The 57671-nt window shown below is 71.9% G+C and carries 45 protein-coding genes (2 of these 45 running past the window's edge); 18 read left to right on the forward strand and 27 right to left on the reverse strand.

Translation table 11 applies throughout. The features are described from left to right. Positions 1–355, forward strand: partial view of an N-acetylglucosamine kinase gene (locus tag ACN28C_RS27315; protein WP_422770378.1) — the 3' portion only. It extends 656 nt beyond the left edge of the window; the window shows 355 of its 1011 coding nt (coding positions 657–1011); its start codon lies off the left edge, out of view; it ends in the stop codon at positions 353–355. 95 nt (positions 356–450) lie between these two features. On the opposite strand, the gene ACN28C_RS27320 is transcribed toward ACN28C_RS27315, so the two are convergent. The 3 genes from ACN28C_RS27320 to ACN28C_RS27330 all read right to left on the reverse strand — a co-directional run bounded on the left by ACN28C_RS27320 (position 451) and on the right by ACN28C_RS27330 (position 6663). Then, on the reverse strand, positions 451–3780 hold the full coding sequence (locus ACN28C_RS27320) for a ThuA domain-containing protein (RefSeq protein WP_422770379.1): 3330 nt from the start codon (positions 3778–3780) through the stop codon (positions 451–453). 75 nt (positions 3781–3855) lie between these two features. Then, positions 3856–4965 (reverse strand): sugar phosphate isomerase/epimerase family protein, encoded by a 1110-nt coding sequence (locus ACN28C_RS27325; protein WP_422770380.1) that lies wholly within the window; start codon positions 4963–4965, stop codon positions 3856–3858. Positions 4966–5418: 453 nt separating this feature from the next. Beyond that, the gene (locus ACN28C_RS27330) at positions 5419–6663 is read right to left on the reverse strand and encodes an alanine racemase (RefSeq protein ID WP_422770381.1); all 1245 of its coding nucleotides are present in this window, start codon (positions 6661–6663) and stop codon (positions 5419–5421) included. 161 nt (positions 6664–6824) lie between these two features. On the opposite strand from ACN28C_RS27330, the gene ACN28C_RS27335 reads away from it, so the two are divergent. The 9 genes from ACN28C_RS27335 (at position 6825) to ACN28C_RS27375 (ending at position 16076) form a co-directional block, all read left to right on the forward strand. After that, positions 6825–8153, forward strand: a complete 1329-nt coding sequence (locus ACN28C_RS27335; RefSeq protein ID WP_422770382.1) for a MarR family transcriptional regulator — start codon at positions 6825–6827, stop codon at positions 8151–8153. Beyond that, entirely contained in the window at positions 8150–9466 is a 1317-nt protein-coding gene (locus ACN28C_RS27340) for an amidohydrolase/deacetylase family metallohydrolase (RefSeq protein ID WP_422770383.1), read from the forward strand. Before ACN28C_RS27335 ends, ACN28C_RS27340 begins: the two co-directional genes overlap by 4 nt. 3 nt (positions 9467–9469) lie before the next feature. Further along, on the forward strand, positions 9470–9850 hold the full coding sequence (locus ACN28C_RS27345; protein ID WP_422770384.1) for a RidA family protein: 381 nt from the start codon (positions 9470–9472) through the stop codon (positions 9848–9850). A gap of 181 nt (positions 9851–10031) precedes the next feature. Next, the gene (locus ACN28C_RS27350; protein WP_422770385.1) at positions 10032–11318 is read left to right on the forward strand and encodes an extracellular solute-binding protein; all 1287 of its coding nucleotides are present in this window, start codon (positions 10032–10034) and stop codon (positions 11316–11318) included. 5 nt (positions 11319–11323) lie between these two features. Beyond that, on the forward strand, positions 11324–12223 hold the full coding sequence (locus ACN28C_RS27355; RefSeq protein ID WP_422770386.1) for a carbohydrate ABC transporter permease: 900 nt from the start codon (positions 11324–11326) through the stop codon (positions 12221–12223). Positions 12224–12282: 59 nt separating this feature from the next. Further along, on the forward strand, positions 12283–13116 hold the full coding sequence (locus ACN28C_RS27360) for a carbohydrate ABC transporter permease (protein WP_422770387.1): 834 nt from the start codon (positions 12283–12285) through the stop codon (positions 13114–13116). Then, the gene (locus ACN28C_RS27365) at positions 13116–14858 is read left to right on the forward strand and encodes a beta-N-acetylhexosaminidase (RefSeq protein WP_422770388.1); all 1743 of its coding nucleotides are present in this window, start codon (positions 13116–13118) and stop codon (positions 14856–14858) included. The genes ACN28C_RS27360 and ACN28C_RS27365 overlap by 1 nt, the downstream gene beginning before the upstream one ends. A gap of 86 nt (positions 14859–14944) precedes the next feature. Further along, positions 14945–15166 (forward strand): hypothetical protein, encoded by a 222-nt coding sequence (locus ACN28C_RS27370; RefSeq protein ID WP_421492021.1) that lies wholly within the window; start codon positions 14945–14947, stop codon positions 15164–15166. Between the two features lie 262 nt (positions 15167–15428). Continuing rightward, entirely contained in the window at positions 15429–16076 is a 648-nt protein-coding gene (locus ACN28C_RS27375) for a hypothetical protein (RefSeq protein WP_422770389.1), read from the forward strand. A gap of 38 nt (positions 16077–16114) precedes the next feature. Here the strand turns inward: ACN28C_RS27375 and ACN28C_RS27380 are convergent, their stop codons facing one another. The 4 genes from ACN28C_RS27380 to aceA form a co-directional block, all read right to left on the reverse strand. Then, positions 16115–18298: a KGGVGR-motif variant AAA ATPase gene (locus ACN28C_RS27380; RefSeq protein ID WP_422770390.1), complete on the reverse strand. Its 2184-nt coding sequence runs from the start codon at positions 18296–18298 to the stop codon at positions 16115–16117. A gap of 32 nt (positions 18299–18330) precedes the next feature. Beyond that, positions 18331–19587, reverse strand: a complete 1257-nt coding sequence (locus tag ACN28C_RS27385) for a TIR-like protein FxsC (protein WP_422770391.1) — start codon at positions 19585–19587, stop codon at positions 18331–18333. Between the two features lie 98 nt (positions 19588–19685). Then, positions 19686–21344, reverse strand: coding sequence for a malate synthase A (gene aceB / locus ACN28C_RS27390; protein ID WP_422770392.1), 1659 nt, complete (start codon positions 21342–21344; stop codon positions 19686–19688). Beyond that, positions 21344–22660 (reverse strand): isocitrate lyase, encoded by a 1317-nt coding sequence (gene aceA, locus ACN28C_RS27395; RefSeq protein ID WP_422770393.1) that lies wholly within the window; start codon positions 22658–22660, stop codon positions 21344–21346. The genes aceB and aceA overlap by 1 nt, the downstream gene beginning before the upstream one ends. A 206-nt stretch (positions 22661–22866) precedes the next feature. Between aceA and ACN28C_RS27400 the strand changes: the two genes are divergently transcribed. Together ACN28C_RS27400 and ACN28C_RS27405 are read left to right on the forward strand one after the other, a co-directional pair. After that, entirely contained in the window at positions 22867–24267 is a 1401-nt protein-coding gene (locus ACN28C_RS27400) for a short-chain fatty acyl-CoA regulator family protein (RefSeq protein ID WP_422770394.1), read from the forward strand. A gap of 335 nt (positions 24268–24602) precedes the next feature. Beyond that, complete coding sequence (locus tag ACN28C_RS27405) at positions 24603–26357, forward strand: peroxidase family protein (RefSeq protein WP_422770395.1); 1755 nt, start codon at positions 24603–24605, stop codon at positions 26355–26357. A gap of 55 nt (positions 26358–26412) precedes the next feature. Here ACN28C_RS27405 and ACN28C_RS27410 read toward each other — a convergent pair whose 3' ends face one another. After that, positions 26413–27996: a phospholipase D family protein gene (locus ACN28C_RS27410; RefSeq protein WP_422770396.1), complete on the reverse strand. Its 1584-nt coding sequence runs from the start codon at positions 27994–27996 to the stop codon at positions 26413–26415. 97 nt (positions 27997–28093) lie between these two features. Next, entirely contained in the window at positions 28094–28726 is a 633-nt protein-coding gene (locus ACN28C_RS27415) for a TetR/AcrR family transcriptional regulator (protein WP_422770397.1), read from the reverse strand. 70 nt (positions 28727–28796) lie between these two features. Here ACN28C_RS27415 and ACN28C_RS27420 point away from each other — a divergent pair, with 70 nt between their 5' ends. Beyond that, the gene (locus tag ACN28C_RS27420) at positions 28797–29996 is read left to right on the forward strand and encodes an FAD-dependent monooxygenase (protein WP_422770398.1); all 1200 of its coding nucleotides are present in this window, start codon (positions 28797–28799) and stop codon (positions 29994–29996) included. 41 nt (positions 29997–30037) lie between these two features. Here the strand turns inward: ACN28C_RS27420 and ACN28C_RS27425 are convergent, their stop codons facing one another. From ACN28C_RS27425 to ACN28C_RS27450, 6 genes are all read right to left on the reverse strand, one after another. Beyond that, a complete protein-coding gene (locus ACN28C_RS27425; RefSeq protein ID WP_422770399.1) occupies positions 30038–30778 on the reverse strand; it encodes an anti-sigma factor in 741 nt (246 codons plus the stop codon). Continuing rightward, positions 30775–31452, reverse strand: a complete 678-nt coding sequence (sigK, locus tag ACN28C_RS27430) for an ECF RNA polymerase sigma factor SigK (protein ID WP_422770400.1) — start codon at positions 31450–31452, stop codon at positions 30775–30777. Before sigK ends, ACN28C_RS27425 begins: the two co-directional genes overlap by 4 nt. A gap of 73 nt (positions 31453–31525) precedes the next feature. Then, entirely contained in the window at positions 31526–33109 is a 1584-nt protein-coding gene (locus ACN28C_RS27435; RefSeq protein WP_422770401.1) for a hypothetical protein, read from the reverse strand. Continuing rightward, positions 33106–34422: a tetratricopeptide repeat protein gene (locus tag ACN28C_RS27440; RefSeq protein WP_422770402.1), complete on the reverse strand. Its 1317-nt coding sequence runs from the start codon at positions 34420–34422 to the stop codon at positions 33106–33108. Before ACN28C_RS27440 ends, ACN28C_RS27435 begins: the two co-directional genes overlap by 4 nt. A gap of 37 nt (positions 34423–34459) precedes the next feature. Then, the gene (locus ACN28C_RS27445) at positions 34460–36184 is read right to left on the reverse strand and encodes a DUF4331 domain-containing protein (protein ID WP_422770403.1); all 1725 of its coding nucleotides are present in this window, start codon (positions 36182–36184) and stop codon (positions 34460–34462) included. A gap of 127 nt (positions 36185–36311) precedes the next feature. After that, positions 36312–36884, reverse strand: coding sequence for a MarR family winged helix-turn-helix transcriptional regulator (locus ACN28C_RS27450; protein WP_422770404.1), 573 nt, complete (start codon positions 36882–36884; stop codon positions 36312–36314). A 156-nt stretch (positions 36885–37040) separates the two neighbouring features. Between ACN28C_RS27450 and ACN28C_RS27455 the strand changes: the two genes are divergently transcribed. The 3 genes from ACN28C_RS27455 (at position 37041) to ACN28C_RS27465 (ending at position 39492) form a co-directional block, all read left to right on the forward strand. Then, the gene (locus ACN28C_RS27455) at positions 37041–37700 is read left to right on the forward strand and encodes an FMN-dependent NADH-azoreductase (RefSeq protein WP_422770405.1); all 660 of its coding nucleotides are present in this window, start codon (positions 37041–37043) and stop codon (positions 37698–37700) included. Between the two features lie 122 nt (positions 37701–37822). Continuing rightward, positions 37823–38620, forward strand: a complete 798-nt coding sequence (gene yaaA / locus ACN28C_RS27460) for a peroxide stress protein YaaA (RefSeq protein WP_422770406.1) — start codon at positions 37823–37825, stop codon at positions 38618–38620. Between the two features lie 74 nt (positions 38621–38694). Continuing rightward, positions 38695–39492, forward strand: a complete 798-nt coding sequence (locus ACN28C_RS27465; protein WP_422774829.1) for an SAM-dependent methyltransferase — start codon at positions 38695–38697, stop codon at positions 39490–39492. An 18-nt stretch (positions 39493–39510) separates the two neighbouring features. Here the strand turns inward: ACN28C_RS27465 and ACN28C_RS27470 are convergent, their stop codons facing one another. Continuing rightward, positions 39511–40458 carry a LysR family transcriptional regulator gene (locus tag ACN28C_RS27470; RefSeq protein WP_422770407.1) on the reverse strand — a complete coding sequence of 316 codons (948 nt, stop codon included), beginning with the start codon at positions 40456–40458 and terminating at the stop codon, positions 39511–39513. 157 nt (positions 40459–40615) lie between these two features. Here ACN28C_RS27470 and ACN28C_RS27475 point away from each other — a divergent pair, with 157 nt between their 5' ends. Further along, on the forward strand, positions 40616–41449 hold the full coding sequence (locus ACN28C_RS27475) for a class I SAM-dependent methyltransferase (RefSeq protein WP_422770408.1): 834 nt from the start codon (positions 40616–40618) through the stop codon (positions 41447–41449). A gap of 43 nt (positions 41450–41492) precedes the next feature. On the opposite strand, the gene ACN28C_RS27480 is transcribed toward ACN28C_RS27475, so the two are convergent. The 11 genes from ACN28C_RS27480 to ACN28C_RS27530 form a co-directional block, all read right to left on the reverse strand. Then, positions 41493–45791, reverse strand: a complete 4299-nt coding sequence (locus ACN28C_RS27480; protein ID WP_422770409.1) for a GH92 family glycosyl hydrolase — start codon at positions 45789–45791, stop codon at positions 41493–41495. Positions 45792–46026: 235 nt separating this feature from the next. Beyond that, complete coding sequence (locus ACN28C_RS27485) at positions 46027–46221, reverse strand: DUF397 domain-containing protein (protein WP_422770410.1); 195 nt, start codon at positions 46219–46221, stop codon at positions 46027–46029. Further along, positions 46212–46985 (reverse strand): helix-turn-helix domain-containing protein, encoded by a 774-nt coding sequence (locus ACN28C_RS27490; protein WP_422770411.1) that lies wholly within the window; start codon positions 46983–46985, stop codon positions 46212–46214. The genes ACN28C_RS27485 and ACN28C_RS27490 overlap by 10 nt, the downstream gene beginning before the upstream one ends. Before the next feature lie 306 nt (positions 46986–47291). Further along, complete coding sequence (locus ACN28C_RS27495) at positions 47292–47468, reverse strand: hypothetical protein (RefSeq protein WP_422770412.1); 177 nt, start codon at positions 47466–47468, stop codon at positions 47292–47294. A 265-nt stretch (positions 47469–47733) separates the two neighbouring features. Further along, positions 47734–49014, reverse strand: a complete 1281-nt coding sequence (locus ACN28C_RS27500) for an amphi-Trp domain-containing protein (protein ID WP_422770413.1) — start codon at positions 49012–49014, stop codon at positions 47734–47736. Continuing rightward, the gene (locus tag ACN28C_RS27505) at positions 49011–50954 is read right to left on the reverse strand and encodes a GH39 family glycosyl hydrolase (RefSeq protein ID WP_422770414.1); all 1944 of its coding nucleotides are present in this window, start codon (positions 50952–50954) and stop codon (positions 49011–49013) included. The genes ACN28C_RS27500 and ACN28C_RS27505 overlap by 4 nt, the downstream gene beginning before the upstream one ends. Positions 50955–51026: 72 nt before the next feature. After that, positions 51027–52601 (reverse strand): glucoamylase family protein, encoded by a 1575-nt coding sequence (locus tag ACN28C_RS27510; protein WP_422770415.1) that lies wholly within the window; start codon positions 52599–52601, stop codon positions 51027–51029. 90 nt (positions 52602–52691) lie between these two features. Further along, the gene (locus tag ACN28C_RS27515) at positions 52692–53597 is read right to left on the reverse strand and encodes a carbohydrate ABC transporter permease (protein ID WP_422770416.1); all 906 of its coding nucleotides are present in this window, start codon (positions 53595–53597) and stop codon (positions 52692–52694) included. Continuing rightward, on the reverse strand, positions 53594–54532 hold the full coding sequence (locus tag ACN28C_RS27520; RefSeq protein ID WP_422770417.1) for a carbohydrate ABC transporter permease: 939 nt from the start codon (positions 54530–54532) through the stop codon (positions 53594–53596). Before ACN28C_RS27520 ends, ACN28C_RS27515 begins: the two co-directional genes overlap by 4 nt. Position 54533: 1 nt before the next feature. Then, positions 54534–55799: a sugar ABC transporter substrate-binding protein gene (locus ACN28C_RS27525; RefSeq protein WP_422770418.1), complete on the reverse strand. Its 1266-nt coding sequence runs from the start codon at positions 55797–55799 to the stop codon at positions 54534–54536. A 23-nt stretch (positions 55800–55822) separates the two neighbouring features. Beyond that, entirely contained in the window at positions 55823–56848 is a 1026-nt protein-coding gene (locus ACN28C_RS27530; protein ID WP_422770419.1) for a LacI family DNA-binding transcriptional regulator, read from the reverse strand. A 351-nt stretch (positions 56849–57199) separates the two neighbouring features. Here ACN28C_RS27530 and ACN28C_RS27535 point away from each other — a divergent pair, with 351 nt between their 5' ends. Further along, positions 57200–57671 carry the start of an NAD(+)/NADH kinase gene (locus tag ACN28C_RS27535; RefSeq protein ID WP_422770420.1) on the forward strand. It continues 545 nt past the right edge of the window, so 472 of the gene's 1017 nt are visible here — the first part of the coding sequence; it begins with the start codon at positions 57200–57202; the stop codon falls past the right edge of the window.

Below are 57671 nucleotides of genomic sequence, written 5' to 3' on the forward strand. Positions count from 1 at the left end.
GGCGGGACTGGCGCCGGTGGTCGGCGCGGCCGCGCGGGGCGGGGATCCGGCGGCGGTCGCCATCCTGGACACCGCGGCCGAGCGGCTGGCCGGCACGCTGCTCTCCCTGCATCCGGTGCCGGGCCCGGTGGTGCTGGCCGGCGGGGTCCTCGCCGGGATACCGGAGATCCGCGACGCCGTGCGGGCACGGCTCACCGCTCGGCTGGGCCGGCCCGGCGCGCCGGCCGGTGACGCCGCCGCCGGCGCCGCCTGGGTCGCCGCCCGCCGCCTCGGGTACGCCGACCCGGCGCTGCACGCCCGGCTGCTGGCCGGCGTGCCCGGCGCCGCAGGTGCGGACCGGGCCGTCGACGACTGAGCCACCCGGACGAGCGGGTCCACGGACGAGTGTGCCGGAGAGTCAGGATCGTGACTCTCCGGCACACTCCGCAATCGAGACGTCCCGCCCGGGGGTTACCTCGGGGTGAACTCCACCCAGTTCAGGTTGACCAGACCGGTGGTCGGGCCACCGGTGACCGGCTGGAAGACCAGGTGGAGCCGGTGCCCGCCGGCCGGCTGGTCGACCGCCAGGGTCTGGCTGGACCAGTCGTTGTTGCCGGTCGTGGCGTTCAGCGTGGCGGTGCCGACCAGCGGACCGGTCGGCGAGTCGAGCCGCAGCTCGACGGTGGCCCGGGGCGTACCGGCGGTGGCCGCCGAGCCGCCGGAGACCCGGAAGGTCACCGCGCTGGCGTCACCCAGGTTGATCGGGTCGAACGCGATCGAGTCGCCCGCGTCGATTCCGTTGACGTGCTGGCCGCCGCCGACGTCACTGGTGTTGGCGATCGTCACGTCCTGCCGGACCTGGGCGAACTCGGCCTGCTGCCGGGGCGTCTGTATCACGACCTGGTCGACCGTGGTCAGCGCCGGCTGGCCGCCACCGCCGAGGTCGGTGTACATGGCGCTGATCCCGCCGTAGAGGTAGCCGCCGGCGTGGTCGGCGCCGTCGGCCGGGGACTGGAGGACGCCGGTGCAGCCGGTGGTCGAACCGTGCTCGTGGCCGTGGGTGTCGTGACCGAGCACGAACGACACGGTGACCCGGGAGCAGTCGATGGTGCCGTCCTCCGGGTCGGTGACCGTCACCGTGTACGGGATCTGGTCACCCCAGTCGAAGAAGGAACCCGGGATCGGGCCGGTCACCGTCACCGTCGGGGCGGTGTTGCCGACCGTGATGGTCCGGGTCAGCACCCCGGTCCGGCCGCCGGAGTCGGTCACCGTCAACCGTGCCGTGTACGTCCCGTTCGCGGTGTAGGTGTGCGACGTACTCGGGTCGGCCGAGTCGACAGTACCGTCGCTGGTGAAGTCCCAGGCGTAGGAGATCGATTCGCCCGGGTCGGGGTCGTACGAGCCGACGGCCGAGAAGTTCACCGTCAGCGGAGCCTGCCCGGAGGTGGGGCTGGCGTTCAGCACCGCGACCGGCGACCGCTTGCCCTTGACATACCGGATCACCGAGAGCTGGGCGTCCGGGTTGGCGGTGAAGAAACCGTCGCCGTACTCCAGCAGGTAGAGGCTGCCGTCCGGGCCGAACTCCATCTCCATCGGGTTGTCGAAGACGAAGCCGGGCAGCAGTTGCTCGACGCCGACCAGGTTGCCCCTGCCGTCGGTCCGCATCATGAAGATCTTGTCCCGGGTGAACTCGCCGAACGCCACGGCGTGGTGGTAGTACTCCGGGAACTTCGTCTCCGAGGTCGACTCCGGGTCGTAGGAGTAGATCGGCCCGCCGTGCGGGCCGACCCCACCGGTCCCGATCACCGGCCACCTGAAGTCGCAGCTCAACGGCGGCGTCTCCAGGTACGCCCCCGGGCACGGGGTACGCGCCTGGTAGGTGTACCAGAACTGCGGGTCCTGCACCGGCGGCAACACCGTCCGGCCGGTGTTCCGGGGCGAGTCGTTCACCGGGGCACCGCAGTTGAACGGCTCCCCGGAGGTCCGGGTGGCGAAGTCGTAGTCGACGTACGGCAGCCCCGGCGAGTAGCAGTACGGCCAGCCGTAGTTGCCGGCCCTGTTGGTGGCGAACCACCGGCCGGTCCCCTCCGGTCCCCGGGCCGGGTTCGAGGTGCGGCTGTCCGGCGAGTAGTCGCCGACGTAGACCCGGCCGGAGGCGTCCACGTCGAACCGGAACGGGTTGCGCAGCCCCATCAGGAAGATCTCCGGACGGGTTGTGTCGTCGTGGTCCTGGGCCTCCGGGAAGAGGTTGCCGGCCGGGATCGTGTACGTCCCGTTCGCCCGTACCCTGATCCGGAGCAGCTTTCCGCGCAGGTCGTTGGTGTTGCCGGCGGAGCGCTGGGCGTCGTAGCCCGGCCCCTGGGTCGGTGATTCGTTGATCGGGGTGAAGCCGTCCGAACCACCGGCGTTGGTGTCGTCACCGGTGATCAGATACAGGTTGCCCCGGCCGTCGAACTTCACCTTGCCGGCGACGTGGCAGCAGATGCCCCGGTCCACGTCCACCCGCAGGATCTGCTGCTCGGTGCTCATGTCCAGGTGCGGGTTCTCGCCGTCGACGAACTTGACCCGGGAGAGCTGGTTGTAGCCCTTGAACCTGTCCCAGACCGTCGGATCGGTGCTGGTGGCCGGCGCGTCACCCTCGTTGACGCCCGGGGTGGCCGGGTCGTCGACCGGGGTGGAGAGCGGCGGCGAGTAGTAGAGGTAGACCCACTTGTTCGTGGCGAAGTCGGGGTCGATCGAGACGGTCTGCAACCCGTCCTCGTCGTGGCTGTAGACCGGGATCGTGTTGATCACCGGGCTGGCGCCGCTGGTCGGGTCGTAGAGCCGCACCTGGCCGCCCCGGGTGTTGTGCAGCACCCGGCCGTCCGGCAGGACGGCGAGCGACATCGGCTCGCCCGGCTCGTCGTTGAGGGTGACCTTCTCGTAGTTGCCGGTCACGGTCGCGCCGCAGTCGCCCTCGACCACGCCGGCCGCCCACTGGATGCCGCCGAGCAGGTGCCGGGTGAACGGCTTCGACCGGTAGGTCTCGATCGAGTGGCCGAGCCCGGTGTACCAGGAACGACCGCCCTGGTAGTCCTTGCACCAGGCGATCGGGTGGTCGTAGCCCATGCTGCCGCCCGCGAAACTCCGCTCGTCGGCGGTGGCCAGCACGTGCGAGACGCCCCGGACGTTGGCGGAGAAGTTGTACCACTCCTCGGTCAGGGTCAGGGTGCGCGCCACGGTCTCGGTGGACGGGTGCGCCCGGTCGGCGACGTCGATGTTGCCGGACTCGACCGGGGCGGCGCCGGTCGCCCTCGCGCCGAGCAGACTCTGGTAGAACGCCCAGTCCGGCTCGGTCTCGGCCGCCGCGTGCACCCCGGCGAATCCGCCGCCGGTTCTGACGTACTCTTCGAACGCCGCCTCCTGGCTGGCGTTCAGGATGTCGCCGGTGGTGTTGAGGAAGACCACCGCGCGGTACTTCCCGAGGTTCTGCTCGGTGAAGGCCGCCGCGTCCCGGGTGACGGTGACCCGGAACCCGTGTTCCCGGCCCAGCTCGCGGATGGCTTTGACGCCGTCCGGAATGGACGCCCGCCGCGTGCCCGCCGTCTTGGTGAAGACCAGTACGCCGTAGTCGCGCGGCGCGCGGGCGGCCGAGCGGAGCGCGGCGGGGCCGTTCTCCTCGGCCACCAGCCGCTCGGCGGGTACGGCACCGGAACCCGCTCCCGGGTCCGGTACGGCCGCCGCCGGGGTCTGGACCGTCAGCGGGACGATCGTCGCGGTCGCCGCCAGCACGGTCAGCCAGCGGCGCATGATTGTCCTCATCTCTCCTCCGTCTGCACGCCGTAGGGGGTCACGGGAAGTGGGCGGGACACGGCGCTCCGCGCCCCGCCCGGAGGGCTACCGGCGATAGATGGTCAGCTCCGACATGTTGGTGTAGCTGAGCGCGGCGAAGTCGAGCGACTGGCCGGGGTTGGCCGCGCCGCCGGGGGCGGTGTCCTGCTCCCAGTTCGCGTGCCGGAAGTCGGCGTCGCCGATGGTTTGGAAGAACTGCTGGAAGTTGATGTCGCCCTCGCCGAGCGGCGTCATCTCGTAGCCGTTGGCGAGCGCGCTGTTCCGGTTGCCGTCCTTGGCGTGGAACAGCGGGAACCGCCTGCTCTGCGAGACCACGTTGAGGATCGGGTCGAAGAGGTCGGTCTTCTCCCTGCCCCACCGGTCGACGTACTTCTGGTGCTTGAACCGGGCCACGTAGGCCCAGTAGATGTCCAGCTCGAAGAAGACGTAGCGGGGGTCGGTCTTCCGGAAGAAGTACTCCAGTCGGCGGGTGCCGGAGGAGCGGGTCGGCCGGCCGTTGGCGTCCAGCGGCCCCTTGTCGAGCAGGAACGAGTACGCGGCGTCGTGGTTGTGCGTGTAGAGCCGCAGTCCCCGCCTGCGGGCCTGCCGGCCCAGTTCGTTCCAGACGTCCGCCGCCGCGTCCCAGTCCGAGGGGTACGACGAGTTCGTCGGATCGCTGCCGGTGCCGATGTTCTTCATGCCGAGCGTCTCGGCGATATCCATCTGCTGCTCGAAGGTGGCCGGGTTGATCGAGGCGTGGGTGCCGTTGGCGGTCAGCCCGTTGTCGTCGAGGATCTTGCGGATCTCCGCCGGGGTGATCTGCCGACCCAGGATCTGGGTGTTCTGGGTGTAGCCGGCGAACTCCACCTCTTTGTAGCCGAGTTCGGCGATCCGGGCGAGCACCCGCTCGAAGCCGTACGGGACACCGCTGTCGTCGGGTGCGGCGGAGATTCGGTCGCGGACGCTGTAGAGGATGATGCCCCGGTTGCGGCCCGGGATCAGCGGCTCGGCCCGCAGTTGCCCGTGCGCGACCGCGGGTGTCTCGGTCCGGACCACGTTGGCGCCGACCGCGCTGAGCGCGGCCGCAGCGCCCGCCGAGGCGGCGAGGATGCTCCGCCGGGTGAGCCGGCGACGTGCCGCCGGGTCCATCGGTGATCCGCTCTGCGTCTTGCCCATGTCCTGCACCTTTCCGGGCGGTGACGCCTCCACCGCCCATGCTTGGATCGATTCAAGAGGTCTCCGGCGGACAGTCCGTGACGCACCGGAGCGCGTTTACGCCGGGGAAGTCGGGGTGAGGGGCGCGCTCACGTGCCACTCGCGGCGCGCGGGGAGGTGCGTCGCGGCCGTGGCCGGGCCGGACGCTTTCGAGGGCTTCCCGCTCCGGGCGGCCACCCGGGCGGGCCAGATATGACGATCAGCGGTCGTCGCTGTTACGAATAGACACACGCTAGAGGCTGCGCCACGAGAAGAAAAGGGGACGACGCGGTAACTTTGGTTCTGGAATACAAAAGTTCGTCGGACTCTGCGGAAAGTTTCGGGTCGATTGTGGTCGAACAGGACCGCCCCCGGGGCCACAGAGCCGGCCCCGCAGAAGGCAGAGCCGACCCCTCAGAAGGCAGAGCCGGCCGCTCAGAAGTAGGTCCGCAGTATGTCCACGATGGTGTGGTCGTCGTCGACCACCGGCATCGCCCGCCACTTGTCGAAGGCGGTGCACGGGTGCGAGATGCCGAAGCAGACCAGATCACCCACGCGGATGTCGGTGCCCGGCGGGACCACGAGATATCCGTGATGGTCGTTGAGCCGGCTGACCGTCATGCCGGCGGCGGGGTGCAGCTCGCCGGAGCGGCGCCGGATCAGCAACGGTACCGGCAGGCCCTCGTCGTACGGCGCGTCCCGCTTGCCCATGCCGACGATCGCCAGCCCCGCCTCAGGGGTGGAGGTGACCTGCGCCCAGAGTTCGAGTGCCGCCGCCAGCCGGCCCTCGGCCGGGATCCGCCGGAACGGCGTGTGCTCGGCGTAGAAGCCGTGGTCGTGGGTGACGTAGGCGCCGCTGCGCAATACCACCCGCAGCTCGTGACCGGTGAGCCAGGCGCCGCCGAGTTCCTCGGTCACCAGGTCGAACCAGGCGCTGCCACCGGCACTGACCAGCACCTCCGGCCCGACCAGCCCTCGGCGGGCCAGCTCGGTCGCGGCCGACCGGAGCCGCCGCAGGTACGCCGAGACGGCCGCCGCGTCCGGCAGGCCGCCCTCGTAGCCGGCGACGCCGTCGAGGCGTACGCCGGGGGTGGCGGCGACCGCCTCGGCGACCTCGACCACCTGCTCGACGCCGCGACAGCCGGCCCGTCCACCGGGGAAGCCGAGCTCGACCAGGACCCGCAGCGGCGGGCCGGCGGGCTGGCCGGCGAGGGCGGTGCCGATCGCCTCGACCCCGGCGACCGAGTCCACGAAGAAGTGCGCCTCGAAGCCCCGGCCGAGTTCCCGGGCCAGCCAGCGCAGCGGCCCGGGGTCGAGGAGCTGGTTGGCCAGCAGCACCCGGGGCACGCCAAGGGCCCGACAGGCGAGCATCTGGTTGGCGGTGGCCACGGTGATCGCCCAGGCGCCGGCGGCCAACTGTGCGGTGAGCAGTGCCGGCGCCATGGTGGTCTTGCCGTGCGGGGCGAACCCGAAGCCGTGCCTGGCGCAGAATCCGGCCATCGTGGCGACGTTGTGCGCGACGGCGGAGCGCCGGACGGCGAGGGTGGGCCAGGTGACGGCACCGTCGAAGAGGGAGTGCCCGGCGGCGGCGTACGTGGCGTCCGGCACCGGCCCGTCGGGCTGCCAGAAGCCCCTGGCCCGCCAGTCGAGGGCGGTCTCGGCGGATCGGTGGTCGCGCACCGGCTCTCCCCCGTCGCAGGCTCAGGTTCGGATGTGGCTCGCTGGTGGTTGCCCAGCCTGCCCGACGAAACCGGCCCGGTCAACGTCTTGACGGAGGAGCGCCAGGACGTCCAGGCTATGCGCAGCCCGGTTAACGGACCATTTTCGAACCTGGAGATCCGATGGTGATCGGTCTCGTCATCCATGCCAGCCACCGCGGCGTCTTCGAGGACGCGGCGCGCACCCTGGCCGGGGTGGCGCTGGAGTGGATCGTCTACGAGCACGAGGACGCGGTCCGTGATCTCGTCGACCGCGTACTCGCCCGGCAGCGCGTCGACGGTCTGCTGCTCGGCCCGGTCCCGTACGCGAAGTGCCGCGACCTGCTGCCGGCGAACCTGCCGGTGGCGATCCTCCGCTCGGCCGGGCTGGACCTGTCGCTGGCGCTGTTCCGGGCGCAGGCCCGGGGCTGGCGGCCCACCCCGGTCAGCATCGACACCTACGACGCGCAGACCGTGGACGAGGTGGCCCGCGCGCTGGAGCTGGACCCGGCGCAGATCGGCTGCCTGCCCTACGACCCGGAGCAGAGCGTTGCCGAGATCGTGGCGTTCCACCGCTCGGCGCTGACCCGGACCGGCGCCGACTACGTGATCAGCCTGCGTACGGCGGTGGCGGCCCAGCTGGCGGGCAGCAGTCCGGTCCTCGGCGGCCTGCCGGGGCCGGCGACCCTGCGGGCGCAACTGCACGAGCTGGCCCTCCAGGTGCAGTCCAGGCAGGCCAGCGCACTGCGCTTCGCCGCCGGCATCTTCCTGGTCGGCCGGGCCGGCCCGCAGCTCGACCTTGACCGTGCCCGGGTCGGTCTGATGAACCTGCTGCTGAACACGCCCGAGTTCGGCGACGCCTGGATCGAGGACCGGGGCCGGCGCGGCGTGGTGGTCTTCGCCCACCAGGCGCTCTTCGAGCAGGCGACCAACAGCTGGGTCTCGCTGCCCGCCCTCGGCCAGGCGCAGGAGACCCTCGGGATCCGGGTCGCCGCCGGGTTCGGGGTCGGCGCCTCGGCCCGGAGCTGCCTGCATCTGGCCGAGCGCGCCGTGGCCCGGGCCGAGCAGGAGGAATCGCCGAGCGCGTACCTCGTGGAGGACGGCGGCGTCATCATCGGCCCGATGAGCCCGACCGGGGCGGCGCTCGCCTTCACCTATCGAGAGCACGGTGCCGAGCTGGAGCGGCTGGCCGGCGAGGTGGGGCTGAGCGCCGCCACGCTCTCCCGGCTCGCCGCCATCGAGCGTGCCCTGGAGGGGCGGGCGATCTCCCCCAGTGACCTGGCGCAGCAGCTCGGGATCACCGATCCCAGCGGCCGCCGCCTGATCCGCAGGTTGAGCGACTCGGGCCTGGTCGAGGTGGAGGGGAGCACGCAGATGCACCGCCGGGGCCGGCCGGCCCGCCTCTACCGGCTGCGGATCGGCGTCGCGGCCGGCGACCGCGCGTCGCGGGTACCCGCCAGGGCGGACCGGTGAGCGACCACACCCACCCGACCGGACCGCCGAGTGACGAGGACGCCGATGCCGGCGGGGCGTGGGATCTGCTGCTCGCCGGAGGTGACCTGCTCGATCCGGGCGGTGGTCGGAGCGGGGCGTACGACGTCGCCGTCCGGCACGGCCGGATCGCGGCGGTCGCGCCCCGGCTGCCCCGGCGGCGGGCCGCCGAGGTGATCGAGTTGGCCGGCCGGCTGGTCACGCCCGGACTGGTCGACCTGCACACCCACGTGCACCCCGGCGCGACGTACTGGGGGATCCACCCCGACCCGGTGGCCTGGCGCTCGGGCGTGACCACCTGGGTGGATGCCGGCTCGGCCGGGGCGTACGGCTTTCCGGCCTTCGCCGCCAGCTCCGCCGGGTACGCCGTCCGGGTGCCGGCGCTGCTGAACATCTCGGCGGTGGGGCTGGTCGCCCGGGTCGGCGAAGCCCGCGAGCTGGCCAACTGCGACGTCGACCTGGCGGTGGCGACCGTCCGGGCCCATCCGGGCCGGATCGTCGGCTTCAAGGTCCGGATGGACCGGCACAACGTCGGCGCCAACGGGCTCGACCCGCTGCGCCGGGCGGTCGAGGCGGCCGACGCCTGCGGGTTGCCGGTGATGGTGCACATCGGTGCGGCACCGCCCTCGGTGGCGCAACTCCTGCCGCTGCTGCGACCGGGTGACATCATCACGCACTGCGCCAGCGGTATCGCGGCCGGTGTGGACGGGTTCCATCCGGCGGCGAAGGAGGCGTACCAGGCAGGGGTGCGCTTCGACCTGGGGCACGGCTCCGGCGGCTTCGCCTTCGACGTGCTGGAGGCGCAGTTGGCCGCGGGGATGCCGCCGCACGCGGTCTCCACCGACCTGCACGCCCGGTCGCTGCACGGCCCGGTCTTCGACCTGCCGACCACGATGGCCAAGCTGCTGGCGGTCGGGATGAGCCTGCCACAGGTGGTGGCGGCGGCGAGCGCCGGGCCGGCCCGGCTGCTCGGCCTGCCGGACGGGACCGGCACCCTCGCGGTCGGCGCGCCGGCCGACCTGGCGGTCTTCACCGTGGAGCCGGTCCGGCACGAGGTGGTCGACGTGCATGGGCAGCGCCGGCACGCGCCGCTGCGGCTGGTCAACGAGCTGACCTACCGGGCGGGGCGGCCGCTGCCGCCCCGGCTGCCCGAGCCGGTGCCGCCGTGGATCCCGCTCACCGACACCCAGCGCGCCGCGCTGGCCCGGCGGGCCCGGGCGGTGCGCCAACTCCTCGTCCCACCCCTGGTGGGCCCGGACGGGCTCGCCGAACAGTTTCCCCGACACGGAGGTTGACCCATGCCCAAGCAGATCGTGCAGGCCGACCGGGCGGCGCCGCCCGGCGGGCCGTACTCGCACGCCGTGGTCGCCGGGGGTTTCGCGTACCTCTCCGGGGCCTGCCCGGTGCTGCCGGACGGGACCTGGGTGCGGGGCGACTTCGCGGCGCAGGCCCGGGCGGCGTTCACCAACCTGGCCGAGGTGGCCAGGGCGGCCGGTGGCGGCCTGGGCCGGGCGGTACGCGTCGGCGTCTACCTTCGCGACTTCGCCGACTTCCCGGCGATGAACGAGATCTACCGGGAGTTCTTCGGCACCGAGAACCTGCCGGCCCGGACCACCCTGCCGGTCGCGCTGGAGGACTTCGACATCGAGATCGACGCGGTGCTCTACCTGGGCGTCTGAGCCGCCCGGGAGGCGCCGTCCGGCACCGGCCGGACGGCCGTTCCCGCGCGCCCTACACGGTCCACACCGGGACGCTGAGCAGGGAAATTGTTACTTGACGGGCGACCTGTGGACACCCAGCCTGGATGACATCCATATCGACCTAATTACGAACCAAGCTCGTTATTGAAGGAGGAAGCCCGTGCGGAAACTCCTGGCACTTCCCGCGCTGCTCGCGCTGGCCCTCGGCGCCGGCGCCTGCGCGCCCTCCAGCGACGCGCCCGCCGAGAGCACCGACGACCGGACCGGCACTCTGCGGGTCTGGCTCTTCGACGAGGCCAACCGGGCCGCCAAGGAGGCGGTGGTCGACGAGGCGGTCGCCGAGTTCACCGCGAAGAACCCCGACGTGCAGGTCGACGTCAGCTACCTGGCCACCGACACCCGGGCGGAGAAGTACAGGGGCGCGCTGAACGACCCGGCGAGCGCGCCGGACGTCACCGAGGTCGGCAACACCGACCTGGCCAGCTTCGTCGCCTCGAACGGGATGGCCGACGTGACGGCGGAGAACGGGGCGTGGGCCGAGGCCGGGGACCTGCCGGCCGACCTGGTCCAGACGGTCACCGTCGGCGACAAGGCGTACGGGGTGCCGTGGTGGATCGGCGTCCGGGCGCTCTACTACCGCACCGACGTCTTCACCGACCTCGGGCTCACCCCACCGACCTCCTACGCCGAACTCGTCACCGCGGCCAAGAAGATCCGGGCCGAACGACCGCAGATGCTCGGCATCGCGGTCGGCGGGCTCTACACCTTCGGCGCGCTGCCCTTCGTCTGGGACGCCGGTGGCGACATCGCTACCAACTCCGGCGGGACCTACACCGCCGCGATCGACTCGCCCGCCGCCAAGGCCGGGATCAAGGCGTACACCGACCTGTTCAGCCCCCAGATCTGCCCGCCACAGCAGTGCGTCGACCTGACCGGCGGCGGCACCGTGGAGGCGTTCGCGGCCGGCCGGGCCGGGATGGGAATTCTCGGCAACTTCAACCGCTCGGCCGTGGAGGCCGGCGCGGTGAAGGGCACATACGGCGTCGTGCCGCTCCCCGGCGCCAGGCCCGGCTCCATTGCCCCCGCCTTCGCCGGCGGCAGCAGCCTGGGCGTCTTCCGCTCCACCACGCACCGCAGCCTGGCGGTCGAGTTCATGCACCTGCTGGCGAGCAAGAAATACACCCTGAAGCTCTACGACGCGATGGGCTTCGTGCCGGCGATGAAGTCGGCCCGCGCCGAGGTGATCGCCAAGGAGCCGTTCCTCAAGCCGTTCATCGAGACGATGGAGGCCGGGACGAGGTTCGTGCCGGTCGACAGGGCCTGGACCACCATCGACGCCGAGAAGATCCTGCCGAACATGCTCCAGAGGGTCATCACCGGCAGGGCGACCGTCGACACCGCGGCCGCCGAGGCGAACACCCAGATCGCCGCGGCCTTCGGGAAGTAGCCGGCGTGCCGTCTCCCGCAACGATCCGCCGGCAGCAGCGGCTGGTGCCGCTCTGGCTGCTGCTGCCGGCGCTCGCCGTGCTGGTGCCGATGTTCGCGTACCCGCTCTACCAGCTCGGCCTGCTCTCCCTCTTCGAGTACGGGCAGCCGCAGGTCTCCGGTGGCGAGCCGGCCCGGTTCGTGGGCGCGGGCAACTTCCAGAGCCTCTTCGCCGACCGGACGTTCTGGACGGTGCTCGGCCAGACGGTCGTCTTCGCCGCCGGCTGCGTGCTGGCGACCCTCGCGATCGGCGCCGCGCTGGCGGTGCTGATGACCCGCATCGGCAGGCTGGCCCGGACCCTGCTCTCCTACGCCGCCCTGACCGCCTGGGCGGCACCGGCGATGACCGGTTCGGTGGTCTGGGCGTTCCTCTTCGACAGCAACCTCGGGCTCGTCAACGAGGTGCTGGGGCTGGCGGGATACAACTGGCTCTACGACCGGACCGTGGCCTTCGCCCTGGTCGGCGCGGTGGTGGTCTGGCACTCCTTCCCGTTCGTGATGATCACCCTCTACGCCGGCATCCAGGCGGTCCCGCCGTCGGTGCTGGAGGCGGCGGCGCTGGACGGCGCGGGGGCGGCCACCGCGTTCCGTCGGATCACCGTACCGATGCTCCGGCCGCTGATCGCGATCGTGGTGATTCAGTCGATCATCTGGGACTTCAAGGTCTTCACCCAGATCTACGTGATGACCCGGGGCGGCGGCATCGCCGGGCAGAACATGGTGCTCAACGTGTACGCGTACCAGAAGGCTTTCGCCTCCGCCCAGTTCGGCCTCGGCTCGGCGATCGGGATCGTGATGACGGTGATCCTGCTGGTCGTCACGCTCTTCTACCTGCGCGCGCTACGCCGCACCGGGGAGGTGCTGTGAGTGCGAGGAGTGAGCCGGGTTTGCGAGCCCCGCAGTCACGAACGAAAGGTGACACCGTGATGCGCCGCCGCGCCGCGGACGCCGTGGCGATCCTGGTCGCCGTGGTCACGGTCTTCCCGATCTACTGGATGCTGCTCTCGGCGCTGAAGCCGACCGGCGAGATCGTCTCGGCCGACCCGCGCCCGTGGACGCTGCACCCGACGCTGGAGCACTTCCGCTCGGCGCTCGGGGTGAGCGGCTTCGGCCGCTACTTCCTGAACAGCCTGGTGGTGGCGCTCGCCGTGGTGGCGCTGAGCGCGCTTGTCGCCTTCCTGGCGGCGGTGGCGCTGACCCGCTACCGGTTCCGCACCCGCAGCACCATCCTGGTGCTCTTCCTGATCGCGCAGATGGTGCCGGTCGAGGCGCTGACCATCCCGCTCTTCTTCCAGATCCGCGACCTGGGGCGTACGGTGCCGGGCGTCGGGCTGAACACCCTCGGCTCGCTGGTGCTGGTGCACCTCGCCTTCAGCCTGCCGTTCGCGATCTGGATGCTACGTGGCTTCGTGGCGGCGGTGCCGCCGGAGGTGGAGGAGGCCGCCACAGTGGACGGTGCCTCCCGGTTCACCATCCTGTGGCGGATCCTCTTCCCGCTGATCGCGCCCGGCCTCGCCGCGACCAGCATCTTTTCCTTCATCACCGCCTGGAACGACTTTCTCTTCGCCAAGACCTTCATCATCAGCGCCACCGAAAACCAGACCCTCCCCGCCGCGCTGCTGGTCTTCTTCAAGCCGGACGAGAACGACTGGGGCGGCATCATGGCCGCCTCCACCCTGATGACCGTCCCGGTGCTGGTCTTCTTCGTCTTCGTCCGGCGCCGGCTCGTCGCCGGGCTCGGCGGGGCGGTGAAGGACTGATGCTTTCCCGCCTGCTCCCCCGGCCGGTCACCACCGAGGAACGACCCGGGGTGTTCGTCCTCGGCCCGGCGACCACGCTCGGCTCGGATCCCGCCAGCGCAGGGGTGGCCCGGCTGCTCCGGGAAACCCTCACCCGCTCGACCGGGCTGGCCCTGCCGGACCCCTGCCCCGGCGGCGGCGCCCACAACGGGGGTGGTGCCGCCGCCGGGGCAGGCAGCATCGCGCTCGCCGCCGACCCGGCACTGCCCGCCGGGGGCTACCACCTCCGGGTGCACCCCGACGGCGTCACCGTCACCGGCGGCGACCCGGCCGGGGTCCACCACGGCACGCAGAGCCTGCTCCAGTTGCTGCCCCCGGCCGTGTACCGGCGCTCCCGGGTGGCGGCCGGCCCATGGACGCTGCCCGGCGTGGAGATCTCCGACGCGCCGCGCTTCGGCTGGCGCGGCTGCCTGCTCGACGTGGCCCGGCACTTCATGCCGGTCGCCGGGGTGCTGCGCTTCGTCGACCTGCTCGCCGCGCACAGACTGAACGTGCTGCACCTGCACCTGACCGACGACCAGGGCTGGCGGTTGCAGGTCCGGCGCTATCCCCGGTTGACCGAGGTCGGCGCCTGGCGGCCCGAGTCGATGGTCGGCTCACGGCAGCACGAGCGCTTCGACGGCCGGCCGCACGGCGGCTACTACACCCAGGACGACATCCGCGAAATCGTCGGGTACGCGGCGGAGCGCTTCGTCACCGTCGTACCCGAGATCGATCTTCCCGGGCACACCCAGGCGGCGATCGCGGCGTACCCGGAACTCGGCAACGACCCCGGCGAACCGGTGGCGGTCTCGACGCGCTGGGGGATCTCGTCCCGGGTCCTGAACGTCTCCGACGAAACCCTCGACTTCGCCCGGCACGTACTGGACGAGGTGATGGAGCTCTTCCCGAGCCGGCACGTCGGGATCGGCGGCGACGAGTGCGACAAGGGCGAGTGGCGGGCCAGCCCGGCCGCCCAACGGCGCCGCCAGGAGCTGGGGCTGCGCGACGAGGACGAGTTGCAGAGCTGGTTCGTCCGGCAGCTCCAGCGGCACCTGGCCGGGCGCGGACGGGTGCTCTTCGGCTGGGACGAGATCCTGGAGGGCGGGCTGCCGACCGGGGCGACGGTCGCGGCCTGGCGCGGCCCGGCGCTGGCGGTCGCGGCGGCGCGGGCCGGGCACGACGTGGTCTCCTGCTGGGACAGTTCCGCCTACCTGGACTACCGGCAGTCCGACTCGCCGGACGAACCGATCCCGGTCGGCACCGTGCTGACCGCCGCCGACGTGCGGAGCTTCGAGCCGGTGCCGGCGGAGCTTCCGGTGGCGCTGCGGCACCGGATTCTCGGTGCGCAGTGCAACCTCTGGACCGAGCATGCCGACAGTCCCCGGGCCGTGGACTACCTGGCCTTTCCCCGGCTCGCCGCGTTCGCCGAGGCGGTCTGGTCGCCAGCGGGCCCGGAGCACCGGGACGGCTTCGAGGAGCGGCTCGCCGCGCACCTGCACCGGTTGGACGCGCTCGGTGTCGAGTACCGGCCGCCGGGCGGGCCGCTGCCCTGGCAGCGCCGCCCCGACGCGGCGGGCTGGCCGCGCCAGCGAACCGACCGGGAAGCGGAACTGGCCCGCCTCACCGGCAACGTGCTGCGCCCGCGCACGCCCGAACCGCGCTCCACCCGCGACACCGGCCCGCAAGGCGCTGGCCACCGGGCGGCCCGGCCGGATTCATGATCCCGCCGTCACGTCGTCCGTCCTATCTGGAACAATGCTGGCCGGATCCGGCGCCGTGCCGGACCGATCACCGATTGGGAGTATCCGTGCCGGTTACCGCCAACCTCGCCAAGCTGGTCGACAAGGACTACCAGGACAAGAGCATGGCCGAACTCGCCGACGCCCCGGTCGCCGCGCTCGCCGGCGTCAGCGAGCGGGCCGCGACGCACCTCAAGGAGGCCCTCGGCATCAAGACCATCGGCGATCTCGGCCGCAGCCAGTACTTCCGCACCGCCAGCGCGATCGTCGCGCTCGCCGACGAAAAGTAGTCGACGCGGGGCCGGTGGACGGCCCGAGGCTATGCAGGGTCGCCAGCCGCGGTGCTGGCGACCCTGCGCTTCGTCGAACCGCAGGCCGCGATCGCTGCCAATCGCTCCACCGTCGACACCACCGGCTGGTCGCGCATTCCGTCCCTGCGGTCGCGGGCACCCGGTGGCCCGACGCAGGTCCCCGGCGTGCGGTCGCAACGCCGACTGTCCGACCTCTCGCCAGCCGGTATGCTCCGCCTGCGTTCGGCACCCGGGAGGTGGCGTGGAAGTCTTCCTCAGTTGGTCCGGCATCGAGACCCATCAGCTGGCGCTCCTGCTCCGCAAGTGGCTGCCGCAGGTCATCAACGAACTGGCGCCCTGGGTCTCCTCCGAGGACATCCAGAAGGGCGAGCTGTGGGACCGGGTGCTCACCGAAAAGCTCGGCGGCAACCAGGGGATCATCTGCGTCAGTCGGCGCAACATGCACTCCGCCTGGCTGAACTTCGAGGCCGGTGCACTGGCCAAGTCGGTTGGCCAGTCCGCGGTCCGTCCCCTCCTGCTGGACATCACGGCCACCGAGCTGCAGGGACCGCTCTCCCGCTTCCAGCTCACCCGTGCCGACGACCGCGACGAGATGCGCCGGCTGCTCCACTCGCTCAACCGGAGTTGTGCCCGACCGATCCGGGACGACCTGCTCGCCGAGACCTTCGGCAACGCCTGGCCAACCTACCTCGACGGAGTACGACAGATCGTCGACGTCGGTGCGGCAGGACCGGAGGTCGAGCCGCGCGGAGTCGACGACATCGTGGGCGAGGTGCTCGAACTGGTCCGGGACATCCACCGGAGCACCGTGGCCGGGGTCGGTTCGGTCAAGCCGGCGGACGACCGGTTGCCGAGAATCGACTTCGGTGGCCAGTCCCGCGACGGATGACCGAGCGAACCACGCCCCATACCGCGCAGGGCGAGAGCCTAGCTGCCGTGCAGGGCGAGGTAGGTGTCGATGCTGATGCCGCTGTCCCGGAGCCAGTCCGCCAGCTCGGCCAACCCGGCGGGAGCGTTCTGCAACGGTGCCGCGATCCGCGCCGCGTCGTCGCTGCCGAGACCCGAGAGCCGGCTCCGTAGGTAGAGCAGGCTCTCCTGCTCGGTGAAGCGGCCGACCTCGATGGCGGAGCCGTCCGCCCAGCTCGGGTCCCGCGTCGTGACCAGAACATGCCCGGGACCCGCCGGCAGGTAGGACTCGGTCTCCGCCCGCTCGCCGGCCTGGTCGAGGACCAGCAGCCAGCGAGAGTACGGCTTGCCGGCAGAGAGCGCGTCGAGCGCTGCACGCATCCGCTCCCCGGGTTCGTTGCCGGACGTTGCCGGCAGGCCGAGCCGGTCCGCGAGCAGCGCCAGTGATGCGGCGACTCCGTACGGCTGCCCGGCGGCGATCCACCACACCACGTCGTAGTCCGGACCGAAGCGGTACGCGTACTCCAGCGCCACCTGGGTTTTGCCCAGGTCCTCGGCACAGGTCAACACCTGATGCGCCGCCCGGCCGTCGTGGTCGAACCCGGAGCGCAACGCGTCGAGCACCGCCTGCCGGCCCACGAAGTGCGGATTGCGGGCCGGCGCCTCGAACACCGCCGGTGCCGAGAGCGGATACCGGAGCCTGGCAGAAACGGCGCCACCGGATTCTGCGGCGGTGCTCGCGGCGCCCTCCGGCGCGCTGGAATCGTCGGCCGCACGTGACCGCTCCGCATCGCCGGCCGGCGGTGGGCCGACCGTGGCGAGGATGAGGTCCCGCGCCTGCTCCGCCGAGCCCAGGTTCAACTCGACCGGTACGCGTTCGTCGAACGGTGCGGTGAGCACCACGCCGTCGATCCGCATCGGGAGGAGGAACCGTGGCGACGACTGCTCGCGGACGCTGGCCGCCGACCAGATCTCCGCAGCCGCCGGGCAGTCGAGGCAGGCAGCCGACACGAGCAGAAGGGTACGACCCACCCCGGTCAGCATGGCGCGGATTCCGTCGAAGTCCCGCGACAGCGGTTCGATCGGCAGCCGGATGACGTCGAGGCCGGCATCACGCACCTGGGCCGCCGCCCACTCGCCCCACATCTGGTCGGCGGTCGCGTGGCAGACGAGCACCGTCGGCGAATCCGCCGGCTTGGGCCGTTCGAACTCGCGCAACCAGCGCAGCCGCTCACCCTCGTCCATCGGGATCAACCCGCCGACCTGCCCCCCGCTCAACACCATGGTCAGCCGCTCGTACGCCGCCAGCAGCGAATCCGGCTGGCCCGGCGGATCACCGAACGGGGCCAGGATCTCCTCGTGTGCGTAGTCGGGAAAGTAGGGGATCTCGACGTTCTCCCAATAGTGGTTGAAGTCGTCGGCGGAGAGTTCGTCCATGAACGGCCCGAGCACCAGCCGCGCGTACGCCCGGCTCACGGTGACCTTCCGGGTGGTGCTCCGCTCCACCCGCATGGGCACCGGCATGATGCGGATCCGGCGTTCGCCGCCGTGGGTGGCGATGTAGCGGGCCACCGCGACCGCACCATCGATGCTCTGGGCGTTCATCGCGAAGCAGTTGACCACGATGTCGGGCATCAGGACCGTGCAGATGCCGGCGGTGTCGCTGAGCCCGGTACGGCTGTCGATCAGTACCACGTCGTAGTTGTCCAGCATGTCCTGCCGAAGCGCAGACAGGAACGCTCCGCCGCCCAGGCGGGCGTAGAAGTCGTCCCAGTCGAAGGTGCTGATCCGGTGGGAGTAGCCGTCGTCCTGCACCCCGGCAGGGAGGAAGTCGATCCCGCCGCCTCCGGGAAAGGTCCATTCCAGCGACGCGGGATAGTCGAGTACGTGCGCGTGCTCCCGCACCAGCTGCTCGGCCGAGGCGCCCAACCGCTCGGCGCCGCCCACCCGCTCCGACGCCGCCTCGGCGAAGAGGCAGATCATGTCGATGATGCCACGGGAGTGCCGCACCTTCTTGTCCAGGAGGAACGGGTGGAAGTACCTGTGCAACCCGGGTGCCTCCAGGTCCCAGTCCGCGACGAGCACCCGCAGCCCGTTGCTGGCCAGGATCCATGCGGTGTTCGCCACCGCCATCGACCGCCCGGTGCCACCCTTGTAGGAGTAGAAGGTGATGATCTGCGGGCGCCCGGCGCTCGAAGCGCTCATCTCCGAACCGCTCCCGGACATCGTCGCCGACCTCACGGGCCTTCCACGATCGGCCGCTGGGTCACCGGAAACCGGAGGCCCGGTCCCGCGCCCGCCGACCGCGCCCGGGCCGCCTCCAGCACCACCCGGAGTTCCTCCTCGAACGCCGCCGGGCTGAGGATGCTCGACCGGAACGACAGGTCGTCGCCGAGCACGACCTGTCTGGCGAAGACGCTCCGGACCGAATCCGACAGGTCCCGGGCGTACGCCTGGGTTTCCGGGTCCTGGTGGTTGCGCGGGATCAGCACGGTCAGCCCGCCACTCCACCCCGGCTCGCGATCGCTGTAACGGGCCAGGATCCGCCGGTACGAGGGAAGCTGCGTCGCCCAGGGATCGACGAGCAGGATCACCATCTCGCGGTCGCGTTTCCTCGGCTCCTCGGAGAGCTCCCCGGGCCGGTCCATCCGCGACTCGAATCCGTGGCGTCGGGCGACGGCGAGCGCGGTCGCACCGATCGGCTCGAGCGAGGCCGGCAGGTACGGTGTCCAATCGGCCGGCGAGGGGCCGTACCCGTCGAGGCGCTTGCGAACCGCCGCCGCCTCCGACCGGGTCGGCGCGACGACGACGAACCGGACCCGGTCGGGCCGCTCCGCCGGCCAGCGCTCGCCGGGCGCGAAGTCGGAGCTCGCGCTCCTCACGTCGTCGACGTTTCCCGCCGGCCTGCCGTGGAAGGCACTGCGCACGCGGAGGAAGTCGATCGGGTGCGGGTCGGGGGGCAGGGGTTGTCGTTCGTATGCTTCGGCGATCCGGTCGCTCAGGAAGCCGAGAAACTCCAGATAGCCGTCCTGGTGCCGGTGGAGGCGCAGCAGCTGCCGCAGGCCCTCCCTGCGGTAGGCGTCGGGCAGGTGCTCCTCGACGTACTGCTGCTGCGCGACGGCCGGCGGGACCACCCGGGGTGGCAGCCACAGGATCGGAAACAGGACGTCCGTCCGGTAGCCGCCGACCTGGATGTGCCGCTCCATCCGTTCGCTGAACGCCTGCCACTCCATGCCGCACATCTCGCTGGCGAGATATCGCGGAGAGAGCAGCGCCACGAAGGTTCGGGCCTCGGCGAGAGCCACCGCCAGTTGAGATGACCAGGGGGTGCCGAGCTGGATGCCGTGACTGTCGAGGAACCCGACCTCCTCGCCGGAGGGAAGTCCGAGCCTGGCACGCAGTTCGCTGGAAAGGTCCCGGAAGAACCGTTCGACGTAGGGATCGTCGTCGCCGCGGGCGTAGCTCAGAAAGAAGACCAGCACACGCCCTCCCATCCGCGACACCGCGCGGCAGGTAGCGAGTATATCGACCGGCCCGCTTTCGGGCCGCGCGTGCCACGGAGACACGCGCGGCCCGAGCCCGGTGCCCGGGGCTACGCCGCCAACGGCGCGGCGGACGGGACGATACGGTTCGGCGCCTGCGCCGTCACCAGATGCCGGGCGTACGCCTCGGTGGTGAAGAAGGCCGGCAGGTCGTCGCCGAGCGCGGTCCGGGCGAAGATCTCCGCCGCCTGCGCCACCCGCTCCCGCGCCCGTTCGGCGACCGGCCGCTCCGCGCCGGGGTTCGCCGCCTCCTCGGCCAGCTTCGCCACCTCCTCGGCCAGGATCGAGCGGACGAGTTCCCCGGTGACCCGGCCGCCCTCGGCCAGTGCGGTGCCGTGCTGGATCCACTGCCACACCTGGCAGCGGGCGATCTCGGCGGTCGCCGCGTCCTCCATCAGGTCGAAGATGGCGACCGCGCCGGTGCCGCCGAGCCAGGCGTCGAGGTAGCGCAGCGCCACCGCCACGTTGCCGCGCAGCCCCGCCCCGGTCACCCGGCCCGGCGTACGGTCGACGGCGAGCAGGTCGTCCGCGCCGACCGCGACCTCGGTGCGGAGCCGGTCGAGCTGGTGCGGCCGGTCGCCGAGCACGGCGTCGAAGGCGTCCCGGCAGATCCCGACCAGTCCCGGGTGGGCCACCCAGGAGCCGTCGAAGCCGTCGCCGGCCTCCCGCTCCTTGTCCGCCCGGACCTTGGTCAGTGCCACCCGGTTGACCTCCGGGTCCCGGCTCGGGATGGCGGCGGCCATCCCGCCGATCGCGTGCGCGCCGCGTCGGTGGCAGGTCCGGACCAGCAACTCGGTGTACGCCCGCATGAACGGCACCGTCATCGTCACGTCGCCCCGGTCCGGCAGCACGAAGTCGTCCCGCCACCCGAAGTTCTTGACGATGCTGAAGATGTAGTCCCACCGGCCGGCGTTCAGCCCGGCGCAGTGCTCGCGGAGCTCGTAGAGGATCTCCTCCATTTCGAAGGCGGCGGTGACGGTCTCGATCAGCACGGTGGCCCGGATGCTGCCCTGCGGGATGCCGAGCCAGTTCTGGGCGAACCGGAAGACGTCGTTCCAGAGCCGCGCCTCGCGGTGGCTCTCCAGCTTCGGCAGGTAGAAGTACGGGCCGCTGCCGGCGTCGAGCTGCCGCTGGGCACAGTGGAAGAAGTAGAGCCCGAAGTCGACCAGGCTGGCCGAGATGGCCCGGCCGTCGACCACGATGTGCTTCTCCACCAGGTGCCAGCCGCGCGGCCGGACCACGATGGTGGCGAGATCGTCGCCGAGGGCGTAGCGCTTGCCGCCCGGCGCGGTGAAGTCGATCCGCCGGTCGATCGCGTCGACCAGGTTGAGCTGGCCGCCGATGATGTTCTCCCAGGTCGGCGCGAGGGCGTCCTCGAAGTCGGCCAGCCACACCTTCGCCCCGGAGTTGAGCGCGTTCACCGTCATCTTCCGGTCGGTCGGGCCGGTGATCTCGACCCGCCGGTCGAGCAGGCCGGGTGCCGGCGGCGCCACCCGCCAGCTCGGGTCGGCCCGGATCGCCTCGGTCTCGGGGAGGAACCCGGGAAGCTGGCCGTCGGCGTAGCGGGCGCGGCGGGCCCGCCGGGTGTCCAGCAAGGCCACCCGGCGGGCCGCGAACTCGCTGTCGAGGGCGACCAGGAAGTCCAGCGCCTTGGGGCTGAGGATCTCGTCGTACCGCTCGTGCAGCGGTCCGGTGACGGTGACGCGCATCAGAACTGCTCCTCCTCGGTCGAGCCGCGCAGCGCGGTGGTCTCGGCGGCGGGGTTGAGCACCGTGCTGACCAGGTCGAAGTAGCCGGTGCCGACCTCGCGCTGGTGCTTGACGGCCGTGTAGCCGTACGCCTCGGCGGCGAATTCCCGCTCCTGCAACGACACGTACGCCGGCATCCCGTCGGCGGCGTAACCCCGGGCCAGGTCGAACATGGAGTAGTTCAGCGCGTGGAACCCGGCCAGCGTGATGAACTGGAACCGGTATCCCATGTGCCCGAGTTCCCGTTGGAACTTGGCGATGGTGGCGTCGTCGAGGTGCTTGCGCCAGTTGAACGACGGCGAGCAGTTGTAGGCCAGCATCTGGTCCGGGTAGACCGCCTTGATCTCCTCGGCGAACCGGCGGGCCAGCTCCAGGTCCGGGGTGCCGGTCTCCATCCAGAGCAGGTCGGCGTAAGGCGCGTAGGCGAGTCCTCGGGCGACGCAGGGCTGCAGCCCGTTGCGGACCCGGTAGAAGCCCTCGGCGGTCCGCTCTCCGGTGACGAAGGGCCGGTCCCGCTCGTCGACGTCGGTGGTGAGCAGCGTCGCCGCCTGCGCGTCGGTCCGGGCGATGATCACCGAGGGGACCCCCGCCACGTCCGCCGCCAGCCTGGCGGCGTTGAGGGTCCGGACGTGCTGTCCGGTCGGCACCAGCACCTTGCCGCCGAGGTGGCCGCACTTCTTCTCCGAGGCGAGCTGGTCCTCCCAGTGCACCCCGGCGGCGCCCGCCGCGATCATCGCGCTCATCAACTCGTACGCGTTGAGCGGCCCGCCGAAGCCGGCCTCCGCGTCGGCGACGATCGGGGCGAGCCAGTCGATCCCGCCGCCTTCGCCGTCGTCGCCGTCCTCGGCCCGGCTGCCGGTATCGCCGCCGCCCGGCCCCTCTGCGGTCTCGATCTGACCGGCGCGCAGCAGCGCGTTGTTGATCCGCCGCACCACCGCCGGCACCGAGTTGGCCGGATAGAGGCTCTGGTCCGGGTAGGTCTGCCCGGAGAGGTTGGCGTCGGCGGCGACCTGCCAGCCGGAGAGGTAGATCGCCTTCAGCCCGGCCCGGACCATCTGCACCGCCTGGTTGCCGGTGAGCGCGCCGAGCGCGGGGACGAAGTCCTCCTCGTGCAGCAGCGTCCAGAGCCGCCGGGCGCCCCGGTCGGCGAGGGTGTGCTGTTCCTGCACCACACCGCGCAGCCGGACGACCTCGTCCGCGCCGTAGACCCGCTCGACGCCGGACCAGCGCGGGTCGCTGGCCCATTCGGTACGCAACTGCTCCGCCGGGGTGCCCATGGGATTCTCCTCGTCGATTCGCTTGGATAGTCTGCAATCAGCCGTCCATCAGGACATGCCGAAACCATGACACGGCCGCGATTGACGGGTCGAGGCACGGAAAAAGCCAATTCTTGTAAACTCCATGCCGCATTTTGCGAAGTTGCGAATTAGCCGGTTCACAGACGTGTTAATGTGGCCGGGTCCGGGCGGAGGGAGGAGGCGCCGTGACGAAGACGTTCGCGGGCGGCCGGCTGCGCCGGTTACGCGAGGAGCACGGCGTCAGCCAGATCGAGCTGGCCCGGCAGCTCGGCATCTCCCCCAGCTACCTCAACCAGATCGAGCACGACTCGCGCCCGCTCACCGTCCCGGTGCTGATCCGGATCACCGAGGTCTTCGGCGTCGACACCGCCTACTTCGCGCCGCACGACACCCCCCGACTCGTCGCCGAGCTGCGCGAGGCGCTGCCCAGCCGGGCCAGCCTGCCCGACCTGACCGAGCTGGCCGGCAAGCTGCCGGAGGTGGCCGAGGCGGTGATCGACCTCTATCGCCGCTACCGGCAGGCCAACGACCAGCTCGCCGAGGTGGCCGGCGACCGCGACCTCCTCCCCGGCCGCAGCCCGCACGACCAGGTCAGCGACTTCTTCTACCGCCGGCAGAACTACATCCCGGAGCTGGACGAGGGGGCCGAGGCACTGGCCGCCGAGATCGGGATCCGCCGGGGCGAGACCCGGGCCGCGCTCAACGACCGGCTGGCCGTGCGGCACGGCATCCGGATCGTCCGACAGGACACCGACTCGCTCGCCGGCGATCTGCACCGCTACCGGCCGCAGACCCGCACGCTGCACCTGTCGACGTCGCTGCGGTCAGGCCAGGAAGCCATCCGGATGGGCGCCCAGATCGCGCTGCTGGAATTCGCCGACGTCATCGACGAAATCATCGAGGAGGAGAAATTCGCCGACCTGCAGACCCAGATCCTGATGCGGGTCGGCTTGGCAAACTATTTCGCCGCCGCACTCGTCCTGCCCTACCGGGAATTTCTCGACGCCGCCGAGACGATGCGCTACGACATCGAACTGCTCACCGACCACTTCGTGATGGGCTGGGAGAGCGTCTGCCACCGCCTCAGCACCCTGCAACGACCTCGGGCGCGCGGCGTGCCCTTCTCCTTCGTCCGGGTGGACCGGGCCGGCAACATGTCCAAACGACAGTCGGCGACCGGCTTCCCCTTCTCCCGCTCCGGCGGCACGTGTCCGCTGTGGAACGTCTACGAGGCGTTCGGCGCGCCCGGCCGGGTGATGACACAGGTGGCGGCGATGCCGGACGGTCAGCGCTACCTCTGGATCGCCCGTACGGTCACCCGGCACCACGGCGGCTACGGCCAGCCCGGCAAGACCTTCGCGATCGGGCTGGGCTGCGAGACCCGGCACGCCGGCCGGCTCGTCTACTCCGCCGGGATGGACCTGCAGGCGACCGAGGCGGCCACCCCGATCGGGCCGGGCTGCAAGACCTGCGAGCGGATGACCTGCCCGCAGCGGGCCGCGCAGCCGATCGGCCGGCAACTCGACCTCGACGAGAACCGCAGCACCTTCATCCCCTACCCGCTCCGCGGGCAGGAGACGCAGTAGACAGTCCACAAACGATGATCCGCGGCTCGGGAAACTGCTCACCGTAACGGATCGCTAGTCACAGCGTGAGCGCTCGGCCCACCTTACGTCACATGGATGACACTAGGTGGACGACCCCGGCGCCGCTGCGGACTCTTGGCCGTAGTCGACCGAGACCGGCATGGTGCACCGGCAGCGGATCGGCTGGTCCGCGCCGATCGCGGACGTTCACGGGGGGATCGGGTCCGGCGGACGCACACGTCGTCGTCGTGCGTACGCGCCGGTCGCGCACGCATGTTCCTCCCCGTCAGCCGACTCCGTACCGGGTGCCGGTCACCACGAGGGAGGAACGACGAATGAAGCGGCACATGCGGGAGGACTACCTCGTCGAGGGCGAGGGCCTGCTCGGCTTCGACGACAGGCACGAACCGACGACCCGGCGCCCGTCGACAACCGCCGAACTGCGCAAGTTCCGGTTCTCCCGGCTCGGCCCGCAGGGTCAGGCGCCCGCCGAGACCACCCGTGCGGCACTGGCCGAGGCGATGGTCAGCGGCCCGTCGGCCGACTCGGCGGACCCGGCGGTTCCCGCCGGCTACACCTACCTCGGCCAGTTCGTGGACCACGACCTGACCATGGACAACACCGCCGCGGCGCTGGGCGAGGAGGTCTCCGTCGAGGAACTGCTCCAGGGCCGTTCCCCGGCACTCGACCTGGACTCGCTCTACGGGCGGGGGCCCGACGACCGGACCGACCGGGTCTTCTACACCGCCGACGGCGTACACCTCAAGGTGGGCCGGACCGCCGCGGTGGCCGGCGACGACGCCACCAACCAGGACCGGGACGGTTTCGACCTGCCCCGTTCCGGGCTCGGGTCGAGCAAGCGGGAGCGGCGGGCGGCGCTGATCCCCGACGCCCGCAACGACGAGAACCTGGCGGTCGCCCAGACCCACCTGGCGTTCATCCGGTTCCACAACCGGGTGGTCGACCAGTTGGCCTCCGGCGGGCTCTCCGGCACGGCGCTGTTCCGGGCCGCCCGCTCTGTTGTGGTGAAGCACTACCAGTGGATGCTGGTGACCGACCTCCTGCCCCGGATCGCCTCGCCGGAGATCGTCGACGAGGTCTTCGGCCGGGGCCGCCGCTTCTTCGAGGTCTCCCCCGGCTACGGCCGGCGGCAGCGCCGCGACCGGACCGTGCAGCCGGGCGACCGGCCGACGATGCCGATCGAGTTCTCCGTGGCGGCGTACCGGCTCGGGCACAGCATGATCCGCGAGGAGTACGACTGGAACCGCGTCTTCAACACCTCCGGCGCGCCCGGCGTGCTGGCGCCCGGCACCCTGGAGCTGCTCTTCCAGTTCTCCGGCACCAGCGGCATCCTCTCCCCCGACGGCGACATCGCCGATCCCGAGTCCGGTTCCTTCGAGCGGCTGCCGACCAACTGGATCGCCGACTTCCGCCGCCTCTACGACTTCACCGAGGCCGGCCGGGACGACCTGGTCGCGCTCGTCGCCGAGGCTGGCGAGGCCACTGCGGCCGGCGAGGCCACTGCGGCCGGCGAGGCCACTGCGGCGGATACGGAGCGGCAGCCGCAGCGGCAGCTCAACCTCACCCGGCGGATCGACACCAGCCTGGTGGACCCGCTGCGCAACCTGCCACCCGGCTCGTTCGGCGGCGGCACCGGCACCCCGGCGATCGAGCTGAACCTCGCCTTCCGCAACCTCACCCGCGCGATGATGGTGCGGCTGGCCAGCGGTCAACAGATGGCCCAGCTCTTCGACCTGGTGCCGCTCAAGCCCGACGAGATTCTCGGCGGCCTCGACGGCGCCGTCCTGGACGGCCTGACCGACGAGCAGAAGGTCGAACTGACCACGCACACGCCGCTCTGGTTCTACATTCTCCGCGAGGCGGAATTCAACGGCGGCCGGCTCGACGGCGTCGGCGCACGGATCGTCGCCGAGGTCTTCCACCGGGCCATCGAGGGGAGCCGGATCTCGATCCTCCGCGACCCGACGTGGCGGCCGACGCTCGGCCCCGACCAGGAGACGTTCCGGATGGTCGACCTGCTCCTCTACGCCTTCGAGGGCAGCGCCGACCTGCTCAACCCGCTCGGCTAGGTGTTAGGAAGGGCCCCCGCTACAACAGAAAACGATAAGCGGGGGCCCTTCCTTACTACCAGGTGCCGGCGCGGCGGTCCCGCCAGGCCCGGCCGTCCGGGTCGTAGACCAGGCGGTACGCCGGTACCGCCCAGAGCCGCTGGTGCCATGGCAGCCGGCCCGTCTCGTGCGGGACGAGCCGTCCGGGTGGTCGGGGTCCGCGCCGGTCACCCGCGTGCCAGTCCCGCAGCGTGTTCGCGGCCTCGTCGACGGCGCGGATCGCCGATGCCGGGTCGAGGAGATCGTCGTCGCCGCCGGGCGGACGGTCGAGGTGTTCGCGGAGCAGCGCCAGGCGCAGGTCGCGGGCGAAACGGCGGGCGCCGTCGCCGAGGCCGGCCGGGTCGAGGGGCTCCCGCTCGTCGGGGGTGTCGTCGAGTACGGCGCAGGAGAGTTCGCTGTCGTGGGTCCAGGAGCGGCGGTTGAAGTTGTCGCTGCCGACGCTGCACCAGACGTCGTCCACCACACAGACCTTGGCGTGTACGTAGACCGGGGTGCCAACGTGGTTCTCGACGTCGTACACGTGCACCCGGTCGGGGGCGACCGCACGGCACAGCGCGACCGCCTGCTCCCGGCCGACCTGGTTGGGCGGCAGGGCCAGCCGGCCGTCCACGTCCGGGTGCCGGGGCACGACGGCGATCAGGTGCAGGTCGGGGTTGTCGCGCAGCGCGTCGGCGAAGAGCGTCGCCACCTCCCGGGACCAGAGATACTGGTCCTCCAGATAGATCAGCCGCCGGGCCCGCTCGATCGCCTTGGTGTAGCCCCGGGCGACCGACTGCTCGCCCAGCCTCGCGAAGCTGTAGGCCGGTTTCATCGCTGGATAGGTCCGGAGTACCTGGATCCGGTGCGGCCCGCAGGGCGGTGGGTCGGGCGGCTGCGGCGGGAGCGGTTCGGCGTGCAGATCGGCACCGCGCAGCCGGTCACGTACGGTGCTGATCGGCCCGTACTGGTCCAGCGGGGCCGGGTCGGTCCAGCGTTCCCGGAAGGTCAGGTCGAGCGCCTCGACGACCGGCCCGCGCACCGCGAGCTGCACGTCGTGCCAGGGCGGATTGTCGCCGTACGCCCTGGCCATCCGCACCGCCTGGGGGTCGCCGCGATGCTCGGCGTCGTCGCGCCGGCTGTGGCACAGGTCGATGCCGCCGGCGAAGGCGACGTCCCGCTCCGGCCGGCCCGGGTGCCGGAGTACGACGAGCTTCTGGTGGTGTGAGCCACCGCGCCGGACCCGGTGGTCGAGCAGCACCTCGCCGCCGGCCTCACCCACCTCCCTGCCGAGGTGCCGGTTCTCCTCCTGGCTGTAGGTGAACCTGTCGAGGTGCGAGCGCCAGACCAGACCCTTGACGACGACACCGCGCCGGGCGGCGTCGCCGAGCAGCTCGGCGATGGTCGGGCCGCCGTCGCGCATCCGTTCGTCCGGGTCGCCCCGCCAGTCGGTGAAGAAGACGTGGTCGCCCTCGTCCAGCGCCTGGATCTCGGCGGTCAGCCGGTCGAAGTAGGCGGCGCCGTGGATCAGGGGCTCGGCGAGGTTGCCCTCCGTCCAGGCGGGGATGGCGGAGTCGGGGTTGTCCCGCTCCGCCCCGCTGAGAAACCAGTCCTGAACAGGCACGCGACACCTTCCGGTAGGGCGATCACCTCACGGTAGGACGGACGTGGCAGCCCTGCATCCCGTACGCCGGTGCTGTCGCGGTGCGCCGCCATCCCGGCTACCGCCCGGTCCGGTACGCGCGGAGGAAGACCCGCACGCCCTCGACGATGATCGGACCGACCCGGGGATCTTCCGCCGCGTTCGCCGAGCGGAGCCGGTTCAGCGCGACACCGAAGGTCAGCGCGATGAACTGGTCGGCCGCGAGTCGCGGGTCGGCGAGGTCGAGCAGTCCGGCGCGGGCGAGGGTGCCGAGCCGTTCGGCGAGAGCCTCTTCCGGCGCGTTCTCGATCTCGTACCGGTCGAGCTTCGCCAACTGGCCGGAGTCGGCCCGGGCCAGTCGCTCGAGCGTGGCGTACTCCGGCGAGCCGAGCATCTCGGTCGAGATCCGCATCGCGAACGCGACCAGGGCCTCCTCCAGCCCGGCGGCGTCGACCGCGACGAGCGTCTCGTCGAGGGTACGCCGGATGGTGGCGACCATCGACCGCCCGACCGCCTCCACCACGGCGTTGAGCAGGGTGACCTTGTCGCCGAAGTAGTCGTAGACGGTCCGCTTGGAGACCCCGGCGCGGGCGGCGAGCGCATCCACGCTGGTCCGGTCGAAGCCGTCGGAGAGGAACAGCTCCCGGGCCGCCGCGACGATGGCGGCCCGCTTCGGCGTCGCGCCCTCTCGCAGCGTCCTCGCGCTCGGCATGTGCTGATCGTACCCGTACTACACTGCACGGTGTAGTGTATTGATTGGGGCTCACGAGAGGCGGTCACCGATGCAGGTCCTGATCTCCGGCGCGAGCATCGCCGGGCCCACCCTCGCCTACTGGCTGCACCACCACGGCTTCGAGGTGACCGTGGTGGAGAAGGCGCCGGCGGTGCGCGGCGGCGGCTATCCGATCGACGTCCGGGGGACCGCCCTCGGCGTGCTGGACCGGATGGGCGTGCTGCCCCAGGTCCGGGCCGCGCACATCGACACCCGACGGCTCAGCTTCGTCGGCCCGGACGGCCGGACGGTCGGTGTGCTGCGCCCGGAGGCGCTCACCGGCGGCGTCGAGGGTCGCGATCTCGAACTTCCACGCGGTCACCTGGCCGCCGTGCTGCACGCCGCCGTACGGGACGACGTGGAATTCGTCTTCGACGACTCGATCGCGGCTCTGCGCAGCCACGACAAGGGCGTCGAGGTGACCTTCCGGAGCGGCCGGCAGCGCGACTTCGGTCTGGTCTTCGGCGCCGACGGGCTGCACTCCAACACCCGGCGCCTCGCCTTCGGCCCCGAGGAGCAGTTCGTCCGCTACCTCGGCTACTGCTTCGCCGGCTTCACCCTGCCGAACGATCTCGGACTGGCCCACGAGGGCATCAGCTACAGCGCACCGGGACGGATGGCCACCATGTACGCCCCCGGCTGCACCGACACGCTGCACGGCTTCCTGATGACCGCCCGGCCGGAGCCTCCGCTCGCCGAACTCGGCGACGTCGACGCGCAGCGCGACCTGATGGCGCGGGTGTTCGCCGGGGACCGCTGGCAGGTGCCCCGGCTGCTCGACGCCATGCGCACCGCCGACGACGTGTTCTTCGACGTCGTCAGTCAGATCCACCTGCCACGGTGGTCGCACGGGCGGGTCGCGCTGGTCGGCGACGCCGCGTACGCGCCGAGCTTCTTCTCCGGGCAGGGCACCAGCACCGCGCTGGTCGGCGCGTACGTGCTGGCGGGCGAACTCGCCGGGCGCGCCGACCACACCGAGGCGTTCGCCGCGTACGAACGGATCACCCGACCGTTCGTCAAGGTCAACCAGGCGCTCGCCGACAACGGCGGGCGTACCCTGGCCCCGACCACCGCCGCCGGGTTGTGGCTGCGCAACCGGGCGTTCCGGATCGCACCCCTGATCGCCCGGACCGGGCTGCTGGCGCGCTCCGCCCGGCGTGCCACCACCGCGCTGGCGCTGCCCTCCTATCCCGACCCGGTCACCCGGTGAGCGGAGTGCTGATCGGGGTGGCGGGGCCGGTGGCACCCCGCTCAGTCGAGCGGCACGCTGCCCAGTACGTCGGTGGTCGGCCGCGCCGAGCCCGTGGCCGGCTCGACGGTCACCGCGACCGCGTCCGAGCCCGACATCCCGGTCAGCACCACCGTGTCGTCGCCGGTCCCGGCGGCCAGCACGCCGGCCGGTCGTGGCGTCGACCCCTCCACCAGCCACAGGTGGTAGGCCCGGTCGTCGGGCACCCGTGGCGCACCGGCCAGCAACACCACTGCGGTGTCCCCGGCCGGGGAGCGAAAGACGGAGAGCCGGCCACCTCCGGCGAGCCCCTCCCGGCCCACGACCAGATCCGGCGCGTCGAGGATGTCCCGTACCCGCTCCAGCTCGGCCCGGGCGGCGACCGTGGCCGCCCGCTCGTCGTGGACCCGCTGCTGCTGCACCAGATAGCCGGTCACTCCGGCGGCCACCGCCAGGACCGCGGCGGCGACCGCCCCGGCGGTGACGGCACGCCACCGGGAGAGTGCGCTCCGGCCGTCCCGGCCCGACAGCCGTCCCGGCCGGTCCTGACGGGTCCGGGAGACCTGGGCCAGCACCTCGGTCCGCAGCCGGGGCGGCGGCACCGACCAGGCGCCGTCGGTCAACCGGGCGGCGGTCTCCCGCAGCTCACCCACCTCTGCGGCGCAGGAGTCGCAGTCGGCCAGGTGGCGGTCGAAGGCGGCCCGTTCGAGATCGTCGACGGCGTCCAGCACGTACGCCCCGACCAGGGTGTGGATGTCGCTCACCGGGTCGCCTCCTCGACCCCGAGAACGCCGAGACAGTCCCGCAGCCGGATCAGCCCGTCCCGCATCCGGGTCTTCACCGTCGGCAGCGCGGCACCCAGCAACTCGGCGACCTCCCGGTAGGTGTGGCCGGCGTAGTAGGCGAGGGTGATCGCCTCGCGTTGCAGGTCGGTCAGGTCACGCAGGCAGCGCCGTACCTGCTGCTGTTCCAGGCGGCGGGCGGCCTGCTCGGGCACCTCGTCGTAGGACGTCTCGGCCGGACTCGTGCCGACCCGGAGCTGGCGCTCGGCGCTGGCCTGCTCCGCGCGGACCCGGTCCACCGCCCGACGGTGCGCGATCGTGCAGATCCAGCTCGCCGCCGAGCCCCGGGCCGGGTCGAACCGGGGCGCCGTCCGCCACACCTCGACCAGCACCTCCTGGGCCACCTCCTCGGCCTGGGCCGGATCCCGCAGCACCCGGCGGACCAGGCCGTACACCCGGGGGGCCATCAGGTCGTAGAGCCGGGCGAACGCCGCCTCGTCACCGAGGGCGACCGCGCGCAGCAACCCGTTCGCCTCGGCGCGTCCGTCCACATCGGCCGCTGTCCCGTCCACCGGGGCCCGTCCGGTTGCGGGGCCGGCCGCCGGCACCGCCGCGAGATGGTCCGGCCGGCGCGGTGTGCCGCTGGATTCCGTCATGGCCTCAGCCTTCCATCGGTGGTCCACCCTGGACCGCGGGAGGTTGCCCGACACGCGGGATGCGGTTCGGTGTTCACGCGACCGTGCCGAGGGCGCGACCGGCCAGGACCAGCCCGACCGAGAGCACCAGTCCGGCCGTGCCGACCGGCGCGGCGGACCGGAGTACGGCCAGGCGCCGGTGCCACCGCCGGAACAGCCGGCGGCCCGGACGCCGCTGGTCCCAGCGCTGTCGCAGTCGCACCACCAGCAGACCCGCGGCGGTGAGCGTGGCCGCCATGCCGGCGCCGTAGCCGAGCACGAGCAGCACACCGAATCCGGTACGCCCGAGACCGATCGCGCCGAGCAGGATCACCAGGGCGGACGGGCTGGGTACCAGGCCACCGGAGACACCGAGCCCCAGGATGCCGAGTCGACTCGGTCCGTGGTGATGGTGATGGTGATGGTGATGGCCATGGCCGACATGTGCGTCGTGGGAGTGGACGGCGGCGTGGGAGTGGACGGAGGCGTGGGAGTGGGAGTGGGAGTGGGAGTGGACGGGGGCGTGGGAGTGGACGGCGGCGGCGGGGTGCGGGCGGTTGCGGCCACGGCGGCGCAGGTCGAGCAGCATGCTCGCGCCGACCACTGCGATCAGGCCGCCGCTGACCACGCCGAGCCAGCCGAGGACGGTCTCGCCGACCAGCCCGGCCACCGTGGTCAGCAGCAGGCCCAGGACCAGCACGCCGCCGGTGTGCGTGAGCGTCACCGTCGCGCCGACGGCGACCGCGTCCCTGGGCCGCCCGGCCCGACCGGCGAGGTAGGCGGCCATCGCCGTCTTGCCGTGGCCGGGCAGCGCGGCGTGCGCCGCACCGAGCACCAGGGCGAGCAGCACGGCCAGCATCCCGACCAGCGGCGTCAGCTGCCGGCTGCCGGCGAGGTCACGCAACCGCCGCTCCGCACCGGCGGTCCAGCCGGCGCCCTGCGAGGCGCCGGAGGCGATCGTCGGCGCGCCGGGCCGGGCCGCGCCCGTCACCGTGCCACCGCCGCCGGTCCCCGGCTCCACCCGCAGCCGCGCCGACCGCACGTCCGGCGGCGAGCTGAGCAGATCCTCCGGGTACGCCCGCAGCCCACCACTCAGGTCCCGCGCCGGGAGCGGAGAGTCGACGATCCGGACCCCGTGCCCGGCGGCGGTCAGTTCGCGCCAGCCGACCCGGTCCACCCGGAACCGGTTCACGATCTCCACCGTCGTGGCCGACCCCAGTACGATGCCGGCGGCCAACCCGCAGCGCAGCCGGCTGGTGGGCAGGCCGGCGCTGCCGGAGGCGTACTCGAAGGCACTGTCGTCGAGCGTCCAGCCGAGCCGGCGGCCGGCGACGGTGACCTCGAAGTCCCGGGCGAACCGGCCGCAGGAGGCGGTCGCGTGTGCCGCCCGCTCCGGCCCGCTCGCCGTGCCGTCGCCGTCCGCGTCGACCGTGCCGGACTCCTGCGCGGTCGGCAGCTCGGCGAGGTCGATCTCGGCGGCGATCTCGATCCGGTCGGTGTGGAGCCGCACCGCAGCGAGCTGGTTGACCGAGAAGTTGCCGAGCGGGTGGGCGTCGGCCGGGCTCGGCGGTGCGGCGACGAGCCCCAGCGACACTCCGAGGCAGAGCCCTGCCAACGCCAGGCACGCAATGCGTCTCATGCCGAGCCCAGCCTCTCCAGGGTGCGCACGACGGTCGGCGCGTCCACGGGTGAGAAGTACGGGTTGATGTCGAGCGCCCGCCGCAGGTGCCGCCGGGCCTCGTCCCGGTTGCCGAGGGCCAGCTCGATGATCCCCCGGTGGTACGCGTACCGGGCGTCGCGGGCGCCCAGCGACTCGGCGCGGCGGGCGTAGCCGAGCGCCTCGGCGTCGCGCCCGTTGGCGTGCAGGGCCAGGGCGAGTGCGTCGGCCACCTCGGCGAACTGGCGCCGCTGCCACTCCCGGCGGGCCAGGGTCAGCGCCTCGGCCGGGCGCGACCGGGCCAGTGCCACGGCGACCCCGGCAAGGTCGTCGGTGCCACCGCCGGCCATGAAGAGCCGGTGTGCGGCCTCGGCCAGGCCGCGCTGGGCGTCGGCCTCGGCGCTCCGGCCGGCGGCGTCGAGCAGGTCGGCGTGCTCCAGCAGGTGGTCGGTGGTCGGAGAGCGACCGGTCAGCTCGGCGTAGCCGGTGAGGGCCTGGTCGAGCCGGCCACGTGCGGCGGCCACCTTCGCCCGCCCGCGCAGCAGCGGCGGATAGCCGGGGTCGGCGGCCAGGCCGGCGGCGTACTCCCGCTCGGCTCCGGCCAGGTCGCCGGAGTGCCACGCCAGTTGGCCGAGCTGGTGGCGGCAGAAGGCGATGTCGGCGGGGTCGAGGGCGAGCGCGAGGGCCTGCCGCAGCAGGGCTGCCGCCTCGGTGGTCCGGCCGCGCTGCTCCCGGTCGTAGGCGGCCCGGGTCAGTGCGGGCACCCCGGGGCGGAGGTCGAGCAGGGCCTGCACCGCCACGGTCGCCTCGTCGGCCCGGCCGAGTTGGGTCTGCGCGTCACCGAGCACCGCGTACGCCTCCGCGCTGTACGGGTTGATCCGCAACGCCTGCCGGGCGTACCCGGCGGCGGCGGCGAAGTCGTGCCGGGCGTTCGCCAGGGCGCCGAGTCCCGCCAGCGCCGGGTCGTTGCGGTCCGGCCGGAGCGCGAGGGAGCGGCGCAGTGCCCCCTCGGCCCTGCCGAACCAGCCCGGGTCCGCGCTGATCCGGGACTGCTCCAGGTACGCCGTGCCGAGCGCCGCCCAGGTCACGTGATCGCCGGGGACCCGGCGGAGCTGTTCCTGTGCCCGGTCGATCGTGGCGGCGAGCCGGTCGACCCGCGACCCGACCTCGCCGGCGACGGGTGTCGGCTGCTCCGGCGGGCGGAGTCCGCCCAGCGCGCCGGCACCGAGCAGCAGTGCCGCCGCCAGTCCCGAGACCAGCAGGGACCGGCCGCCGATCCGTGGTAGTCGCCTCATTCTCTTCCTCCTCCGGTCTCGTGCCCCTGCGACGGCGCTACAGCGGTCGGGTCGGGTCGGAGTCGACGGGGGCGGGACGTCGGCGCCAGCGCAGCCAGCCGACCACCAGCAGGGTGCCGAGCGCGGCGGCGACCCCGGCCAGGCCCCAGGCGACGGTGGTGGCCACCGCCGTCGCGGGGGTGTCGGCGCCGTCCCGGCTGGCGAGCCCGGCGAGGCTGCCGGGGGTGGCCGAGGGGTCGGCGGGCCGCGCCGAGGCGGTCGCCGGCGTGTCGGCGGCCTTCCCCGGGCCGGCTCCGCCGCCGGCTCGGGAGTTGACCGCACCGACGTTCGGCAGGGCCAGGTATGGGAAGGAGTCGCCGAAGCCGTTGTCGTTCGCGTCCACCCGGTCCCCGGCGGCGAGCGCGTCGACGAGCTTGCCCGTCTGGGCCGCGCCCTGCACCGCCTGGAGCGCGATGTCGACGGCGTCGTCGGTGAGCCGCCGCCCGTTCGGGAAGCCCTGCAGGTCGCCGCCGAGCACGCCGAGCCGGTTCGGTGCCTCGGCCACCGGTGTCGACAGGTTCAGCCGGAGCATTTCGGCCGGGCGGAACCGGCTCGGCCGTACGTCCTGGTTGTTGAGCTGGGAGTTGAGGTCGAGCTTGATCGGGCCGTCCGGCGTCTTGGTGGTGATCCCGGTCAGGAAGATCTCCACGAGGTCCTGCCGGGGCGTCGCCGGAGCCGGTACGCCGTAGATGCTCTCGACCAGGCGCGGCAGCTCGGGGTTGGTGACCCGGGCCACCACCTCCGGGATGGTGGCGTCCTTCTCCGGGGGCAGGGAGTTGAAGGCGTCCTTGAGACCGGCCGGCACCACCACCTCGTTGACCAGCGGGTTGCCCAGCCGGGAGACCTGCACCCGGTCACCGCCGCGCGGCACCCCGCCGATCCGGCCGGAGATCCGCACCCGGGGCCGGTCCGTGGTTGCCCAGACGCCGATCACCGGGTTGCGCTCCGGGTCGCCGCCGAGCGCCACGTCCGAGAACGGCACCTGGAGGGCGATGCTGTTGACGTTGTAGCCGGCCAGGGTGTCCCGACCGGTCTCGCTGAGGTCGCCGCCGTAGAGCAGGTCGAAGACCCGCAGGTCCAGGAAGAACGGGTCGTCGGCCTGGCCGGCGAAGACCTTCCAGCCGCCGGGCAGCGTGACCGTGGCGTCCCGGCGCAGCTTGGCGTAGTCGGGCATGGCGGCGTTGCCGACCCGGGACGGTGCGACCAGCCCGCCGCTGACCCGGGTGGTGAACGGCCCTCCGTCGAAGGAGGACTCCAGCCGGTAGGTCTGCCGGAACAGCAAATTCTCGTCGTCCAGGCTGGTCACCGGGCCGTTGTTGTAGAGGAACGTCGAGTTGCCGCGCCGGTCGACGTTCTGGAACGTCCACCGGAACGTCGCGTCCGGCCTGGCGTCGCCGTCGTTGTCGACCTTGATGTTGTACGCCGCGTCCGTGGCGAAGGGATAGAAGTTCGGCCCCCCGTCCGGCTCCTCGAACGGTGTCCAGTTGGCGATGAACGTCAGGTAGCCCGGACGCTCCGGACTGACGAAGGCGTAGAGGTCGGTGTTGTCGATCGCCGGGTCCGTGGCGACCAGCGGGGCCTCGCGGTGGCTGGACGCCCCCGCGGTGCTGGGCCCGAGTCCGGCCACGGCACCGGCGAGCACGACGCAGGTGGCGGCGGCGAGTGCGCCGGTCACCCGCCGGATGGGCCCCGGCCGCGTGGCCGGCCCGGATGTGGTGGTCATCTTTCCTCCCGAACGTGGGGCGACGGTGGTGTCGTCTGCCCGGCGTTCGGAGGGAAGGGTGTTGTCGACGGGTCGTTGTGAGATTGCCGTCAGCCACCCATCCGTCCTGGCGGGTGGCTCCGAATGGTCAGCTCCGGCGACGGCGGCGCCGGGGACCCTGTTCGTGCTCCTGCAACTCCTCGACGACCTGGCAGGCGTTCTGCATCGGGTCGAGCTGGTCGGCGTGTAGCGCCACCCGCTGCAGCAGCTCCTTGAAGGCCGACCGGTCCTGCCCGAGTACGGCGAGGATCTCGGTCTCGGCCTTGGCGAGGGCGGCGTGCCGGTCCTGCCAGAGCGCCTGGCCGGCCTCGGTGGCGACCACCCGGCGGCTGCGCCGGTCGGCCGGGTCGGGCTGGCGTTCGACCAGGCCAGCGGCTTCCAGGTCGTCGATCAGATAGGTGAGAACCGTCCGGTCGATGCCCAACTGCGCGGCCATCGCGCCCTGGTTGTTTGCCAGGTGCTGACTCGCCGAGGCGATGACCTGGTAGCCCCGGGGGCCACCGGGGACATCGCCGACGATCTCGTCCGCCGCCCGGAGGTAGCGACGCATGATCACTCCGAGCGACCAGGCGAAGTCGTTCTTGAGCAACTCGGCCGCGATCTGTCCGCCACCGTCCGAGGAGGGGCCGGCAGATGGCGCGGGAGCTGCGGCGTCGGGCACGTGACCAGCATACCCGCCCGAAAGATTATCCCTGCACAAGATCTTCTGTAGTACAGATGAGTAGAATCGAAGATAATGTAAATCACAGTCATGCTGCTTTGCAGGCCATCTGTGGCTAATTTGGTCTGACATACAGAACTTCTACCGGAGGTCGCAGTGAGCCTGTTCCGACTCGACGCCAGCATCCGCGGCGAGCAGTCCATCAGCCGGGCCGTCGCCGACACGGCCGAGACGGCGTGGACCCGTACCCATCCGTCCGGGCTGATCACCCGGCGCGACCTGGTCGCGTCGCCGGTGCCGACCGGCACCTGGATCTCGGCGGTCACCGCCGGGTTCGTCCCGCCCGAGCAGCGCACCGAGGAGCAGGCGAAGGCCGTCGCCCTCGCCGCGACCTACGTCGACGAGCTCGTCGCCGCCGACGCCTACCTGCTCGCCGTGCCGCTCTACAACTGGGGCGTCTCCCAGCACGTCAAGTCCTGGATCGACGTGCTGCTCACCGATCCCCGGCTGGCACCCGGCCAGGAGTCGCCGGTACGCGGCCGGCCGGCGGCGCTGATCGTCACCCGGGGCGGCGGCTACGGCCCGGGTACGCCCAAGGAGGGCTGGGACCACGCGACGCCGTACTACCGGCGGATCTTCGGCGACCAGCTCGGCCTGGACCTGCACGTGAGCGAGGTCGAGCTGACCCTGGCCGAGGTCACCCCGGCGATGGAACCGCTGCGGGAGCAGGCCCGCCGCAATCTCGACGCCGGGCACGCCTCGGCCGGCAAGCACGGCGAGCTGCTGGCCCAGCACGCCCTCGGCCTGGCGGCCTGACCAGCCGCGATTCGGCGACGGGTGCGGGGCGGACCCGCCGGACGGCCGGCGTCACGCGTGCGGGGCGGCCACCGGGCCCGCCCCGCACGCGCCCGCCCTGCCGCTGCGTAGGCTTGCTGCCCGTGCTGATCCTGCTGCCCCCGTCGGAGGGAAAGAGCGCCCCCCGGACCGGCCGACCGGTCGACCTGACCGCGCTGAGCCATCCGGCGCTGCACCCCGGTCGGGGACGCGTGCTGGACTCGCTCGTCGCGCTCTGCGCCGGGCCGGACCGGGACCGGGCCCGGCAGGTGCTCGGGCTCAGTCCGGGTCAGGACGGGGAACTTGACCGCAACGCCCGGCTACCCGCCGCACCGGCCCAGCCGGCCGGCCGGGTCTACACCGGGGTGCTCTACGACGCGCTGGGCCTCGGCACCCTGCCCGTCCCGGCGCGGACCCGGGCCCGGCGCTCCGTCCTGGTCTGCTCCGGCCTCTGGGGCGCGGTGCGGCTCGACGACCGGATCCCGGCGTACCGCTGCGCGATCGGGACGAATCTGCCCGGGGTCGGCGGGCTGGCGGCGTACTGGCGAGGGCTGCTCGACCCGGTGCTCACCGAGGCGGCCGGTGGCGGCCCCGTCCTCGACCTCCGGTCCAGCGGGTACGCGGCGATGTGGCGCCCGTCCGGGCGGCTGGCCGAGCGCACGGTGACGGTACGGGTGCTGCACGAGCAGGTGGTGGCCGGCGTGCTCCGGCGCTCGGTGGTGAGCCACTTCAACAAGGCCAGCAAGGGTCGACTGGTCCGCGACCTGCTGCTGGCCGGTGCGACACCCCGGTCGGCCGGTCGGCTGGTCGAGGCGCTGCGCGATCTCGGGTACACGGTCGAGGAGCAGCCGGTGGTCGCGGGCCGCCCCCGGCAGCTCGACCTGGTGGTCGCCGAACTCTGAGCCACCAGCGTCGGGGCGAACGGCTAGGATTCGGCTCGCCGTCAGCAGCCTGCGAACCCGCTCCGGGAGTGACCGTGCCGCACCAGGAATCCGCACCGTCCGGTATAGACAGCACGCGGATGAGCCATGCCCGCGCGTACGACTACGTGCTCGGCGGCAAGGACAACTTCGCGGTGGACCGGGAGGCGGCCAGGCAGGTCATCGCGCTCGCCCCCGACCTGCCGGCCCTCGGAAAGGCCCAGCGGAGGTTCCTGCTCCGGGTCACCCAGATGTGCGCCGAGGAGGGGATCAGGCAGTTCCTCGACATCGGCGCCGGCATCCCCACGGCGCCCAACGTGCACCAGTCGGCGCGGGAGATCGTCCCGGACGCGCGGGTGGTCTATGTGGACAACGACCCGATCGTCTTCGTGCACAATCAGGCACTGCTCTCCCCGGACGACAACGTCGTCTCGATCCAGGCGGACGTCCGGCGGCCGGACGAACTCCTGGCGGCGCCGGAGGTCCAGCAGCTCATCGACTTCGACCAGCCGGTGCTGCTGCTCTTCATCGGCCTGTTCCACCTGGTGACCGACGCCGAGGACCCGGCGGCGATCGTCGCGCGGTTCCGCGAGCGGATGGCGCCGGGGAGCTACATCTGCATCTCCCAGTTCTGTGCGGACGGCAGCGACCCGGCGGCCAGGGCCAAGCTGGAGGAGATTTCGGTGAACTCGCCGGCTCCGATGACGTTCCGGCGGCGGGAAGAGATCGAGCGCTTCTTCGACGGCTTCGAGCTGCTGCCGCCCGGGGTGGTCGACGTGCAGCAGTGGTGGCCGGACGAGAACGCACCGCCGACCATGCTCAAGGTCGCCGCCGGAGTCGGCCGGAAGCGATAGACCGGCAGCCGGAAGCGGTCAGGCACGGCTGAGCGCGAGTTCGGCCAGCACCTCGAGCATCGCGGTCACCGCCGGGGCGCGGAAGGCCGGCGGGGCCGTCGCCGCATACAGCCGGCGGGCCGGCAGCACCGGGGTGGTCGGCCGGAGCACCACGTCGCGCCGCACCGCCACGGCGGCGAGCGTCGGCATGAGCATCACGCCGACACCGGCCGCCACGAGTGCCTGCTTGCCGGTCCAGTCGTCGCACCAGAAGCCGATCCGGGGCGCGGCGCCGAGCGCCTCGGCGAGCGGGGTCACCGGCCCGAGGCAGTCGGGATGGGCCCCGTCGATCCAGGTCTCGTCGCTCAGCTCGGCCAGCCGTATCCGGCGGCGCCGCGCCAGCCGGTGCTGGGCCGGCAACACGACCATCAGCTCCTCGTCGAGCAGGGGAACCAGGTCGACGCCGTCGAGGGCGAGTCGGGCCGGTTCCGCACCTGCCGGGGCGTTCCGGGCCGTCTGGGGCTCCGCGTAGAGGTGCCATTCGGTCACCAGGGCAAGGTCGATCCCGCCCTCCTGCACCGCCGGCAGCAGGCCCATCTGGTCCAGTTGCCGGAGGCTGAGCGTCACGCCGGGATGGAGCTGTCCGAACCGGCGGACGGCCTCGGGCACGAAGTGGGTGTTGGCGCTCGGAAAGGCCGCCAACCGCAGCTCCCCGGACTCCAGCTCGGCGAAGGAGGCGAGCCGGGCCTCCAGGGCACGCAGCCGGGTCAGACTGTCCCGGGCGAGTTCGATCGCGACCGCACCGGCCGGGGTCGGCCGGACCCCCCGGGCGGCCCGGGTGAAGAGCCGCACGCCGAGCCGCCGCTCCAGGCCGGCGATCTGCCGCGAGACGGCGGGCTGGGTCAGCGAGAGCGCCGAGGCCGCCGCCGAGAACGAGCCGCGGTCGCCGACCGCGAGGAGCACCTGTAACGACCAGGGATCAAGCATGCGTACAGCTTATGGCTGGCCCAAGCAACCCGCAGTTGTCCGTATGGGTCGTGGGGCCGACGCTTGACCCGTGGAGGTGGTCGGAACCGCAGGGTGGCCGGGCTCGGGCCCGGGTGCCTGCGGCTGCCGGCCCGGCCCGTCCGGAAGGGGACCGAGGATGTACATTGTCAACACCGACCAGGCCGAGGCGTGGAACGGGCCGGAGGCGGTCAACTGGGCCGGGCTCAGCGAACGCGACGACCCGGTGAACGGTGCGCTCACCGAAATCCTGCTGACCGCCGCCGGAATCCGGCCGGAGGACCGGGTCCTCGACGTCGGCTGCGGCACCGGTGGGACCACCCGGCTGGCGGCCCGGCTGGCCGCCCCGGGGCGGGTCCTCGGCGTCGACCTCTCCGCGCTGCTGCTCGACCACGCCTGGAACACGGCGACCGCGGCCGGCATCGACAACGTCGAGTTCGAACAGGGCGACGTGCAGGTCCACTCCCTGCCCGGCAACGGGTTCGACGTCGCGATCAGCCAGTTCGGCGTCATGTTCTTCGCCGACCCGGTGGCCGCCTTCGCCAACATCCGGTACGCGCTCCGCCCCGGCGGCCGGCTCGCCTTCGTCTGCCCGCGCGACATGGCCGAGAACACCTGGTACGTGGTGCCGATGTCAGCGCTGCACCCGGGCCGGACCGTGACCGAGCTTCCCGGGTCGGCGATGTTCTCGCTCGCCGACCCGGCTTGGCTGACCGAGGTGCTGAAGCGGGCCGGCTTCACCGACATCCGTACCCGGCCGGTCGACGCCCCGATGGCGTTCGGCCCGGACGCGGGCGCGGCGGCCGACGGGTTCCTCGGCTCGGGGCCGGTGCTGGCCGTCCTGCAACGCGCGGACGGGCCGACCGCCGAGGTCGCCCGGCAGCTCCTGGTCGAGGCGCTGCGCCCGTACGAGGAGCCCGACGGGGTACGCATTCCCGGCGCCCACTGGCTGGTCACCGCCGCTCGACCGTAGCCCGGCTATCTGCCCTGCCCGTCGTATGGTCAGCCGTCCCCGGTCAGAGCCGCGCGCACTGCCCGGTCGCCGGGCCCCGCACCGTGTTGGGCAGCCCGTTGCCGACCGGCGCCGGGTCGTTGAGCAGGCAGGAGAGCGGCCCGTCGATGCCGCTCGCCGCGACCAGCGCCCCGGCGTTGCCGATCAGCAGCACCGGGCCGTCGACGTCGACCCGCTCGATGCCGACGTTGCCGGAGGTGCCGACCACCGAGACCGGACCGCCGACCTGGACGTCCCGCAGCACCACCTCCGCCGCGCCGACCGCCGAGACCGGGCCGGTGATCCTGCCGCCGTCGACCCGGAGCGTGGCACCGGCACGCACCACCACCGGGCCGGTGACGGTCGCCCCGCTCAGGCAGACCACTCCGGTGGTGACGGTGAGCGGGCCGGTGCGCCGGCCGGTCACCGTCGACGTGCACTCCGCCGCCGGTTTCGCCAGCAACTCCACCTCGGCCAGCGCCGCCGGCCCGCCTGTCGAGCCGGTCGGTGTGAGCCGGTAGTGGCCGTACCGGCCGGGGTGCTGCACGGGGAAGGCCCGGGTCTGCGACCGCCAGGCGAAGGTCTCGTCCGACCGGCTGTCGAGCACCGTCCAGCGCCTGCCGTCGTAGGAGCCGGAGAGCGTCCAGCCGGTCGGGTCGCCCGCCGCCGCCTGCGAGGTGAGGGTGTAGTGGGTGACCAGTTCCGGCGCGCCGGAGACGGTCCAGGTGACCGGGGCGGTCAGCGGCGCCTCGGTCGCCGAGGTGTCGTCGGTCAGCGCCGCCGCTCCACCCTGGACGGTGATGTCGGCCAGCGGCCGGGGCGGGGCACCGGGCGGGGTCAGCGAGGTCGGCAGGGCCGCCTCCCCGGTGCCCCAGGTCGAGGGCGCCGGACCCATCCGGAAGTCGAGCACCGCGCCGTCGGCCAGCTCCGCGTGCGAGATCGAGGTGCGCTGGTACGGCACGCCGTCGACCGAGAGCCCCTGCACGTAGACGTTGTCGGCGCTGTTGTCCGGGGCGTTCACCACCAGTTTCCGGCCACCGGGCAGGTGCACCGTCGCCTTGCGGAACAGCGGCGACCCGATCACGTAGTCGGTGCTGCCCACCTGGAGCGGATAGATGCCGAGTGCCGCGAAGAGATACCAGGCGGAGGTCTCGCCGTTGTCCTCGTCCCCGGCGTAGCCCTGGCCGATCTCGCTGCCGAGGTACATCCGGGACAGCACCTCCCGGACCAGCGCCTGGGTCTTCGCCGGCTGCCCGGCGTAGGTGTACATCCACGGGATGTGGTGCGAGACCTGGTTGCTGAAGCCCCACATGCCCATCCGGACGTCCCGGGCCTCCACCATCTCGTGGATCGTGCCGCCGTAGGAGCCGGGGAACTTCGCCGTCTCCGGGGTGGCGAAGAACTCGTCCAGCTTCTCCGCCAGCCCGGCCCGGCCACCGTAGAGGTTGGCCAGGCCCTGCCCGTCGTGCGGCACGTGGAAGGCGAAGTTCCAGCCGTTCGTCTCGGTGTAGTCGTGGTCGTGGCCCCAGACCCGGGGGTCGTACCCGTCCGGGTCGGACTTCCACTCCCCCGCCGCGTCGCGGCCCTGGAAGAACTCCACGTTCGGATCGAACATGTGGATGTAGTTCTGGGCGCGGTTGCGGAAGTATTCCGCGTCGGAGCGGTAGCCGGCCCGCTCCGCCTCGGGGGTCGTCGGGTCCTCGGCGAGCGCCGCCGCCATGTTGGCGATGCCGAAGTCGTTGATGTAGCCCTCCAGCGCCCAGGAGACGCCCTCGGAGACCGCCGACGAGGTGTAGCCGGCGAAGATCGAGGTCTGTAGGCCCTTCCGCCCCACGCTGGTGTTGTTCGGGTTCGCGCCGGGCGGCGCCACCGTGGCGTTGCGGACCGCCGCCCGGTATGCGGCCCGCGCGTCGAAGCCGCGGATCCCCTTGACGTACGCGTCGGCGAAGGCGACGTCCGAGCTGGTCCCGGTCATCAGGTTGGCGTAGCCGGGCGCCGACCACCGGGAGACCCAGCCGCCGTCGCGGTACTGCTGCACGAACCCGTCGACCAGCTCACCCGCCATTTCCGGACTGAAGAGGGTGTACGCCGACCAGGTGGTCCGGTAGGTGTCCCAGAAGCCGTTGTTGACGTACACCTTGCCGTCCACCACCTCGGCGCCGGTCTCGGTCGGCGTGGAGCCGATCGGGATCGACGAGGTGGCCGAGGACTGCACGGCGTGCCGCCAGCGTGGCTCGGCCGGGGTGCCGACGTTCTCGTGCGCCGAGTTCGGATAGAGGAAGAGCCGGTAGAGGTTGGAATAGAGGGTGACGAGCTGCTCCTCGGTGGCCCCCTCCACCTCGACCACCCGCAGCTTCTCGTCCCAGAGCCGCTGCGCCCGCTCGCGTACGGCGTCGAAGGTGTCGCCCTGCGGGATCTCGTGCCCGAGGTTGCGGCGGGCCTGCTCGACGGAGATCAGCGAGGTGGCGATCCGGAGTTGCAGCTGCTTCGAGCCGCTGGTGTCGAAGCCGAGGTAGCCGGTCACGTTCGCCCCGCCCCCGCCGGTCAGCCGGCCGCTCGCCGCGACCGGGCGGTCGACCACGCCGTAGACGAACATCCGGGTGGCACCGTTGGAGAGGCCGCTGCGCACGTCGGTGTAGCCGGTGATCTCACCGGCGTCGGGGGCGAGGGTCAGCCCGCCGTTGTTGTCGACGTTGTCGAAGATCAGGTTGCCCCGGTCGCCGGGGAAGGTGAACCGGAAGATGGCCGCGTGGTCGGTCGGGGCGATCTCGGTGACCAGCCCGTTGTCGAAGGTCACCCCGTAGTGGTGCGCCCGTGCGGTCTCGTTCTCGTGCCCGAACGGCAGCGCCCGCGCCGCCCGGTTGGCGTTCGGCACGCCGTCGGCGACCGACGGCATCACCTGGAAGGTCTGCCGGTCCCCCATCCACGGGCTCGGCTCGTGGCTGACCGTGAACGCCTGTATCGTCGACCGGTTGTCCGCGTTGTTGCCCTGCTGGTAGTCGTAGAGCCACCGCAGCGAGCCGGCGTTGGTCATCGGGGTCCAGAAGTTGAACCCGTGCGGCACGGCGGTGGCCGGGATGTTGTTGCCCCGGGAAAAGCCGCCGGTGGAGTTCGTCCCCCGGGTGGTCCGGACATGGTCGGAGGGCCGGTCGTGCTCCGGCCCGTCCGGGTGGGCGGTGACCCGGATGTCGTCGATCCAGCCGTTGAAGACGCCGGGGCCGGTGGTGCTGTCGTAGCCGACCAGCACCCGGACCGCCCGCCTGCCGGCGGCGACGTCCCCGATCCGGGAGCGCTTCAGGTTCCACTGGTCGGCGTAGAGCGACTTCGCCGCCCCCTGCGCCTGCGGGTTCAGCCCGAAGCCGTACTGGTCGACGGCGCCCAGCTCGCTGAGGTAGCTACCGTCGTCGAAGGCGAGGTCGACGGCGGCGTAGGTGCTCGGATAGTCCAGGTCCTGGGCGGTCAGCTCCGGGAAGATCACGTACGACAGCTCGGTCTCCGGCGTGATCGCCAGATCGACGTCGAAGACCCGGTTGTACGCGTACCCGCGCCCGTCCACGGTCTGCCCGCCGGAGTACTGGAAGGCGTGGCGCCCGGTCCAGCCGACGTTCGGCTTCATGGTCGGCCCGTTGACCGGACCGCCGCTGACGAAGCCGCGCATGTCGGTGACCGGCGGCGGGGTGGTGTCGCCGTCGGAGAGCTGCCACTCGGCGAGCTGGGTGATGCCGCCCCCGGCCACGGCGGTGACATCCAGCCGGTAGTAGCGGTAGGCGGTGGTGTTGTCGAGGCGGTACTCCCGGGTCTGGAACCGCTCCGCGAACTCCTGGCCGGTCCGGCTGTCCAGGTCGGTCCAGCTCTCGCCGTCGGCGGAGCCCTGTAGCGTCCAGTCGCGCGGGTCCCGCTCGGGGGCGTCGTTGGCCGAGGTGAGCGCGTAGTGCACGATCGCGACCGGCTCGTCGAAGCGGACCCGGACCCAGCCGGCGGAGGCGAAGACCAGCCACTTGGTGCTGACGTTCTGGTCGACGACTCGGGCGGCGGTCTCGTTCGGTGGGTTCTCGCCGCTGCCGGTCACCTCGGTCACCCGGTCGGTGAGGTTGCCGGGGATGCCGGTCACCGGGCTGCCGGTCACTCCCGACATCCGCTTGCGTCCGGCGGCGTCGACCTCGGCGCTGTTCGTCCAGGTCGGCTGCGGGTCGGCCGGCTCGAACGAGGAGTGGAACTCGGTGCCGCCGGGTGGTGCGGCGAGCGCCGGCAGGGGGCCTGCGGGCAGCACCAGGCCGACCGCGACGACGAGCGCCACGGGCATGGTGCGGCGGGACAGCAGCATGAGGGTCTCCCGTGGGGGTTTGGTCGGGTTGGGACGGACACACCCGACTTGAGATCCACTCAAGCTCCGGCGGAGATGTCTGTCAAGGCCCGGAACCGCCCCTGCTGACCGGAATCAACGGCCCCGGCGGCCCCAGCCGGAATGCGTCTGCCGGGCAGCCTGTCGAGCTGGGTGCATGAACGGGGCACGCGGCATCGGCTCGCCGACAGGGACGGAGCTCGGGACTCTCGACCGACTACCCGCGCCGGCCGACTCCGGCGACGAACGCCCGCCATGCGGCCGAGCCGAAGGCCAGCGCCGGTCCCTGCCGGTCCTTGCTGTCCCGGACCAGGACCCGACCGGGGAGGTTGTCGGCCACCTCCACACAGTTGCCGCCCTGCCCGTTGCTGCGGGCGGACGTCCGCCAGCGCGGACCGTCGATCAGCTCCATGACTCCGCTGCTTCCGTGATGAGTTCGAGGGAGGGGCGTGCAGGTAGAGCGTACTCGCGGATCGCCTCCCAGACCTCCTCCAGCGCGGCCACCCGCTCCGGGTCCTCGACCACCCGACCGTCCAGCGGATCGTCCAGGAAGGCCACGCTGCGGCCGTCCACGGTGGCCAGCGCCAGCGGCCCGTTGAGCCCGGGATAGGCGCCCACCGAGGCCGGCACCACGGCGACGCTGACGTTCGGCAGGGCGCAGGCCCGGACGATCGCGTGCAGTTGTGCCGCCATCACCTGCGGCCCGCCGACGGGCCGGCGCAGCACCGCCTCGTCCAGCACGGCGAAGAGCCGGCACGGCTGGTCCTCCCGGCGCAGCACCTCGGCGCGGGCGAGCCGGGCCGCCACCGTGGCGTCCAGATCCGGCACCCGGGTGCCGGCGTCGCCGAGAACGGCCCGCGCGTATTCCTCGGTCTGGAGCAGGCCGGGCACCACCGCCAACTCGAAGCTCCGGACCATGGTGGCCCGCTGCTCGTACTCCAGCCACGGCCTGATGAAGGTCGGGCTGGCGGAGTGGGCCCGCGCCTCGGCGGCCGACTCCTGGAACAGGTCGCCGGAGTCGAAGACGGTGTCGAGATGTAGCGCCGTGTCGGGCTGCGGGATCAGCCGGTTGGTCTCGAATTTGGCAATGAGCGACGTCGAGACGTGTAACCGTTCGGCAAGCTGTTCCTGGGTTATCCCGGACCGGGAACGGGCGAACTTGAGAATTCTTCCCATTCCTGTGCTGTGATTCGGCATTCCTCACCTTTCCCGGAGCGCGATGTCGGGCTCGTCAGCTATGTTGCTGGCTGCTTATCTTCCGCCTTCCGGCGCCTGAAGTCCAAGGTGGAACTCAAGCGCACCGCCGGTTTCCCTAACGCCCATCACAAGCGGAGCGCCCACGGGGGTGGCTGCCTGTGTTGCGGAGCCTGGCGCCACCCCCGGCCCATTTCGACGACGGGAGAACAGCATGCCATTCGGTCGAGGGATCAAGCCGTATCACCGCCGGGACTGGCGCAGACTCTGGCGATACTGCCGCTGTGGCTATCGGTGGCGCTGCCCCGACTCGGTCGAACTCGTCCCGATGCCGTACGCCCCGCAGGTGCCGCCGCTGACGAATGCGAAGTACCGGGCCGCCATGCGCGCCCAGGCACCGCGATCCGGGGCCCTCGACATGTTGAACGCCGTGGCCACGCCGACCCGCCCCCGGTCGCGGAACACCCGCTCGAATCCGTGGCGGAGCGCTGCCGCCGGCCCTCGGCAGACGGAACGGGTTGACGCGCCGGCACGTGGGCGCTCGCGCCGTGTCCGGTACGCCGAGCGAGCCGACCGAATGTAGTCGAGGTCGGATGTGGTCGAGGTCGGATGTGGTCGAGGTCGGATGTGGTCGAGGCCGGATGTGGTCGAGGCCGGATGTGGTCGTCGGGTGGGTCGGATCGGGAGAGCCGGCCCGACCCACCCGGCGGCCGTTGCTGCCGACCGGCGGCTACCAGGCTCCCGTCGTCGGCCTGTCGTCGCGGGGCGGCTCCACCGGACTGGGACTCCAGAGCGGCTGGCGGCGGCTGGCCTCCTCATCCCGCTCCGCCGGGTCAGGTGCTTCCGCTGCTGCCGCGGGCGGCTCCGACGCGGCAGGCGGCTCCGACGGCTCCGCCGACTCGGATGCAGCCGGCTCGACAGACTCGGTGGTAGTCGGCTCGACAGACTCGGTGGTAGTCGGCTCGACAGCGTCGGACGCAGTCGGCTCGGTGTCTGCGGCGGTTGGCTCCGCCGGGCTGGACACCTCGGTCGGCCCGGCAGAGGTCGGCGCCTCCACCGGATCGGCCGAACTGGACACCTCCGCCGGCTCTGCCGCGGCGGGGGTCCAGGACGGCTGCACGGGGTGGGAGGTCTCGGTCGGCTCCTCCGCCAGGCTGGAGGCGACCGCGGGGGTCAGCGCCGCGGCCGTCGCAGCCGGCGCGACAGCGGGAGATGACCACGGCCCGGTGGCGGTGACGGGCGCTGCCGCCTCCACCGACTTGGGCGCCTCCACCGACTTGGGCGCCTCCGGCGGCTTCGGAGCCTCCGCCGGCTCCTCGGTCTCCGCCGGCTCCTCGGTCTCCGCCGGCTCCGACTCCTCGTCGCCCGCCTCGGAACTTTCCTGGTCGGAGTTCTCCTCCTCGGAGCCTCCCTCCTCGGAGTCCTCTGCGGCGTTCGCCTCCTCCTCTGCTTCCGCTTCCTCCTCTGCTTCCGCTTCCTCCTCCTCGCCGTCCCCGGACGCGTCGCCTTCCTCGTCGTCCTCCTCGGCCCCTACTTCCTCGCCATCTTCTTCCTCGTCGTCTTCGTCGTCCTCGTCGTCCTCGTCGGTGATGGCGGCCGCTGCGTGCGGATCGCGCCAGGAGAATTCGATCTCGATGGAGAGCTCGCTACCGTCGCGCTCGATCTCCAGCTCGCAGTGAACCCGTTCGCCGACTGTGACGGCGCCGGCAGCGCCGTAGTAGACCTTCCCGCCGGTCTCCAATTGACTGGCCAACAGGCGCAGCCAGCCGGCCAGGTCCTCTCGTGCCACCATCCGCTCGTCCTCGTAGATTTCCATGGCGGATATGCTCGCACTCCACAGGGGACCAGTCACTGCTGGGTGTTCACCGCACGCGGTGGTCGTGTGCTCGCAGGAACGCCGATGGTTCAACCCCGTCCCGATGTCCAATACCGTCCGCGCATCGCCGAGCGCCGCCGGGTGAATCATGACGACTTGTTGCACCTGGAACGACAACAAGTCGTCATGATTCACCCGGCCGCCGACGCGACCACCGGTTCGAAGCGCAGGAAGGAGACCGCCGGCATCGGGAGCGGGAACTCCACCGTGCAGGTGCCGTCCACCGCCGGCACCACCTGCTCCGGCCGGTACTCGTCAAGCGTGTCCCGGCCACGCAGCACCTCCCACTGCTCCTCCGTCGGCCAGTCGCCGCCGCCGAGCTCCTGCCAGGCCCGGACGATGTTGGAGTGCTCCGCGTCGAGCCGCCAGTGGCGTACCCGATAGGAGTCGGCGGCCAACCCACGGGCCTCGACCCGGACGTTGCGGCCCAGCCGATGGTCGCCGCCGGCCTTGGACTGGTCCAGGGTGCCGTTCCAGACCAGCACCGTCACCGCGCCGTCGTCGTCGCGGGCGGCCCACGCCTCGACCAGGCTCTCCGCGCCGTCCCCGGCCAGGGTCTGCCGCAACTCGTGCTCGGCGAGCCGGTCGGCCAGGGCGAGCGCCCAGAACCGGGGCTTGCGCAGGTTGCCGACGGTCAGCAGACCGAAGCCGCCGTGGAAGAGCCGGGACGGCCGGCCCAGTTCCTCGAAGTGGTCGGAGGCGACCCAGTACGCGAGCGCGTCCACCCGGTTGGCGGCCGAGTGCATGCCACGCAGCAGAAAGGCGGCGGCGAAGACGTCGTCGCTGACCGGGTTGAAGTGGGTCGGCGTGACACCCCACTCGGTCCAGAGAATGCCCAGGTCGGGACGGCCGTGCCGGGCGCAGACCGGGCGGAAGTCCAGCGGCGGGGCGCCGTAGGTGTGCGTCGAGACGAAATCGATCGGTGCGCCGGAGACATCGACGTGCTCCAGCAGCTCACCTACCCAGCCGGCGGCGGCCGAGGCCGGACCGCCGACCGTCAACCCCGGGTCGACCTGCCGGACGGCCTGGACGGTCACCTCGTAGAGGCGCATGAACTCGGCCCGGGTGCCGGACCAGAAGACCTCCAGGTTCGCCTCGTTCCAGACCTCGAACGGCCATTGCCGCACCTCGTCCCGGCCGTACCGGTCGATGAGGTGGGTGACCAGGGCGCGGATCAGGTCGGCCCAGCGTTGCCAGTCCCGGGGCGGGGAGATGATCGCCCCGTACGCGAAGACGGTCTTCGTCGGGTCGCTGGCGAGATCGCGGGGCATGAACGACAGCTCGACGACCGGGCGCAGGCCGAGCGCCAACACCCGGTCGTAGACCTCGTCCACCCGGCCGAAGTCGTGCACCGGCACGCCGTCGACCTCGCGGTAGACGCCGAGGTCGTCGCAGAGGATCGCGTGCGCCCGTACGCTGCTGACGCCCAGCTCCGTGCTCATGATGCGCAGCGCCTCGGCGAGTTCCGCACCGATCGGACGGCCGCCGGTCGTCTCCGTGTTGAGTAGGTGGCTCAGGTGCTCGGAGCCGATCATCGGGCGCCACGGCCGATGCAGCGGCCGGGTCGGGCCGTCCGCCTCGACCGCCACCCGCACCAGCGGGTCAGCTCCGGCGGCGGCAGCTCGACCGTTGCCGGTCGCCGACGGAGCGGATCCGTCGAAGGAGGCCGCCCGGACCGCCGCGGAGAGCGGTCCGGGCTGGTCGACGTCGCGCAGCGCGGCAACGGCGTACTCGTAGGGCTGGCCCGGCTCGCCGGTGGTGTCCGCGTACGGCGGATGCGGCACCGCCAGTACATCACCGCCGTGATGGTCCAGCACCCTCGGCGGCTCGTCACCGGCGGACCGGTACACCTGGTATCCGATGGCGCCCGGCACCGGTGACCAGTCGAGGGTGACCTGACCCCGCCCCGGCGTCGCCCGCAGCCCGTCGGGAGCGTGCAGGCCGCCCGCGGTGCCGGGACCGTCGTCGGCGGTGCCGGTCCGGCGCCGGCCGATCCGGTCCTGCCAGTCCGCGCGGGCCCGTTCCGCGTCGCCAACGCTCTCCGCGTCGCCGATGCTCGTCGTCTCTTCGTTCATCCCTGCGTGATCCTTCGTGTGGCGTGCCTGCCGTTGCCGTCTGCTGTCCTGCTCGTCGGCCTGTTGCCCGGCCTACTGCCGGGGCGGTACGGAGAACTCCTCCATTCGCATCATCGGGCGGAGCAGCCGTTCCGCCCCGCCCCGGGTGAACGCCCGGCGCAGCACGTCGTCGCCGAGCAGGTTGCCCAGCGCGCCCAACACCATTCCCTGGTCGAGCGCGAGATAGCGCTTGGCGACGGTGCCGCTGCCCACCGCCACCGAGTCGTAGAAGCCGCCCGGGCCGTAGATGTCGAAGTCGCGGCGCAGCTTCGCCAGCTCGGCCTGTGCCTCGGCCGGGGCGTGCTGGAGGCCGAGGAAGACGGCGTGCGGGGTGACGACGCCGTCGCCGTACGCTTCGGGCTCCGGCTGGGCGGGGCGGTCGGGGCAACCGGCGAAGCCGTAGTCGACGCTGGTCCGCTCCTGGTCGCTGGTGTAGCCGGGGCCGTCCAGCCCCATCGCGTCGACCCCGTACTCGCGGTATCCGCCGGCCGGGTTGGAGGCGGGTGAGAAGCCCCAGTGGCCGTAGCCGGCGTCGCGCAGGCCGTGCTCGATCTGGCCGCGCACGTAGACCGGGTGGTTACGGGCCCAGCTCTTCGGCCCCCAGCGGGTCTCCGGGACGAACATGTCCGGCATGAACGCCTCGAACATGTCCCCGCCCCACGAGGGTACGAACTGGAGGCCCCGGTAGCGGTAGGCGCCCTCGAAGACCCGGACCCCGGCGTACTCGCGGTATTCGCCGACCGGCTTCATCTCCTGCCACGACCAGTCGCAGGTGTCGGGGAAGGTCCGCCACGGGCCGAAGTAGTGTGCCGGCGGCACCTGGCCCCGGGCGATCGCCACATAGCTGATCATGCGGGTCTCGCTGTTGAAGGCGCCGTAGGTGTGGCAGGTGTAGTGGACGTCCGGCCCACGGTCCCGGTAGTTGCCGGGCAGCGAGCAGCCTGGCGGCGGCTCGACCCAGAATCCGCCGCGCATCAGCCCGACCGGCACGTCGGCACCGAGGGCCTGCGGGTCGTAGTAGAAGCCGAAGTCCATGCCGTTCAGCAGCGGGTCGGCCTTGCGGCGCAGCTGTGGCAGCGCGTTGTGCACGATCATCAGCGCGGCAGCCAACCACGCGTTGTCCACACTGGAGGCGAACGGGTAGACCGGCTCGCCATCCTCCGGCCAGGTGCGCAGCAGCTCCAGCGTGGCCGGGTCGTACCAGTTGTAGAACATGCCGGAGTCGGCGTGCCGGTCGAGCCGGGCCAGCGCGTCGAGGGCGGCGCCGACCCTCGCGACCAGCTCCCGCTCCCCGATCAGCCTCAGCTCCCGGGCCACGACGGCCGACCAGATGTACGAGCCGACGTTGGTCGGCGAGGTGTACTTCGCCCGACTGCCGGCGGCGAGGTCACCGCCGATGTTGTCGGCGGGCAGCCCGGTGCCGGGGTCGGTCATCGCGACCATCGAGCGCCAGGTGTCGGCGGCCCAGCGGGTGGCGGCGGCCCGGTCGACGGCACCGGGCGGCGAGCCGGCCGAGGGCACGTCCGGCGCGGCGGATGCAACGCCGGCCGGCGCGGCCATGGTGAGGGCGAGGGCCGCCGCCAGGGCGACCCGGACGGGACGGATCATGGTGTTACCTCCGGGGGTACGGCGTCGGGGGAGGCCGACGTGGCGTCGGAAGGTCGTCACTTCAGTCGCGTCGTCACTTCAGTCGCATCGTCACTTCAGTCCGGTGGTCGCGATGCCGCGCACGAAGTGCCGCTGCAACACGACGAAGACGATCAGCACGGGCAGCACCACCACGACCGAGCCGGCGAGCAGCAGCCCGAAGTTGGTCTGGTTCTGCCCGACGCTGTAGAGGGCCAGGGCGACCGGCAGGGTGTATTTGTCCTCGGTGGTGGCCACCACCAGCGGCCAGATGAAGTTGTTCCAGCTTGCGAGGAAGCCGAGGATCGCGAGCGCGGCCAGGGCCGGCCGGCAGAGTGGCAGCACGATCCGGACGAAGATGCGCAGCTCGCCGGCGCCGTCGACCCGGGCCGACTCGATCAGCTCGTCCGGGATGGAAAGCATGAACTGACGCATCAGGAACGCGCCCAGCGCCCAGGCCAGGAACGGCAGCACCAGCGCGGCGTAGGTGTTGCTCAGGCCGAGATTGGCGATCAGCACGAAGAGCGGGACGAAGGTCACCATGCTGGGCACCATCACCGCGCCGAGCACCAGGCCGAACAGGGCACGCCGGCCCGGGAAGCGGAGCTTGGTCAGCGCGTAGCCGACGGCCGAGCACAGCACGACGTTGCCGATCGTGACCAGCACGGCCACCAGGGCGGAGTTGAAGAAATATGTCGGGAAGTCGAGCCGGCCGAACAACTCACGGTAGTTCTCCAGCGTCAACCGCTCCGGCCACCAGGTCGGCGGCAGGAGCCGGATCTCGCTCTCCGACTTGAACGACGACACCAGCATCCACAGGAACGGGCCGACCATCACCAGCAGGCCCGCCACCAGCACCAGGTGCAGGACGACGGCGGCCACCCGGTCGCGGCGGCGGCGTACCGGCCGGTCGGAGCCGGCGCCGGATGCCGGCGACGCGGTGGGCGGTCGGCGCGGGGACGTGACCTGGGTGGTCACCGGGACACCTCCTCGGTCGAGCGCAGCAGCCGGAACCAGAGGATCGTCAGCAGCACGATCACCACGAAGAGCAGATAGCTCATCGCCGAGGCGTAGCCGTAGTTGCCGAACCCGAACTGGTTGTAGATGTGGTAGGAGACGGACAGCGTCGAGTTGAGCGGGCCGCCCCGGGTCATCACCAGCGGCTCCTCGAAGAACTGGAGATAGCCGATGGTTGCGATGACCCCGACGAAGAGCAGGGTCGGCCGCAGCGACGGCAGGGTGACGTAGCGGAACTGCTGCCAGGGGCTCGCCCCGTCGATCCGGGCCGCCTCGTAGAGGTGCTGCGGGATCGCCTGCAATCCCGCCAGGAAGATCACCATCTGGTAGCCGAGGTTGCGCCAGGCGGCCATCACGATCAGCGACGGCAGGGCGAGGTCGCTGCGCTGCAACCAGCTCGGCCCCGCCACCCCGACCAGCCCGAGCAGGCTGTTGAGCAGGCCGCTGTCCGGCTGGAGGAGAAACCGCCAGACCACGGCGATCGCCACGATGCTGCTGACCACCGGCAGGTAGTAGCCGACCCGGAACACCGTGCGGAAGCGGGTCAGTCCCGAGTTGAGCCCCAGCGCCGCCGCCAGCCCGGCGACCATGGTCAGCGGTACGCCGACCAGCACGAAGATCGCGGTGTTCACGGTCGCCCGGACGAAGAGTTCGTCGCCGAAGAGCCGGGTGTAGTTCTCCAGACCGACGACGTTGACGGCGAACGGGGTACGCAGGTCGGCGCTGCGCAGGTCGGTGAAGCTCATCAGCAGCGAGGCCAGCACCGGACCGGCCAGGAAAACCAGGAGCAGGGCCGTGAAGGGCAGAGCGAAGCCCCAGCCGACCGCCGCCCGGCGCAGGCGCAGTCCGGCACCACCCCGCCGCCGAGGGCCCGCGTCGGGCGCGACCGCAGTCATCTCAGACCCCGGTACCGATCGAGGTCGCCCGCTGCTGCATCGCCCTGGCCGCCTCCGCCGCGTCGAGACCGGCCTTCGCCATCTTCTCGGTCTCGCCGTCGATCGCCGCGGCGACCTGCTCCCAGGTGGGGATCGCCGGTGGCGACTTCGCGTCCTCGAGCTGCTTGCCGAAGGTGGAGAGCAGCGGGTCGCCGCCGAGCGTCGGATCGTCCCAGCCCTGCTTGACCGCCGGCAGGTCGCTCACGGTCTTGTACCACTTCGTCTGGACGTCCGGACGGCTCAGGTAGGCGACGAACTTCCACGCCCCGTCGCGGTTCTTGGCGTCCTTGAACACTGCCAGGTCACCGCCGCCGACGAAGGATGTCGCCGACTGCCGGGCCGGCATCGTCCACAGCGTGAACTTGTCGGCGCCGCCCTGCTCCTTCAGCACCCCGATGTGCCACGGACCGGACGGGAACGCCCCGATCTCACCCCTGAGGAAGGCCGGTTCCAGGCCGTCCGCCGGCAGACCCTTCGGCGCCAACCCCTCGTCGAAGAAGGACTTGTAGTATGCGAACGCCTCTACCGCCTGCGGGCTGTCGAGCGTGAAGGTGCCGTCCGTGGCCACGTCGCCGCCGTTGGACCAGACGAACGGCATCACACTCTGCCAGGTCCCGATCGCGGAGCCCGGCGGTAGCAGATTCACCCCCCACTCGGCGCCGCCCCTCGACTTCATGGCGGCGACGGCGGACTTGAACTCCTCCCAGGTCTTCGGTGGGGAGGTGATGCCGGCCCGGGTGGCCACGGCGGTGTTCACGTAGAAGAGTCGGGTCTCGACATACCACGGCACGCCGTACGAGGTGCCGTCGACGACGGTGGTGTCCCAGGCACCCTCGTAGAAGTCGTCCTTCCTGACCAGGTCGGCCGGGGTCGGGTCCAGCCCGCCGGTCTTGGCGAACTCGCCCATCCAGGTGGTGCCGATCAGGCTGACGTCCGGGGTCTGTTTCGCCGCGATGGCGGTGGCGAGCTTGTCGTGCGCGCCGTCCCACGGGATCGGCGTCACCGTGACCTTCGCCTCCGGGTTCTCCTTCATGAAGTCGTCCGCGAGGACGGAGAGCTTCTCCCCCTCGGTGCCCATCGCCCAGACCGTGATCTCACCGGTCGCCTTCCCCTCCGCGATCGGCGGGGCCGCCTCCTGGTTGCCACCACTCTCGTCCCGGCCGCAGCCGGTCATCGCGATCACCGCCGCGACGACCACGGCCGCACCGGACCGTCTCCATGCCCTCATCTCGGACCTCCGTTTCGCCGTCGTCATCTCGGTTCCTCCGTCTCGGGGTCGTGGGGACCGCAGCTCGTCCGCACGACGAGCCGGGTCGGCAGCACCTCGCGCCGCACCGCTGCCCCGCTGCCGGTCATCCGGTCCTGCAACCACCGCGCCGCGGTCGCGCCCAACTCCCGCATCGGCTGGTGCACGGTGGTGAGCCCGGCGTAGCGGGCGGCCATCACGTCGTCCCAGCCGGTGATCGCGACGTCGGCGGGAACGCTCAGGCCCAGCTCGGCGGCGGCGGCCAGCGCGCCGAGCGCGACCTCGTCGTTGGCGCAGACCAGCACCTCCGGGCGGGGCGAGGCGGCCAGTGCCTGCCGGGCGGCCCGGTGCCCGGCGTCCACGTCGAAGGCACAGCGCACCGGCGCGCCGGGCGGCTCGCGCCCGGCGTCGGCGAGCGTCTCCCGGACCGCCCGGTACCGGGCGGTCACGTCGGGCGAGGAGTCCGGGTCGCCCAGGTAGGCGAGGTGCCGGTAGCCGTGCCCGAGCAGGTGCGTGACCAGGCGCCGGGCACCGGTGTCGTTGTCGGCCGTGATGGTGTCCAGCGCGCCGACCGCCACTCGGGCCAGCAGCACGGTCGGTACGCCGGTCTCGGCGACCTGTCCGACGATCTCGTCGGTGACCGTGCGGCCCATCACGACCATCCCGTCCACCCGGCGGGCCAGCTCGAGCACCTTGCGGGCCGGGTCGGGGCGGCCGTGCGTGGCGAGGATCAGCACGCTGTTGCCCAGCTCGGCGGCGACCTCCTCGTAGCCGAGCACCACCTCGGAGTAGTAGGGACCGGCGAGGTCGGGAAAGACGATGCCGTTGGCGGCGTGCCGCCCCTCGGCCAGGGACTGCCCCAGCCGGCTGGGCCGGAACTGCAGCTCCTCGACCGCTGCCAGGACCCGGCGACGGGTCTCCGGGGCGACGTAGTCGGTGCCGCGCAGTGCCCGCGACACGGTGGCGATCGAGACGCCGACGCGCTGGGCGACCTCGTAGATCGTCACCTGTGGCCGGTCCTGCAGCGTCATACCAACTCCATCAAGACAGGGCAAATCCATCCGGAAGCGCTTACAGGCTCCGGACCATCTACCCGGTTTCCGGAAGCGCTTACAGTGGCCCCAGCCTGGCCCCGCACTACGTCGCTGTCAAGCGGAGCGGGGCAACTTCCGATACCACAGTCCTGTTACCGCGGCTGTTACACGGCCATGACGAGAAGAAAAATACGCAGAGTGCCCATGCTCCTCTCCTCAGTCAGGAGGCCGCGACACCACCGTCCGCGCGGCGGGCCCACCTCCGTGATACGCAGTGGCCGGTACCGTGATCGGATCGTTCACCGGCCGAGGACCGGCGCGTCGGTGCCAGACGGGAGAGACGAGAGCATGACAGGCGAGCGGATCGGCTTGGTGGTGCACGAGGGCCGGGCGGCGGCGGTGAAGGCGGCCGCAACCGTCCGGCGCTGGGCCGCGGACCACTCGGTCGAGGTCAGCGCCATCGACGTCTGGGACCCCTCCTGGGGGCATCAGCAGCGCCGCAACGCGGGCGACGAGGCCGAGGCGGCCGGCCATCCGGCGCTGGTGGTGACCATCGGCGGGGACGGGACGTTCCTGCGTGGCGCCCGGATCGCGGCCAAGGACGGCGTACCGGTGCTCGGCATCAACGTGGGCCGGGTGGGTTTCCTGACGGAGATCGAGCCAACCGAGATCGACACGGCACTGGACGCGTTCTTCTCCGGCCGGGTGCAGCTCGACGAACGGCTGATGCTGACGCTCTGCGCCTCCCGCCCGCTGGAGATCCCCGGCGGGATGGAGGCGCTGCTGCGGTACGGGCGTGGCCCGTTGCTCCCGCCGCCCC

Source organism: Plantactinospora sp. WMMC1484, from assembly GCF_049315195.1.
Classification (GTDB): domain Bacteria; phylum Actinomycetota; class Actinomycetes; order Mycobacteriales; family Micromonosporaceae; genus Plantactinospora.

Bases quoted from the DNA above. Each gene is read 5' to 3' on its own strand.
- ACN28C_RS27320 (WP_422770379.1), bottom strand. From the start codon at position 3,780: ATGAGGACAATCATGCGCCGCTGGCTGACCGTGCTGGCGGCGACCGCG.
- ACN28C_RS27325 (WP_422770380.1), bottom strand. From the start codon at position 4,965: ATGGGCAAGACGCAGAGCGGATCACCGATGGACCCGGCGGCACGTCGC.
- ACN28C_RS27335 (WP_422770382.1), top strand. From the start codon at position 6,825: ATGGTGATCGGTCTCGTCATCCATGCCAGCCACCGCGGCGTCTTCGAG.
- ACN28C_RS27345 (WP_422770384.1), top strand. From the start codon at position 9,470: ATGCCCAAGCAGATCGTGCAGGCCGACCGGGCGGCGCCGCCCGGCGGG.
- ACN28C_RS27360 (WP_422770387.1), top strand. From the start codon at position 12,283: ATGCGCCGCCGCGCCGCGGACGCCGTGGCGATCCTGGTCGCCGTGGTC.
- ACN28C_RS27365 (WP_422770388.1), top strand. From the start codon at position 13,116: ATGCTTTCCCGCCTGCTCCCCCGGCCGGTCACCACCGAGGAACGACCC.
- ACN28C_RS27380 (WP_422770390.1), bottom strand. From the start codon at position 18,298: ATGAGCGCTTCGAGCGCCGGGCGCCCGCAGATCATCACCTTCTACTCC.
- ACN28C_RS27385 (WP_422770391.1), bottom strand. From the start codon at position 19,587: ATGGGAGGGCGTGTGCTGGTCTTCTTTCTGAGCTACGCCCGCGGCGAC.
- aceB (WP_422770392.1), bottom strand. From the start codon at position 21,344: ATGCGCGTCACCGTCACCGGACCGCTGCACGAGCGGTACGACGAGATC.
- aceA (WP_422770393.1), bottom strand. From the start codon at position 22,660: ATGGGCACCCCGGCGGAGCAGTTGCGTACCGAATGGGCCAGCGACCCG.
- ACN28C_RS27405 (WP_422770395.1), top strand. From the start codon at position 24,603: ATGAAGCGGCACATGCGGGAGGACTACCTCGTCGAGGGCGAGGGCCTG.
- ACN28C_RS27415 (WP_422770397.1), bottom strand. From the start codon at position 28,726: ATGCCGAGCGCGAGGACGCTGCGAGAGGGCGCGACGCCGAAGCGGGCC.
- ACN28C_RS27420 (WP_422770398.1), top strand. From the start codon at position 28,797: ATGCAGGTCCTGATCTCCGGCGCGAGCATCGCCGGGCCCACCCTCGCC.
- sigK (WP_422770400.1), bottom strand. From the start codon at position 31,452: ATGACGGAATCCAGCGGCACACCGCGCCGGCCGGACCATCTCGCGGCG.
- ACN28C_RS27435 (WP_422770401.1), bottom strand. From the start codon at position 33,109: ATGAGACGCATTGCGTGCCTGGCGTTGGCAGGGCTCTGCCTCGGAGTG.
- ACN28C_RS27440 (WP_422770402.1), bottom strand. From the start codon at position 34,422: ATGAGGCGACTACCACGGATCGGCGGCCGGTCCCTGCTGGTCTCGGGA.
- ACN28C_RS27445 (WP_422770403.1), bottom strand. From the start codon at position 36,184: ATGACCACCACATCCGGGCCGGCCACGCGGCCGGGGCCCATCCGGCGG.
- ACN28C_RS27470 (WP_422770407.1), bottom strand. From the start codon at position 40,458: ATGCTTGATCCCTGGTCGTTACAGGTGCTCCTCGCGGTCGGCGACCGC.
- ACN28C_RS27475 (WP_422770408.1), top strand. From the start codon at position 40,616: ATGTACATTGTCAACACCGACCAGGCCGAGGCGTGGAACGGGCCGGAG.
- ACN28C_RS27480 (WP_422770409.1), bottom strand. From the start codon at position 45,791: ATGCTGCTGTCCCGCCGCACCATGCCCGTGGCGCTCGTCGTCGCGGTC.
- ACN28C_RS27485 (WP_422770410.1), bottom strand. From the start codon at position 46,221: ATGGAGCTGATCGACGGTCCGCGCTGGCGGACGTCCGCCCGCAGCAAC.
- ACN28C_RS27490 (WP_422770411.1), bottom strand. From the start codon at position 46,985: ATGGGAAGAATTCTCAAGTTCGCCCGTTCCCGGTCCGGGATAACCCAG.
- ACN28C_RS27505 (WP_422770414.1), bottom strand. From the start codon at position 50,954: ATGAACGAAGAGACGACGAGCATCGGCGACGCGGAGAGCGTTGGCGAC.
- ACN28C_RS27510 (WP_422770415.1), bottom strand. From the start codon at position 52,601: ATGATCCGTCCCGTCCGGGTCGCCCTGGCGGCGGCCCTCGCCCTCACC.
- ACN28C_RS27520 (WP_422770417.1), bottom strand. From the start codon at position 54,532: ATGACTGCGGTCGCGCCCGACGCGGGCCCTCGGCGGCGGGGTGGTGCC.
- ACN28C_RS27525 (WP_422770418.1), bottom strand. From the start codon at position 55,799: ATGAGGGCATGGAGACGGTCCGGTGCGGCCGTGGTCGTCGCGGCGGTG.
- ACN28C_RS27530 (WP_422770419.1), bottom strand. From the start codon at position 56,848: ATGACGCTGCAGGACCGGCCACAGGTGACGATCTACGAGGTCGCCCAG.